This window comes from Piscibacillus salipiscarius JCM 13188 (assembly GCF_001311865.1).
GTDB lineage: Bacteria > Bacillota > Bacilli > Bacillales > Alkalibacillaceae > Piscibacillus > Piscibacillus salipiscarius.
Genome location: NZ_BBCD01000024.1, coordinates 1 through 44,026, shown reverse-complemented (window position 1 = coordinate 44,026; position 44,026 = coordinate 1). Strand labels below are relative to the sequence as shown.

General features: G+C 38.3%; 39 protein-coding genes, 1 other RNA gene, 16 pseudogenes and 2 riboswitches. Of the genes and pseudogenes, 37 read left to right on the top strand and 19 right to left on the bottom strand.

What is annotated here, in order from left to right:
* Window positions 1-112 precede the first annotated feature (112 nt).
* Genes JCM13188_RS19545 through JCM13188_RS19535 form a run of 3 tightly spaced genes read right to left on the bottom strand, consistent with a single transcriptional unit; the run spans window position 113 to window position 1,337 of the window.
* A complete protein-coding gene (locus JCM13188_RS19545; protein WP_279401909.1) occupies window positions 113-736 on the bottom strand; it encodes a mechanosensitive ion channel in 624 nt (207 codons plus the stop codon).
* Between the two features lie 56 nt (window positions 737-792).
* Complete coding sequence (locus JCM13188_RS19540; RefSeq protein WP_279401905.1) at window positions 793-1,050, bottom strand: mechanosensitive ion channel family protein; 258 nt, start codon at window positions 1,048-1,050, stop codon at window positions 793-795.
* Entirely contained in the window at window positions 1,047-1,337 is a 291-nt protein-coding gene (locus tag JCM13188_RS19535; RefSeq protein WP_279401904.1) for a mechanosensitive ion channel family protein, read from the bottom strand. Before JCM13188_RS19535 ends, JCM13188_RS19540 begins: the two co-directional genes overlap by 4 nt.
* 120 nt (window positions 1,338-1,457) lie before the next feature.
* Here JCM13188_RS19535 and JCM13188_RS21370 point away from each other — a divergent pair.
* The 12 genes and pseudogenes from JCM13188_RS21370 to rnr form a co-directional block, all read left to right on the top strand.
* A pseudogene (locus JCM13188_RS21370) lies at window positions 1,458-1,583 on the top strand (glutaredoxin family protein); the annotation flags it as partial.
* 244 nt (window positions 1,584-1,827) lie between these two features.
* Window positions 1,828-2,625: a sugar-binding transcriptional regulator gene (locus JCM13188_RS14250; protein ID WP_279401903.1), complete on the top strand. Its 798-nt coding sequence runs from the start codon at window positions 1,828-1,830 to the stop codon at window positions 2,623-2,625.
* Between the two features lie 40 nt (window positions 2,626-2,665).
* Window positions 2,666-2,755, top strand: a complete 90-nt coding sequence (locus JCM13188_RS21365) for a hypothetical protein (protein ID WP_369405063.1) — start codon at window positions 2,666-2,668, stop codon at window positions 2,753-2,755.
* A gap of 94 nt (window positions 2,756-2,849) precedes the next feature.
* Window positions 2,850-3,857, top strand: a complete 1,008-nt coding sequence (gene gap / locus JCM13188_RS14245) for a type I glyceraldehyde-3-phosphate dehydrogenase (protein WP_054754683.1) — start codon at window positions 2,850-2,852, stop codon at window positions 3,855-3,857.
* A 141-nt stretch (window positions 3,858-3,998) separates the two neighbouring features.
* Window positions 3,999-5,180, top strand: a complete 1,182-nt coding sequence (locus JCM13188_RS14240; protein WP_054754682.1) for a phosphoglycerate kinase — start codon at window positions 3,999-4,001, stop codon at window positions 5,178-5,180.
* Between the two features lie 21 nt (window positions 5,181-5,201).
* A pseudogene (gene tpiA / locus JCM13188_RS14235) lies at window positions 5,202-5,965 on the top strand (triose-phosphate isomerase).
* Window positions 5,955-7,488, top strand: a pseudogene (gene gpmI, locus JCM13188_RS21360) (2,3-bisphosphoglycerate-independent phosphoglycerate mutase). Before tpiA ends, gpmI begins: the two co-directional pseudogenes overlap by 11 nt.
* Before the next feature lie 226 nt (window positions 7,489-7,714).
* A pseudogene (gene eno / locus JCM13188_RS14225) lies at window positions 7,715-8,991 on the top strand (phosphopyruvate hydratase).
* A gap of 226 nt (window positions 8,992-9,217) precedes the next feature.
* Window positions 9,218-10,458 (top strand): annotated as a pseudogene (locus tag JCM13188_RS14220) (dicarboxylate/amino acid:cation symporter).
* A 156-nt stretch (window positions 10,459-10,614) separates the two neighbouring features.
* Entirely contained in the window at window positions 10,615-10,839 is a 225-nt protein-coding gene (gene secG / locus JCM13188_RS19515) for a preprotein translocase subunit SecG (RefSeq protein ID WP_279401908.1), read from the top strand.
* A 160-nt stretch (window positions 10,840-10,999) separates the two neighbouring features.
* Entirely contained in the window at window positions 11,000-11,749 is a 750-nt protein-coding gene (locus tag JCM13188_RS14215) for an alpha/beta hydrolase (RefSeq protein WP_054754681.1), read from the top strand.
* A gap of 77 nt (window positions 11,750-11,826) precedes the next feature.
* Window positions 11,827-13,971 (top strand): annotated as a pseudogene (gene rnr, locus JCM13188_RS14210) (ribonuclease R).
* A gap of 152 nt (window positions 13,972-14,123) precedes the next feature.
* On the opposite strand, the gene JCM13188_RS14205 reads toward rnr, so the two are convergent.
* Genes JCM13188_RS14205 through JCM13188_RS19510 form a run of 3 tightly spaced genes read right to left on the bottom strand, consistent with a single transcriptional unit; the run spans window position 14,124 to window position 14,987 of the window.
* Window positions 14,124-14,522 carry a hypothetical protein gene (locus tag JCM13188_RS14205; protein ID WP_054754680.1) on the bottom strand — a complete coding sequence of 133 codons (399 nt, stop codon included), beginning with the start codon at window positions 14,520-14,522 and terminating at the stop codon, window positions 14,124-14,126.
* Window positions 14,488-14,784 carry a GNAT family N-acetyltransferase gene (locus JCM13188_RS14200; protein WP_054754679.1) on the bottom strand — a complete coding sequence of 99 codons (297 nt, stop codon included), beginning with the start codon at window positions 14,782-14,784 and terminating at the stop codon, window positions 14,488-14,490. The genes JCM13188_RS14205 and JCM13188_RS14200 overlap by 35 nt, the downstream gene beginning before the upstream one ends.
* A gap of 32 nt (window positions 14,785-14,816) precedes the next feature.
* On the bottom strand, window positions 14,817-14,987 hold the full coding sequence (locus tag JCM13188_RS19510; protein ID WP_279401899.1) for a hypothetical protein: 171 nt from the start codon (window positions 14,985-14,987) through the stop codon (window positions 14,817-14,819).
* A gap of 118 nt (window positions 14,988-15,105) precedes the next feature.
* Between JCM13188_RS19510 and smpB the strand changes: the two genes are divergently transcribed.
* Both smpB and ssrA read left to right on the top strand, forming a co-directional pair.
* Window positions 15,106-15,582 (top strand): SsrA-binding protein SmpB, encoded by a 477-nt coding sequence (smpB, locus tag JCM13188_RS14195; RefSeq protein WP_054754678.1) that lies wholly within the window; start codon window positions 15,106-15,108, stop codon window positions 15,580-15,582.
* A gap of 83 nt (window positions 15,583-15,665) precedes the next feature.
* Window positions 15,666-16,002, top strand: a transfer-messenger RNA (tmRNA) gene (ssrA, locus tag JCM13188_RS19505).
* Window positions 16,003-16,554: 552 nt separating this feature from the next.
* On the opposite strand, the gene JCM13188_RS14190 is transcribed toward ssrA, so the two are convergent.
* On the bottom strand, window positions 16,555-17,028 hold the full coding sequence (locus JCM13188_RS14190; protein ID WP_054754677.1) for an SRPBCC family protein: 474 nt from the start codon (window positions 17,026-17,028) through the stop codon (window positions 16,555-16,557).
* A gap of 190 nt (window positions 17,029-17,218) precedes the next feature.
* Window positions 17,219-17,955: pseudogene (locus JCM13188_RS14185) on the bottom strand (TspO/MBR family protein).
* Window positions 17,956-18,178: 223 nt separating this feature from the next.
* On the opposite strand from JCM13188_RS14185, the gene JCM13188_RS14175 reads away from it, so the two are divergent.
* The 5 genes from JCM13188_RS14175 to JCM13188_RS14165 all read left to right on the top strand — a co-directional run bounded on the left by JCM13188_RS14175 (window position 18,179) and on the right by JCM13188_RS14165 (window position 20,428).
* The gene (locus JCM13188_RS14175; RefSeq protein WP_377329831.1) at window positions 18,179-18,280 is read left to right on the top strand and encodes a YjcZ family sporulation protein; all 102 of its coding nucleotides are present in this window, start codon (window positions 18,179-18,181) and stop codon (window positions 18,278-18,280) included.
* Between the two features lie 82 nt (window positions 18,281-18,362).
* On the top strand, window positions 18,363-18,467 hold the full coding sequence (locus JCM13188_RS19500) for a YjcZ family sporulation protein (RefSeq protein ID WP_377329829.1): 105 nt from the start codon (window positions 18,363-18,365) through the stop codon (window positions 18,465-18,467).
* A 134-nt stretch (window positions 18,468-18,601) separates the two neighbouring features.
* Entirely contained in the window at window positions 18,602-18,691 is a 90-nt protein-coding gene (locus JCM13188_RS19495; protein ID WP_279401898.1) for a YjcZ family sporulation protein, read from the top strand.
* A gap of 86 nt (window positions 18,692-18,777) precedes the next feature.
* Window positions 18,778-20,133: an acyl-CoA dehydrogenase family protein gene (locus JCM13188_RS14170; RefSeq protein ID WP_054754673.1), complete on the top strand. Its 1,356-nt coding sequence runs from the start codon at window positions 18,778-18,780 to the stop codon at window positions 20,131-20,133.
* 46 nt (window positions 20,134-20,179) lie between these two features.
* Entirely contained in the window at window positions 20,180-20,428 is a 249-nt protein-coding gene (locus tag JCM13188_RS14165; RefSeq protein ID WP_054754672.1) for a hypothetical protein, read from the top strand.
* A 40-nt stretch (window positions 20,429-20,468) separates the two neighbouring features.
* Here JCM13188_RS14165 and JCM13188_RS14160 read toward each other — a convergent pair whose 3' ends face one another.
* The gene (locus tag JCM13188_RS14160; RefSeq protein ID WP_279401906.1) at window positions 20,469-20,891 is read right to left on the bottom strand and encodes a DMT family transporter; all 423 of its coding nucleotides are present in this window, start codon (window positions 20,889-20,891) and stop codon (window positions 20,469-20,471) included.
* 108 nt (window positions 20,892-20,999) lie between these two features.
* On the bottom strand, window positions 21,000-21,335 hold the full coding sequence (locus JCM13188_RS14155) for an EamA family transporter (RefSeq protein WP_054754670.1): 336 nt from the start codon (window positions 21,333-21,335) through the stop codon (window positions 21,000-21,002).
* 120 nt (window positions 21,336-21,455) lie between these two features.
* Between JCM13188_RS14155 and JCM13188_RS14150 the strand changes: the two are divergent.
* Window positions 21,456-22,459, top strand: a pseudogene (locus JCM13188_RS14150) (cation diffusion facilitator family transporter).
* On the opposite strand, the gene JCM13188_RS21355 reads toward JCM13188_RS14150, so the two are convergent.
* The 3 genes from JCM13188_RS21355 to JCM13188_RS21345 form a co-directional block, all read right to left on the bottom strand.
* The gene (locus JCM13188_RS21355) at window positions 22,437-22,901 is read right to left on the bottom strand and encodes an MFS transporter (RefSeq protein ID WP_369405062.1); all 465 of its coding nucleotides are present in this window, start codon (window positions 22,899-22,901) and stop codon (window positions 22,437-22,439) included. The pseudogene JCM13188_RS14150 and the gene JCM13188_RS21355 overlap by 23 nt on opposite strands.
* Window positions 22,902-23,045: 144 nt before the next feature.
* Window positions 23,046-23,330, bottom strand: coding sequence for an MFS transporter (locus JCM13188_RS21350; RefSeq protein ID WP_369405064.1), 285 nt, complete (start codon window positions 23,328-23,330; stop codon window positions 23,046-23,048).
* A complete protein-coding gene (locus tag JCM13188_RS21345; protein WP_369405061.1) occupies window positions 23,254-23,646 on the bottom strand; it encodes an MFS transporter in 393 nt (130 codons plus the stop codon). Before JCM13188_RS21345 ends, JCM13188_RS21350 begins: the two co-directional genes overlap by 77 nt.
* A gap of 140 nt (window positions 23,647-23,786) precedes the next feature.
* On the opposite strand from JCM13188_RS21345, the pseudogene JCM13188_RS14140 reads away from it, so the two are divergent.
* From JCM13188_RS14140 to JCM13188_RS19485, 4 genes and pseudogenes are all read left to right on the top strand, one after another.
* Window positions 23,787-24,917 (top strand): annotated as a pseudogene (locus tag JCM13188_RS14140) (zinc-dependent alcohol dehydrogenase).
* Between the two features lie 74 nt (window positions 24,918-24,991).
* Window positions 24,992-26,600, top strand: a pseudogene (locus JCM13188_RS14135) (ABC-F family ATP-binding cassette domain-containing protein).
* 112 nt (window positions 26,601-26,712) lie between these two features.
* Entirely contained in the window at window positions 26,713-27,459 is a 747-nt protein-coding gene (locus JCM13188_RS19490) for an FtsW/RodA/SpoVE family cell cycle protein (RefSeq protein WP_279401897.1), read from the top strand.
* Window positions 27,446-27,880, top strand: a complete 435-nt coding sequence (locus tag JCM13188_RS19485; RefSeq protein ID WP_279401896.1) for an FtsW/RodA/SpoVE family cell cycle protein — start codon at window positions 27,446-27,448, stop codon at window positions 27,878-27,880. Before JCM13188_RS19490 ends, JCM13188_RS19485 begins: the two co-directional genes overlap by 14 nt.
* A gap of 110 nt (window positions 27,881-27,990) precedes the next feature.
* Here the strand turns inward: JCM13188_RS19485 and JCM13188_RS14125 are convergent.
* From JCM13188_RS14125 to JCM13188_RS14110, 4 genes and pseudogenes are all read right to left on the bottom strand, one after another.
* Window positions 27,991-28,400: pseudogene (locus JCM13188_RS14125) on the bottom strand (Fur family transcriptional regulator).
* A pseudogene (locus JCM13188_RS14120) lies at window positions 28,390-29,249 on the bottom strand (metal ABC transporter permease). The pseudogenes JCM13188_RS14125 and JCM13188_RS14120 overlap by 11 nt, the downstream one beginning before the upstream one ends.
* A gap of 15 nt (window positions 29,250-29,264) precedes the next feature.
* On the bottom strand, window positions 29,265-30,020 hold the full coding sequence (locus JCM13188_RS14115) for a metal ABC transporter ATP-binding protein (protein WP_054754685.1): 756 nt from the start codon (window positions 30,018-30,020) through the stop codon (window positions 29,265-29,267).
* Between the two features lies 1 nt (window position 30,021).
* Window positions 30,022-30,981 (bottom strand): metal ABC transporter solute-binding protein, Zn/Mn family, encoded by a 960-nt coding sequence (locus JCM13188_RS14110; protein WP_054754669.1) that lies wholly within the window; start codon window positions 30,979-30,981, stop codon window positions 30,022-30,024.
* Window positions 30,982-31,140: 159 nt separating this feature from the next.
* Here JCM13188_RS14110 and JCM13188_RS14105 point away from each other — a divergent pair, with 159 nt between their 5' ends.
* From JCM13188_RS14105 to JCM13188_RS14065, 9 genes and pseudogenes are all read left to right on the top strand, one after another.
* Window positions 31,141-31,533, top strand: a complete 393-nt coding sequence (locus JCM13188_RS14105; protein WP_054754668.1) for a DUF302 domain-containing protein — start codon at window positions 31,141-31,143, stop codon at window positions 31,531-31,533.
* 171 nt (window positions 31,534-31,704) lie between these two features.
* Window positions 31,705-32,622 (top strand): annotated as a pseudogene (locus JCM13188_RS14100) (proline dehydrogenase family protein).
* 133 nt (window positions 32,623-32,755) lie between these two features.
* Window positions 32,756-35,159 (top strand): annotated as a pseudogene (locus tag JCM13188_RS14095) (3-hydroxyacyl-CoA dehydrogenase/enoyl-CoA hydratase family protein).
* Window positions 35,160-35,205: 46 nt separating this feature from the next.
* Window positions 35,206-36,380 (top strand): annotated as a pseudogene (locus JCM13188_RS14090) (acetyl-CoA C-acetyltransferase).
* 20 nt (window positions 36,381-36,400) lie between these two features.
* Window positions 36,401-38,185, top strand: coding sequence for an acyl-CoA dehydrogenase FadE (locus JCM13188_RS14085; RefSeq protein WP_054754667.1), 1,785 nt, complete (start codon window positions 36,401-36,403; stop codon window positions 38,183-38,185).
* 267 nt (window positions 38,186-38,452) lie between these two features.
* Window positions 38,453-38,808 (top strand): annotated as a pseudogene (locus tag JCM13188_RS14080) (arsenate reductase family protein).
* A 78-nt stretch (window positions 38,809-38,886) separates the two neighbouring features.
* On the top strand, window positions 38,887-39,270 hold the full coding sequence (gcvH, locus tag JCM13188_RS14075) for a glycine cleavage system protein GcvH (RefSeq protein WP_054754666.1): 384 nt from the start codon (window positions 38,887-38,889) through the stop codon (window positions 39,268-39,270).
* Window positions 39,271-39,400: 130 nt separating this feature from the next.
* A complete protein-coding gene (locus tag JCM13188_RS14070) occupies window positions 39,401-39,760 on the top strand; it encodes a toprim domain-containing protein (protein ID WP_279401895.1) in 360 nt (119 codons plus the stop codon).
* A 58-nt stretch (window positions 39,761-39,818) separates the two neighbouring features.
* Entirely contained in the window at window positions 39,819-40,073 is a 255-nt protein-coding gene (locus JCM13188_RS14065) for a thioredoxin family protein (RefSeq protein WP_054754665.1), read from the top strand.
* On the opposite strand, the gene JCM13188_RS19480 is transcribed toward JCM13188_RS14065, so the two are convergent.
* Both JCM13188_RS19480 and JCM13188_RS19475 read right to left on the bottom strand, forming a co-directional pair.
* On the bottom strand, window positions 40,065-40,304 hold the full coding sequence (locus JCM13188_RS19480; RefSeq protein ID WP_279401894.1) for a thioredoxin domain-containing protein: 240 nt from the start codon (window positions 40,302-40,304) through the stop codon (window positions 40,065-40,067). The genes JCM13188_RS14065 and JCM13188_RS19480 overlap by 9 nt on opposite strands.
* 25 nt (window positions 40,305-40,329) lie before the next feature.
* The gene (locus JCM13188_RS19475; protein ID WP_279401893.1) at window positions 40,330-40,485 is read right to left on the bottom strand and encodes a hypothetical protein; all 156 of its coding nucleotides are present in this window, start codon (window positions 40,483-40,485) and stop codon (window positions 40,330-40,332) included.
* A gap of 88 nt (window positions 40,486-40,573) precedes the next feature.
* A riboswitch (SAM riboswitch) is annotated at window positions 40,574-40,683 on the top strand.
* Window positions 40,684-40,794: 111 nt separating this feature from the next.
* Window positions 40,795-40,901: riboswitch (SAM riboswitch) on the top strand.
* Window positions 40,902-40,993: 92 nt separating this feature from the next.
* On the opposite strand from JCM13188_RS19475, the gene JCM13188_RS14055 reads away from it, so the two are divergent.
* The 4 genes from JCM13188_RS14055 (at window position 40,994) to JCM13188_RS19470 (ending at window position 43,968) form a co-directional block, all read left to right on the top strand.
* Complete coding sequence (locus tag JCM13188_RS14055; RefSeq protein ID WP_054754664.1) at window positions 40,994-42,022, top strand: methionine ABC transporter ATP-binding protein; 1,029 nt, start codon at window positions 40,994-40,996, stop codon at window positions 42,020-42,022.
* Window positions 42,012-42,680 carry a methionine ABC transporter permease gene (locus tag JCM13188_RS14050; protein WP_054754663.1) on the top strand — a complete coding sequence of 223 codons (669 nt, stop codon included), beginning with the start codon at window positions 42,012-42,014 and terminating at the stop codon, window positions 42,678-42,680. Before JCM13188_RS14055 ends, JCM13188_RS14050 begins: the two co-directional genes overlap by 11 nt.
* A 77-nt stretch (window positions 42,681-42,757) precedes the next feature.
* On the top strand, window positions 42,758-43,585 hold the full coding sequence (locus JCM13188_RS14045; RefSeq protein WP_054754662.1) for a MetQ/NlpA family ABC transporter substrate-binding protein: 828 nt from the start codon (window positions 42,758-42,760) through the stop codon (window positions 43,583-43,585).
* A 242-nt stretch (window positions 43,586-43,827) separates the two neighbouring features.
* The gene (locus JCM13188_RS19470) at window positions 43,828-43,968 is read left to right on the top strand and encodes a YuzK family famiily protein (RefSeq protein WP_279401910.1); all 141 of its coding nucleotides are present in this window, start codon (window positions 43,828-43,830) and stop codon (window positions 43,966-43,968) included.
* Window positions 43,969-44,026 lie beyond the last annotated feature (58 nt).

The window sequence follows — 44,026 nt, the reverse complement described above, 5'->3', positions numbered from 1 at the left end:
CGGCTAAAGTAGCGAATAAAATAGCCAAATTGAGAAAAAGCCGAGGTTCAACGCTTTGGCTTTTATAGTAGATAAGAAAAGAGGCCCTGAGCTGCTCAGGGCCTCTACCTATTTATTGATCTTTTCGGTTTAGCTTGCTTTCAAGTTTAGCTAATTGAGATTTCGCAAATTCGCGTCCGCCAATACCAAATGAGATAGCGAATGCGACCATGAGACCACCTAGAATTAATAGGAAGCCAATATTAACGATGGTTTTCGCGAACTGTAATTGATCTAGTGTCATGAATACGGCAAAAACCATAACCACGTATTTTACGATTTGTGCTGAGAATGGACTGTTTGTGTATTTCGTAATCCAGTTGCTTAATAGATTAGCAAGGAATAGTCCACCACCTAGAATTAATAGAGCACTTAATAAGAATGGCAGGTAACCAATTAGTGCATCACCAATGGTGTTCAGAACCTCTAGTTCTAGAACGTTTAGTGCTTCTACTGTAAAGAACAGAACAATTAACGCTTTAACAACTGTTCCTAGTAATTGAGCTAGATCAACGTTTGGTTTGTTTTCACTGTTTAGTCCAAATGATTCATAGATGTTATTGATACCAGTTCCTTGTAGTAAGCTAGTTAATAGGTTGCCTAGTAGTTTTGCTAGATAGTAACCAACGATTAGTAGAATAATCGCAACAAAGATATTTGGAATCATAGATAGAACGTCGTTTAATACAGCTTGAATTGGCTCTGAAATCGTTTGGATTTCTAGCGCTTCAAGTGCGATTGTGATAATTGGAATTAAATGATAATATAGATGATATTAGCTAGAACGTTTGATAGAGTCGTTTGAACCTCTGCTCCACCAGAGTTTTTAGGGCTAATTTTGTTAAACCAATCATCTAAATTTAAGCTTCTGAAGAATTTCTCGAAAAGTTCTTTGATGAGTTTAGCAATGAAGATTCCGATAACTAATATGATGGCTGCGGCAATGAGGTTAGGGATAAATCCAAGAAGTTTGTCCATCATATTGGAAATAGGTTCGGAGACTGAGCTCATGTTAAGAGCGTCCAATATAGCGGGTAAAAATAAATGAATACTAGAAAATAAATGACTTTACCAGCACTATCTAGTAAGCTTTTTCCGTGATTTTCGTCTCTGACCATTGGTGTTTTACCTAATCCTTTGTGTAAACCCATTTTGACGAAAAGTTTTTGTACAATATTTTTGGCTACAACTGCGACGATCCAAGCTAATAATAAAAGTAGTAATGCAGCAATCACATTAGGAATGGCTTGGATTAAATCGCTAAGCATGCTTTGAAACGATGATGTTAAATCGTTCATGCAATCCTCTCCTTTATGTTTTTTATATTGCGATATATTTTTATATAACCTAAAGTCATATTGTTAAACATTTTGATGAAAAGTAGGTGAAATTGTTTTGAAACAAGTCAATTTTATACCAAACCAAATTGCAAACTGTGTGATGAAATTAAAGAGATGCTTGAAACCTATAAGCTCATGTATGAATTTGAGATTGTCGAACAAAATATTGAGCAGGATGATCAGTTATTAAATAAGTATTTTTAACGATTCCAGTTGTTAAAGTGAATAATCAAGAACTTGATGTATCGGAGCTAAATGCGGGCTCGTTAGATGATTTGTTGAAGGAAAACTTAACAGAATAAAATGTTTGCAAGCTAGATGGTGTTTTGCTATTCTGTTGTTAGAATATTTTTTTGCCCTACGCGGGACAAAAAATGACTACCTAAAGGACAAAAATGACCAAGAGGGCAGGTGATGGGATCTGAATAAACTTTATCAGTTTCAAAAAATGCTTATTCCGGACTTGTTAACCGTGATTGATCAGCGTTATCAGATCTTAAAGATGATTCATCTGCATGAACCAATTGGTCGCAGAGCATTAGCTGATCAGTTAAATAAAACGGAAAGGCAAATGCGTAGCGAAATTGAGCTTCTCGATGAGCAAGGGCTTGTTGAGATTACGAGTAAAGGAATGTGGGTGAGTGACCATGGCAGGTCCATCGTTGAAACTTACCCAGACATTATGCGTGAAATCTCAGATCTTGAAAACTTAGAAGCTCAACTGTTAAAAGTTCTACCAGTTGAAAAGGTGAAAATCGTACCTGGAAATGCGGATCAAAACAAAGACGTTAAAGAATTACTTGGTCAGGCTGCAGCGGACGAATTGCAGCAAAGGCTGAGTGACGATTCCATTGTAACCGTAACAGGTGGATCGACGATGGCTGCGGTTGCAGAGAGTCTAAACCCAATTGACCAGGTTCGGCCATTATTTGTTCCAGCACGAGGTGGCCTTGGCGATATGCATGAATACCAGGCCAGTTCTATCTGTGTTCAAATGGCTAAGCGAATGAATGGTAGTTATCGCTTACTTTATGTCCCAGATACAGTGGGCAAAGATATTTATTCAAAAATGATCGAGGAGCCAGCTGTTAAAGATGTGATGTCTCTAATTCAAAGGGCCGATATCGTCATCCACGGAATTGGGGATGCGTTAAAGATGGCTCATCGCCGTCAAGCCGATTCTTCTCAGGTGAATTTATTAAAAGAAAATTCCGCTGTAGGGGAAGCTTTTTGGTTATTACTTTGACCAAAACGGGAAAACTATACACCAGTTAAACTCTATCGGTATGACAAAAGACCATTTGACAGATGATAAGACCGTTATGACGGTAGCGGGTGGAGCAAGTAAGAGTGAAGCAATTTCAGCCTTTTTTTAAATGGGGTTCAACAGATGTGTTAATTATAGATGAAGCAATTGCTCGAGATTTATTGACACATTCATGATTATATATTTTATAGGAGGTTTTTATAGTGGCAGTAAAAGTAGGTATTAATGGTTTTGGACGTATTGGACGTCGTGTGTTCCGTGCAGCACTTACAAATGATGAGGTAGAAGTAGTAGCAGTTAATGACTTAACAGATGCGAACATGCTAGCTCACTTATTAAAATATGACACCGTTCATGGTGAACTAGATGTTGACATCGAAGCAAAAGAAGATGCCATTCTAGTTGATGGAAAAGAGGTTAAAGTTCTTTCTGAACGCGACCCAGCAAACCTTCCATGGGGTGATTTCGGGGTAGAGATTGTGATTGAATCTACTGGTCTATTCCGTAGCCGTGAAGATGCTCAAAAACACATTGATGCTGGTGCGAAGAAAGTCATCATCTCAGCCCCTGCTAAAGATGAAGATTTAACAGTTGTTATGGGTGTTAATGATGACAAGTATGACAAGGATAGTCATCATATCGTATCTAACGCATCATGTACGACAAACTGCTTAGCACCTGTTGCAAAAGTGTTAAGCGACAAGTTCGGTCTTAAGCGTGGAATCATGACAACAGTACACTCTTATACAAATGACCAACAAATTTTAGACTTACCACATAAAGATTATCGCCGTGCGCGTGCTGCAGCTGAAAACATTATCCCAACAACAACTGGAGCAGCTGAAGCAGTTGCAAAAGTACTTCCAGAAGTAAACGGTAAATTAACAGGTATGGCAATGCGTGTTCCAACTCCGAACGTGTCAATTGTTGACTTAGTTGCAGAGTTAGATAAAAATGTATCAGTAGAAGAGCTAAATGCAGCGCTTAAAGAATCAGCTGAAAATGAATTAAAAGGAATTTTAGACTATACAGATCTACCACTAGTATCAAGCGACTATAATGGTAGCCCATTCTCTTCAATCGTTGATGGTGATTCAACACTAGTTATTGAAGACAACATGGTTAAAGTCGTATCTTGGTATGACAACGAATCAGGTTACTCAACTCGTTGTGTAGACTTAGCGGCTTACATGGCAAAACAAGGTCTGTAAGTTTTTCGAATGAATGGTTGAATATTGGTAAAATATAGGGAGGGACATTGACTTGTTCCTCCCTATTTTCTAGAATTTTGTCGAAACAAGAGGTAAGTTTTGCTATATTAGTTACATAAAGAACTTTTTGGAGGTTTTGACATGCGCAAAATGACGGTAAAAGATGTGGATTTAAAAGGTAAGCGAGTATTGTGCCGTGTAGATTTTAATGTGCCTTTATCAAAAGGAGACATTTCAGATGATACACGTATTCGTGCGGCTTTGCCCACGATTCAATATTTAGTTGACCAAGGGGCACGTGTGGTTCTAATGAGTCACTTAGGTCGTCCAGGCGGGGAAGTCGTAGATGATCTACGTTTAGATCCGGTTGCTCAACACTTGAGTAATTTACTTGAACAACCTGTTCTTAAAGCAGACGAAGTTTACAGCCAGGAAGTCGTAAATGAAGTGAATAGTTTGGATAACGGACAAGTTTTATTATTAGAAAACGTTCGCTTCCATCCAGGTGAGAAGAAGAATGACGAAGAACTCTCCAAGCAGCTAGCGTCATTAGGTGACGTTTATGTGAACGATGCATTTGGTGCGGCTCACCGTGCTCATGCGTCAACAGAAGGGGTAGCCCATCACTTACCAGCTGTGTCTGGCTTTTTACTTGAAAAAGAAATTAAAGTACTAGGACAAGCGCTTGAAAATCCTGAGAGACCGTTCACAGCGATTATTGGTGGAGCGAAGGTTAAAGATAAAATCGGTGTCATCGATCATTTATTAGATAAAGTCGACCACTTACTAATCGGCGGTGGATTGTCTTATACATTCATAAAAGCGTTAGGACACGAAATCGGTAATTCTTTATTAGAAGAGGATAAAATTGACCTTGCTAAAGAATTTATACAAAAGGCGAAAGACCAAGGTGTTTCATTACATTTACCAGTAGATGCGATAGTTGCGGATGAATTTTCAAAAGATGCCAACACAAAAGTCGTCCCAATAGAAGAAATCCCAGCTGACTGGGAAGCATTAGATGTTGGACCAAAGACAGTCGATAAATTTAGCGACATCATTAAAGATTCTAAATTAGTGATTTGGAACGGACCGATGGGGGTATTTGAATACGAAGCATTTGCGAACGGAACTAAAGGTGTCGCTGATGCATTAGCAGAAACTGAAGGATATACCGTAATTGGTGGAGGCGACTCTGCTTCAGCTGTTGAGAAATTTGGTTATGCTGAACAAATGGATCACATTTCAACAGGTGGCGGAGCTTCACTTGAATTTATGGAAGGTAAAGTACTTCCGGGATTAGCAGCATTAAACGAAAAGTAATTTTAAAACAGAGGTGAAAACATGAGAAAACCAATCATTGCAGGTAACTGGAAAATGAACAAGCTCGTTGCTGAAGGTGCGCGATTTGTTGTTGATATTCGCGAGAAAGTTCCAACGAATGAAGACGTTGACACAGTTGTTTGTGCACCGTTTGTTCATATCCCATTTTATCAGAAGCGGCTAGAGACTATCACGTTAAAATTGGCGCACAGAACATGCACTACGAAGAAAGTGGCGCTTTTACAGGTGAAGTTAGTCCTAGCATGCTAGAAGATCTACTCGTTGATTACGTGGTGATCGGCCACTCAGAACGCCGTCAGTATTTTAACGAAACAGATGAGTCTGTTAACAAAAAGACATTAGCAGCTTTTGAACATAACCTACTTCCGATAGTTTGTGTGGGTGAATCGTTAGAGCAGCGTGAAAACAATGAAACGATGAGCTTTGTGGAAGGCCAGGTTCGTCAGGCGCTAGATGGTTTATCTGATGAACAAGCTAAACAAGTCGTTATTGCCTATGAACCAATTTGGGCTATTGGTACAGGAAAAACGGCGACGACCGACCAAGCCAATGAAGTATGCGCTCACATCCGCCAAGTAGTTAAAGACCAATTCTCAGGAGAAGTCGCTGAGGAAGTTCGCATTCAATACGGTGGAAGTGTGAAGCCAGAAAACATTGAAGAACTTCTTGGTCAGTCAGATATTGATGGGGCTCTAGTAGGTGGCGCAAGCTTAAAAGAAGATTCATTCTTAAAATTAGTGGAGGCTGGTCAGAATGCCAGATAACAAACTTGCAGCTTTGATCATCTTAGATGGTTTTGCGTTTCGTGAAGAAGACCACGGAAATGCAGTTAAACTAGCGAGTACTCCTAATTTTGACCGTTATTGGAATGACTATCCTCACTCGACTTTAAAAGCTTTTGGTGAAGCAGTAGGACTTCCAGAAGGTCAAATGGGTAACTCGGAAGTTGGCCACTTAAACATTGGTGCAGGCCGCATTGTTTATCAAAACTTAACACGTATTAATTTATCGATTAAGGACCGCGAATTTCATCATAATGAGGCCTTTGTTAAGGCATCTAGTCATGCGAAAACAAATGACGGTGCCCTCCATATTTTGGATTGTTATCTGATGGTGGGGTGCATAGTCATATTGAGCATATATTTGCCTTACTTGAAATGGCAAAAGAGCAGAAAGTTGAAGACGTCTATGTTCACGCATTTTTAGATGGACGCGATGTGGGACCAAAAACAGCGGTTACTTACTTAGAAGACTTACAAGCGAAAATGGATGCATTAGGTATCGGCAAGCTTGCAACTGTGTCTGGCCGTTATTATGCTATGGACCGTGACAACCGCTGGGAACGTGTAGAGAAAGCGTTCCTTGCAATACGTCAAGGTAAAGGGCCGACCTCACAAAATGCGATTCAATCCGTTAAAGACTCCTATGAACAAGATGTGGTCGATGAATTTGTTGAGCCATTCGTGATGGTTGATGAAGCAGAGGAGCCTGTAGGTACGGTACAAGACGGAGACGCGATTATTTTTGCGAACTTTAGACCTGACCGTGCGATGCAGCTAACGGATGTATTTTCGAATAATCGATTAGATGTTTTTGAAGAGACTTACGAACCTTTAAATAACCTAGAAATGGTCACGTTGACTCAATATAGTGAGGACTTAGACGTTCATATAGCTTACCCACCAAATATGCCGAAAAATACAATCGGTGAAGTTGTGGCGAACGAAGGGCTTACTCAGCTTCGCATTGCTGAGACAGAGAAGTATCCTCATGTGACTTATTTTATGAGTGGTGGACTTGATCAAAAGTTTCAAGGTGAAAAGCGCATTTTAATTGACTCACCGAAAGTCGCAACATATGACTTAAAGCCAGAAATGAGTGCGTATGAAGTCACAGATGCGTTATTAGAGACGTAGATACAGAACCAACTAATTTAATTATCTTAAATTTTGCCAACCCAGATATGGTTGGACATTCAGGAAAAGTCGAACCAACTGTTAAAGCAGTTGAAGCGGTTGATGAATGTCTAGGAAAAGTGGTTGATAAAATAGTTGAACTAGGCGGTCATGCAATTATTACAGCAGACCATGGGAATGCCGATCAAGTTTTAAATGAAGATGGCAGCCCAATGACGGCTCATACTACTAACCCTGTTCCAGTTATTGTGACGAAAAAAGACTTAGAGCTTCGTGACGGAGGAATTTTAGGCGACCTATCGCCAACATTATTAGATTTATTGGAGATTAAGAAGCCAGACGAAATGACAGGCCAATCGTTAATTAAATAACTAACCGATATTTAGGCGAGACTGACCGATAAAATCGAAAAACCGACCGATATTTTCGGAAAAGTAACTGATAAAGTTGAAAAACCGACCGATATTTTTAAAAAAGTGACCGATTAAGCCGGAAAAGTGACTGATAACTTCAAGAAAAGGGCCGAAAATTTCATAACAGGTACTATAATCAATTTGATTTTCTATAAAAACGAACAAAGGAGAGTTCAATCATGCCATTATTGTTGATGTTTATGCAAGAGAAGTACTAGATTCAAGAGGTAACCCAACCGTTGAAGTAGAAGTTCAGACTGAATCAGGCGCATTTGGTTCTGCGCTTGTTCCAAGTGGCGCTTCTACAGGTGAATATGAAGCCGTCGAATTACGCGATGGTGACAAAAACCGTTACTTAGGAAAAGGTGTCGAGGAAGCGGTTAAGAATGTGAATGACATTATCGCGCCTGAGTTAGTTGGCTACAGTGTAACAGACCAAGTTTTAGTAGATCAGCTATTAATCGAATTAGATGGCACTGAAAACAAAGCTAAATTAGGTGCTAATGCCATCTTAGGTGTATCAATGGCAACGGCTCATGCTGCAGCTGACTATTTAGGTCTTCCACTTTACCAGTATTTAGGTGGGTTTAACGCAACAACACTTCCGGCACCGATGATGAACATCCTAAATGGCGGTGAGCATGCGGATAATAACGTTGATATTCAGGAGTTTATGATTATGCCTGTTGGTGCGCCGACATTTAAACAAGCTCTTCGCCAAGGTGCAGAAATTTCCATGCGCTGAAAAAAGTCCTTAAAGACAAAGGTTACAACACAGCAGTAGGTGATGAAGGTGGTTTCGCACCTAACTTAAAATCAAATGAAGAAGCGTTAGAAACAATCGTTGAAGCGATTAAAGCAGCTGGATACAAGCCAGGTGAAGAAGTCAAATTAGCGATGGACGTTGCGGCTTCTGAAATTTATGATAACGGAAAATACAACCTTAAAGGTGAAGGCGTCACTCGTACGGCTGAAGAAATGGTGGACTGGTACGAAGAGATGGTCAATAAGTTCCCGATTGTATCTATTGAAGATGGTTTAGATGAAAATGACTGGGATGGATTTAAGCTATTAACAGACCGTATTGGCGATCGTGTTCAGCTCGTTGGTGATGATTTATTCGTAACTAACACGAAAAAGCTTTATGAAGGGATTGAAAAAGGAATCGGTAATTCAATCCTAGTTAAAGTGAATCAAATTGGTACGTTAACTGAAACATTCCAAGCAATCGAAATGGCTAAAAAAGCTGGTTACACAGCTGTCATCTCACACCGATCAGGTGAAACTGAAGATGCAACAATTGCAGATATTTCGGTTGCAACAAACGCTGGTCAAATTAAAACAGGTGCACCATCTAGAACAGATCGTGTGGCGAAATACAACCAGCTTTTAAGAATTGAAGATTACTTAGGTACAGCAGCAACTTATGCAGGTAAAACCGCATTTTATAACTTGAGATAATCTAATGTGAATGGGGCTTCCCAACGCATGGGTTGGGAAGCCTTATTTTATTTTTATGCATTTTATTAAAGGTAATTTTTTACTAGATAACCATCAGAAAAACCCTATCATGACAGGCATTTGAACTATAACTTTTTATTAGTAAGCGATTTCAAATTTGTGATAAATTGGACAAAAGCTTCATATTTATATAGTATTACTATTGGGAAAAGGGAGGTTATAAAATATGGCGAAAAATCTAACAAAATACATTATTATCTCACTCATACTTGGTATAGTTATTGGGTTAGGTATGAACCTGTTTACTCCTGATTTATTCGGAACAGTAGACAAATACGTTTTTGCACCATTAGGGGATATTTTCTTACGTCTAATTCAAATGATGGTAGTTCCAATTGTCTTCATTTCTATTGTTTTAGGTACAGCTAATATTGGTGACCCTAAAAAGCTAGGACGAATCGGTGGTAAAACGATTGGATTCTTCTTATTATCAACTGCGGTAGCGATTTCAATCGCGATGGCCCTAGCGTTTATCGTAAAACCAGGAGAACCTGGATTATTAGACAAATCAGCTGAAGGATTTGAAAGTGAAGAAGCGCCATCAGTTGTAGATACGTTAGTTAATATTATTCCTACCAACCCTATTGATGCGATGACATCGGGCGAAATGTTGCAAATTATATTCTTTGCTATTTTCATAGGTTTTGGACTGACGATGTTAGCGAAAAAGACAGATAAAATTTATCATTATTTGAACAAGCAAATGAACTGGTCATGTATCTAATTATGATTGTGATGTACACAGCTCCATTCGGTGCATTTGGTCTTATTGCTTCAGCAGTTGGTGGAGCGGGAATGGATGCCATAGCATCGATGGCAGCTTACTTCTTTGTAGTGCTTGCAGCATTATTCATTCACGCGATTATTACTTACGGTTCGGTGATCAAGTTTGTAGCGAAGAAGAGCCCTTGGTGGTTCTTTAAAAACTTCTCACCAGCGATGAGTGTTGCATTTGGTACAGCAAGTAGTGGTGCGACATTACCAGTTAGTATGAAAACGGCACAAGAACGTTTAGGTGTTCGTAAATCGGTCAGTAGTTTCGTTCAGCCACTTGGTGCAACGATTAACATGGATGGAACCGCTATTATGCAAGGTGTTGCGACTGTTTTCATCGCACAAGTGTATGCTGTTGATTTAAGCTTCACGCAAATTTTGACAGTACTAATGATAGCCATTTTAGCGTCAATTGGTACAGCCGGTGTTCCAGGTGTAGGGCTTATTATGCTTGCGATGGTATTAGAGCAAGTCGGACTACCAGTTGAAGCGATTGGTTTAATCCTAGGTGTTGACCGCTTACTAGATATGACACGTACAGCAGTTAACATCACAGGTGATGCTACATGTGCATTATTTATCTCTGAGACAGAAAAAGATCTTGAAGAGAAAGATCCTTCAATTCGTGACTAATTTGAAGTTAAAACACCAGCTGAACTGGCTGGTGTTTTTATTTTGCTTTCGTTTCATTTAATTAAATTCAAATTCACCTTGCGAATTGTCTTACTATTATGCTACATTTATATTAGGAATTGTCCGTATGAACTAGGAGGTCAATAGAATGTATACATTTTTAGTTACGCTTTATTCATTGCTACAGTTGGACTTATCGTTGTTGTCTTACTTCAATCAGGTAAAAGTGCCGGACTATCTGGAGCGATTTCAGGTGGTGCTGAGCAATTATTCGGTAAACAAAAAGCACGTGGGATCGATGGTGTGCTTCACCGACTAACGATTATTTTCGGTGTCGCATTCATGGTGATTACGTTCTTGTTAGGTTATATTCTTCAATAATGATTAATCCTAAAACAGTAAGTGACATACTTACTGTTTTTTTAATGTTTTATTTGTTGTTAATTTTTACCACATAATAATTTCCATGAAAAATTTTCATTCTATGATTAGCCCATAGTTAAATAGGGAAACTAATATACAAATACGGAAGGTGATTTAGATGCAAATCAAACAACCAGAGCCATTTACATTCGAAGCAGACAATTCTAAAAGGGCAGTCTTATTACTACACGGTTTCACAGGTCATTCTGCAGATGTTAGGATGCTTGGCCGTTACTTAGAAAAAGGCTACAGCTCTCATGCACCAATTTATAAAGGGCATGGCAAGCCACCAGAGGAACTCGTCAAATCTACAGCTAAAGATTGGTGGCAGGATGCGGTTGATGGCTATGAGCACTTAAAAAATCGAGGATATGATGAAATCGCCGTAGCAGGTTTATCGCTTGGAGGCGTGCTATCACTGCGTCTCGCATACAATAAGCCTGTGAAAGGCGTTATACCGATTTGTTCACCAGTCTTTTTTGATAATGTTGAACAATTGACGCAAGGTTTTCGTCAATTTGCGAAAGAATATAAACAGCTTGAGAAAAAAGACGACGATAATATTAAAAAAGAAGTCGACGATTTAATTGAGGACTCAGATGAAACATTTCAATCATTAAGTAAATTGATTGAAGAAGTACATGATGAAATTGATACCATTTATGCGCCGACACTGGTCTTACAAGCAGAAGAAGATAAAATGATTAATAAAGATAGTGCGCAGTATATTTATGATAATGTTGAAGCCGATAAGAAAGATATAAAGTGGTATGAAGGTGCACCACATGTCATTACATTAAGTGACTACAAGGATCAGGTGCATGAGGATGTTTATCAGTTTTTAGAAAAACTAGACTGGTCTGAATAAACGAAATGAGGTGACAGATGTGGAAAATTTAAAGCAACGTCTAAAGCAATTTTTTTGAAGAAGAAGCGACCAGACCAATGAGTGTGTCAGACTTACAAGAGGAATTTGATATTCAAGAGAGTGATGAGCTTCAAGAACTCATGAAAAGTTTAAATGAACTTGAAAGTGAAGGGGAGCTTGTACGTAATCGTAAAAATCGCTACGGGCTACCAGAGAAGATGAACTTAATTAAAGGGCGAATCCAAATGCATGCAAAAGGATTTGCGTTTCTAATCCCAGATGATGAAGATCAGGCAGATATTTATATTCACCAGTCCGATCTAATGACAGCGATGAATGGTGATACTGTACTAGCACGTATTGAAACACCTTCTGAAACAGGAAACCGTGCAGAAGGGACTGTCGTTAGAATCGTTGAGCGTAATAATGCTCCGATTGTAGGGACATATCAAGACAATGGCCGTTTCGGTTTTGTCATTGCGGATGATAAACGTATACCAAATGATATATTTATCCGTGAAGGTCATTCAGGCGGTGCCGTTGATGGACATAAAGTGATTGTGAAAATTACAGAGTATCCTGAAGGGCGCAAGAGTGCTGAAGGTGAAGTCATTAATATATTAGGTCATAAAAATGACCCAGGAATAGAAATTCTATCGATTATTCATAAGCACGGAATTAAAGCGGAATTTGATGAAGAAACCATTAAGCATGCCAATGAAGTGCCAGACCAAATATCTGAAAGCGAAATAGAAAATCGCAGAGACTTACGAAATGAACAGATTGTAACGATTGATGGCGCTGATGCAAAAGACTTAGATGATGCCGTTCGTGTTAAAAAGCTTGATAACGGAAACTATTTATTAGGCGTTTACATTGCCGATGTTTCTTATTATGTTAAAGAAGGGTCTCCAATCGATAAAGAAGCATTCGAAAGAGGGACAAGTACTTACTTAACAGATCGAGTAGTTCCAATGATTCCACACCGCTTATCAAATGGAATTTGTTCACTCAATCCACAAGTAGACAGGCTCACATTGAGCTGTGAGATGGAGATTGACTCAAGTGGTGACATCGTCAGTCATGAAATTTTCCAAGCGGTTATTAACACAACTGAGCGCATGACCTATGTTGACGTCAATGGCATTTTAGATGGCGATGAAGAACTAAACAAACGTTATGAACCTTTAGTTCCAATGTTTAAAGACATGCATGAACTGGCTCACATTTTTACGTAAAAACGTATGGCCAGGGGAGCGATTGACTTTGACTTTAAAGAGGCAGAAGTTTTAGTCGATGAACAAGGTGACCCAATTGACGTCGTCTTGCGCGAACGCGGTGAAGCAGAACGTATTATTGAAGATTTTATGCTTGCTGCAAACGAAACGGTGGCTGAACATTTCCACTGGATGGAAGTACCGTTTATTCACCGAATTCACGAAGACCCAGATGAAGGGAAACTACAAACGTTCTTTGAATTTATCGCAAACCTTGGTTACAGAATTAAAGGTTCGATTGATTCGATTCATCCTAAAGCTTTGCAGGGTGTACTTGAGGAGATTAGAGGAAGCAAAGAGGATCTCATTGTATCAAAACTGATGCTTAGATCCATGCAAAAGGCCCGTTATGCACCAGAGAGTGTCGGACACTTTGGACTTGCAACGAAGTTTTACACACACTTCACGTCCCCAATCAGGCGTTATCCAGATTTGATTGTTCACAGGTTAATTAGAACGTATATCATTGAAGGTAATATCGGAATTGAGACACAAGATCAATGGAAGAGCAAGCTTCCGGATATCGCGAGACATACTTCAGAAATGGAACGTAAATCTGTCGATGCTGAACGTGAAACAGATGATCTTAAGAAGACTCAGTTTATGAGTAATAAAATTGGCGAAGAATTTGATGGTATTATTAGTTCAATTACTAACTTCGGTATGTTCGTTGAGCTGCCGAATACAGTCGAAGGTCTCGTTCATGTAAGTTACCTAACCGATGACTATTACCATTTTGATGATAAACACCAAGTGATGATCGGTGAACGGACTGGTAACATCTTTAGAATCGGTGATGAAGTCAGAGTTCGTGTCGTAAGCACTAATATTGAGGAGCGAGTGATTGACTTCGAAATCGTCGGTATGGAACCTAAAAAAGAAAAAGATGAAAAAGTGATTAAAGCGAAGAAGCTCAATAAGAAACCAAAGAAGAAAAAGAAATAAACTTAACGCCACAGCTGAGTTGCTGTGGCGTTTCCATTTATTTATAAGGAAAAATTCTAATTTATAAGGAATTTTTTCGATTTTATGAGGAAATTTCCTAATTTATAAGGAAAAATTAATTTTATGGGGAAATTTCTAATTTTATAAGGAAATCACACCCATACCCCATGCAGCACCCATGGATCTTGAATTTCAAATGCATCATCGTTAATCAATTTTCTAGATTCATCCGTTAAATCTGTTCGAATTTTGAGTTCCTCATCATGCTGTTGTTGTAAAGTTTTGTGAGCTTCATAAATCGTCTCCCAAGCCCCTGGTTGGTTAAATAAATCATCCCAAAGATAAACCACGTGAGCGTAATTATATTTCTTCTGATCGTGGTATACAATGATGAGGCGATCTTCATCCGGGTTTTTGTAAAACAACCAATTGCTAACCTCGTCATCATTAAATAATTCAGGTGTTGCAGGAAACGGGTAATAAGCCTGATAAGGGAAAATAACATTAGAGTCATTTTCAAAATTGAGAAATCCACTTTCGCTTTTCTTCAAGAGACTCTACAGGTGTCCAGATTGGTCCTGGAGTATGATCAAGTCCATCTGAATTGACTAACGTTGATGCGTGCAACGCCTTAATTGGAGGAAGTTGAACTTTTTCTAACACTCTTAGTGCAGAGAAATTATGCCTCTGAGTGTTCGCACCGATCCACTTAATCTCAGGCATTTTCTTCAATTGTTCAATGATAAATTGGATTAACTGAGTGGCATAACCTTTGCCAGTATAACGAAGATCACTTCTTAAACGGCCCAGCATGGCATAATGTCCTGCGAAAACGGTGTACCCCGCTATGGAAACAAGTTCATTTTCAACAAAAGTCCGAACACTTGATGCTCTTTATGGTTAATCAATCGATCAAAAATACGGATAATATAATCATTTTCTATACCTGTCTGCATTTGTTTATATAAATCTAAATCATTCATCGTTAACGGTCTGATTTGAATGGTGTCAATCACGGTGCATCCCCCTAACTTTACATTTCCTAATTACTAATAGTGCCATATTCAAATTATCGTTGTCTATTAAAAAGATTAGTTTGAATCACACATTGTTTTGGTAAAATAACGTTATGCAGTGAGGAGGAAGACAAATGGCGAAAAAAGGTCAGATGCCATTGCAACAAACCGAAAAGCGAGACATGATTTCTTTATTGAAGAAACGTATGAAGCGGGGATGGTTTTAAAAGGAACCGAAATTAAGTCCATTCGTGCTGGTCGCGTGAACTTAAAAGATGCCTTCGCAAGAATTTCTAAAGGTGAAGCGTATGTTCATAACTTGCATATCTCACCTTATGAGCAAGGTAACCAGTTCAACCATGAACCAACACGTGCGAGAAAACTGTTACTTCATAAAAGTGAAATCAATAAATTGATTGGCAAAACCCAACAAAAAGGCTATTCGCTTGTACCTTTAAAGATTTATATCAAAAACGGTGTTGCCAAGTTGTTAATTGGTTTAGGTAAAGGTAAGAAAAAGTATGATAAACGTGAAGATTTAAAACAAAAAGCTATGAAACGTGATGTCGAACGCGCATTAAAAGACAATTACTAAGCAAGTATTTCCATTTTCAATAACGTTAGAGCGTGTTATAATGAGAATACAAACGCATAAAGACTTATTATATCCGGGGACGTTCCGGATTCGACAGGGATAGGTCGAGCTTAAGTAGCGAGCCGAGGTGACGACTCGTTAAACGTCATTCAGTTAATAATAACTGGCAAACAAAACGATTTCGCTGTAGCTGCGTAAGCAGATTCTACAGGATCCTTCCTGCCATCGCCCGTGTGGCAGATAGAAGGGTCTCAAACTAAGCGGGCTACGCTAAAGGCCACCGTCTGAGGTCTTTAGAAGAGATTAATCAGACTAGCCACTCGGAAGCCTGTCGGTAGGCTGAAGAGTCGGCGAATGATAATATACCGACTACGCTCGTAGAAGCTTAAGTGCCGATATCCTTGGACGTGGGTTCGATTAGGAAATAGTCGCCTTATGTGGTAACACATAAGTGAATAATCCGGCTTAATCGGTGAAACCTAAAGCCTTTTATAAGGTATGGCAACACCGAGCGGTATGTGGAGAGATCCAACAGCCGTGTATCGACTTATAGGCTGCCCTTTGAGGTAGTACTAGGATACGAAATACTACTCTTAAGTGAGTAAATTAAAATTTCGTATAAGACGCCGGGGAACCTGACCATCAGGTTCAAGATATAGTCAGTGCCAATGCGAAAGCTTGGAATTGCACGTCCCACCGTCTCCATACAGAAAAGCACCGAAATAAATTTCGGTGCTTTTTTTGAATTAAAGTATAAATTAAAATTAATTCATGCATATGTTCTAAAAAACTCAATGTCAATTTTAAATATAATGAGCTGTAATCACTAAGTAGTGTTTGCAGTTTTTTTACTAATGTAAAAATAGAATTGGCGATGGATATATTAAGATTTGAGCAAGATCATAATAAGCCTGTTAAGAAATATTCACAAATGCTAGATTTTAAACAGTCTTTATCACAATTATACTCCAATCAGGAGTTAGCCATTTTTACCAATTGAGTCTCGAGGCGGTCTAAATTTTGTTCATTTGCTTCCACTACAAATTCTCTTACCTTATTGCATTCTGAAGCTGAATCGAAGAGCATGTGCCAGGTGAGTTCAGTTTTTCCGTTTAATTCGGATAAGGTAATGGTCAGGAGAAACTCGTGATTAGGCTCAAGGTGGCGGAGGACAATTCGTTCAGGTTTAACGATTTCTTCAAAGACGCTTTTATTTTCGTAGTCGATTCCATCAGGACTATGCATGATAAAGTGCCATATGCGACCGGGTTGCAAATCGAACTCATAAAACGTGTTCGTAAAATTCTTTGGCCCCCACCAAAGTGCTAAATGCTCTGGGTTGCTGAACGCATTGAATATTTGTTCGCGCGATGTATTAAAAATGCGTGTATTGACAATTACGCGCTTTGAATACTCATCAGATGGGCCATTTTTTGAACCTTTCATGAAAAACACTCCCTCTTTGTAATTTTATTACATTCTTTCTTAGTAAGTATTTTAAATTCCGGATTGTAAATTTACTTTATTGTATCTTTGAATATTCATTTGGTCAAAACTTAGTTTTATATGAATAGTAAGAGTTGAGAGAGCTGGCGCAGGGATACGTTTAATGCTCTTTGCCCCGCGCCATTAATGGTTAAACCACTCTAACCGCTTTTTTCTTAATCATCATGTATACGACATAAATGACGAGAACTCCGGCCATAACCCATGCCGTAAGTGTTATAGAAGGATACTCTCCAGCACGCTTTACCGCTACTCCGATAAAAGCCCATATAAAAACGAGTGGGTAGATTAGATCATTCATTTTGATAGAAAACCAAATAGCTGAAAGAGTTAAGACGATTAGCAATCCGGTTGTCCATTGCATCTCATAGTTGACGTAAAAAGGAACGTTAAATGTTTTAAGTACAATCCCGATGTTAAGTAATGTTGCAATAGACACCCAAGGTAAATAAACAGAAAAGGGAATTTGCCATAATCGTGATAGTGAGGGGTCATCTAGGCGTTTATAAATTATAAAAGTAACACATAACAACGCCATTATAATGAATAAAGATAATATAAAACGTTCATAATGAAATGCGAAAATCCAGCTGATATTAAGTAAGGCATTAATAATAAATAGATACCCAACTTTACCAGCTACTTTTTGCCGACTGGACTTAACCACGTTGCAATAATCCATAATCCGAGCATGACATAGATTAATCCCCAAATGCTAAATACATATCCCGCTGGTGTTAGCAATACATTAATTTGGTTTGAAATCTCACCAGTTGTTTGTCCATTGATCGGTAATGAAAAAGATAAATAGTTAATAAAAAGCACGAGTGCTAAAGCTAAACCGTTTAAAATAATTAATGCCCTCATCGAACTCCCCCTTTGATCTTGTCCTAACTAGTTTATGCTTCGAATCTGTAACAATATGTTTAATTCATTCCCTAAAAGGTCTCATCATAACCTATAAACGACTGTGGTTAATACCCATGGGTCAACTCATCATTTCATCTCACCTATATGATAAAAGTCTATACAAGCTTCTGAATTAAAACATAAAGTTAAATTAGACAGAGAAGTTAATCTCTGACTTAAGATGAGAGGGGGAGTGATCATGGGCTATAATTATGGAGGAAATTTTGCTTTAATTGTCGTGCTGTTTATTTTGTTAATTATTGTTGGCGCTGCTTGGTACTAAAAATTTAAGCTGTCTGTAACCATTAAGCCCGTTTCATTCAACAGATTCATCTCCATAAGTCGAAAATGAAGGGGGTTAGATCGTGTATAACTGTGGTATTGGGGGATACGGTGGTTATAACGATTTTACGTTATACGTTGTGCTGTTCATCCTTTTAATTATTGTAGGAGCAACTTTCTACTGCTAAAAAATAAGCCTTATCAACTCAGGGTTGGTAAGGCTTTTGTATAGAAAAAGAATTGAAAACTGTGCGTTCGCCTTATCAATGATATTTATTAGACATATATTGTTATTGAAAATGCAAAAAAGGAGGAAATGCTCATGTCAGGAGGACACGGTTACGGCAATGGCTTTGCGTTAGTTGTCGTATTATTTATCTTATTAATTATCGTAGGTGCTGCTTGGTACTAAGATGAGGATTTAAAGGCTGCGGGGTTCCGCGGCCTTTTTTTTATGTTAAAATAATAGTAAGAAAATTTAGAATATGGAGGTTTAATATGGTTCAAAACTTCTATACGGATGATGCAGTTTTGCGACGAATTTTGAAAAATAATTTAGATCCTCATTTTTTTGAATTTGCTGACAGGCAATTATCGCAATTTGGTGAAAGAGTAGCTGGCGAGATTGACGAACGTGCGAGGCATACTGATCGAGATGGGCAGCCTAAGTTAATCAAATACGACAAGATGGGCGAGGACATTTCAAAAGTGCAGGTAAACGAAGGTTATTTAAAAACGGTTCAAGAAACGTATGAAACTGGAATAGTTGGATATCCGCATAAGGTGATTCCGGAGCTGAACGAAAAAGGGAATTATATGTTCTCTTATGCACAAGGATATTTACTTTCTCAAAGTGAGCCTGGATTTTACTGCCCTGTTACGTTAACCATGGCAACGGCGTATTTAATAGATCACTATGCAAATGCTGAGTTACGTGCGCAGTTTTTACCCCATGTCATTTCAACTGGAGAAGTTGAGTTGTACGAAGGGGCAACATTTTTAACGGAAAGACAAGGCGGGTCGGATGTTGGAGCTAATGAAGTCAAGGCCGTTCAAGATGGTGAGAATTACAGATTATACGGAGAAAAGTACTTCGCGAGTAATGCTGGCATGTGCGGCGTTGCGATGGTGCTTGCGCGAATGGAAGGTGCACCAGAAGGGACTAAGGGATTAAGCTTATTTTTAGTTCCTTGGGAAGAAAATAGGTTAAATCAAAAACTTAGCATTCGCAGGTTAAAAGATAAGCTTGGAGTAAGGGCAGTCCCATCAGCTGAAGTGGAATTTGAAGGAGCTATGGCTTATTTAGTAGGTGATCCAAAACAAGGCTTTAGATATATGATGGAAGCTCTTAATTTGTCTAGAGTCTGTAATACGGTTGCCTCGATTGGAATTATGCGAAGAGCTTATGTGGAAGCGAGGGATTATGCTAAAGATCGTGAAGCGTTTGGTGGTGCTCTTACTCAATATCCAATGGTGCAAGAGACTTTAGTTAATTTAATCACAAAATTAGAAGTTGAAACGTATGCAACGTTTGAAGTTGTGAAAATGTTTGATGACGTAATGGCAAATTCAAATGCTCTAGATGAAGAAAAGGCACTACTTCGTTTGTATATTGCGATTATGAAGAAAGAAACAGCTGAACAGGCAATCGAGTTTTCACATGAAGCAATTGAGATGCACGGTGGTAATGGCTACATAGAGGATTTTGTGCCCCCTAGACTATTAAGGGATGCTCAAGTGCTCACCGTATGGGAAGGAACGACTAATATACTAGGACTTGAAGTGTTAAGGTTATTAGAAAAGTATCAAGTGCACGAAGCTTTTTTAAAAAGACTTGAATCAGCGTTTAAGTAGAGTGACCATTAAGGCTAATGACTTAATACAATTAGTTAAGAGGGGAATGGTCGAATTAAAAGAAACAGTTACGAAACTAAGCCAAGCAGATGATCAAGTCAAACTCATGTATCCGAAGAAGCTAGCGAAGAATATGAGTGATTTGTTCGAGGCCGTCGTAGCTCTTGAGCAAATACAAGAAGGTGAGACATTGAACCGGGATTTAGCCATTGCTGAAGTATTCATTCACCAAACGTTTAAATCGAATGACTATCAGGCTGATCCATTAGCCTTAAACATTTTGATTTGCTCGTAAATCAAGAACACCCTGTGCCTAACTAAAGCACAGGGATGTATTAATTTTTCCGGTAACGGCCAGTTATATAAACACCTATGAATATAAAGATCATACCCGTAATTAAGTTCACCGTAATCGGTTCACCTAGCATTAGGTAGCTTGCAATAATAGCCGTAATAGGAATGATATACGCAACAGTCGCCGCAAATTCCGGCGTTCCATGAATGATCATGTAGTAGAGCAGAATATGAGCAACACCAGACCCAATGGCTCCGAGCGCTAAAACAATCAACGTTGTCTGGACATCAAAAGCTGCGAACTTCGGTAAGTCATGAGTGAAATAGCCGATGATTAAACCGACTAATGAACCGACAAATAAGGATAATGTAATCGTTATGATTAAATCCTCTTTTTGAAGATGCTTCTTTAAATACTGAGATCCAAAAGAGTAGAAGATGGTTGCCAAAACCATTGTCCCAATTCCAATAAAATCACTACCAAAAGCTGATGAATTTGAAATTCAGTTAAAATAACAATGCCAAAGAATCCGGTTAAGATTCCAAACCATTGCCTTTTCAATAAAATCTTTTTAAAAAAACAAATAACCAACCAGTGCAGTAAACAAGGGTGTTAAAGCATTAATAACTGATGTCGTATTACTATTGATGGCTGTTTCACTCCAGGCTAATAGACCCCAAGGAATGCCTGAGTTAATCACTCCAAGAATGATGAGGTGCTTAAATGGAATAGGGGACGTTCTTTTTCGCAATTTAAGTATAAGTAGTGGCAGAAGAAATAAGCTGCCAATTAAGCAGCGTAGAAATACCATCCCCCATGCACCTGTGTCACCTACTGTCATTTTGATTAATATAAAGGTTAATCCCCAGATGATACTTAAGCTTATTAAAGCAACATATACTCGCATGAATCTTCACCTATAGTTAATATATTGGTGTATTTAATAAGGGTGCTTGCCTAATAAGTATCAAATTTTATTAGTTGTAAAAAATAACGTTAAATAAAGATAAGAGATGAGGTTTGAGTTATGTGGGAACTACTTAAAAAGGGTAACACGTCCTCAGGCGTAGCGGCCTTAGGTAATACAGGACTTGCCATAGTCAAATGGTTTGCAGCTTTTATAAGTGGTAGTGGTGCCATGCTAGCAACGGCAATCCATTCGACAGCAGATGCGCTGAACCAAGGAATGGTTTATTTCGGGAGCGCATTAGCTGAAAAAGAGCCAACGAAGCGATTTCCGACTGGATTTAATCGAGTCGTGAACTTATTTGTATTATTAGCTGTTATTGTTGTTTCGATTATGGCTTATGAGACACTGCATAAAGGTTGGGAAATCATCCAGCATCCAAAAGAATCAGGTAATTTCTGGTTGAACTTTACCATATTAATCATTTCAGTTGTTGTTGATGGTGCGGTGTTATGGAAAGTTATGAAAGAAGTAGTGTCAGAGTCTGAAGCTGACACCGCAAAAGATGGTTTTATAAAGAGTGTAATCAAAAATGTCAAGTATTCAGCACCACCAACACGTTTAGTGTTCTATGAAGATATTGTAGCGACGTTAGGAGCGCTCGTTGCGCTAGTGGCAGTTGTGATCGCGGAATTAACAGGTAATTACCTGGTCGATGGGATTGGAACTATTTTAATCGGTCTTTTACTCATTGGAATTGCCATAAAATTGGTTATGAAAACACGATTGGACTTGTCGGAGTTTCAGCACCTAAACGAGTGAAAAATAAAGTAGCGGAAATCATCATGAAACATCCAAAAGTTGTGGACATTCATAAATTAAGAGTCGTTCAAGAAGGTAGACAATATCATGTTGAAAGCTATTTGGAGTTAGAGAAGGGTATGTCGTTAGCGAATGCAGATGATATTAAATTTGAGGTTGAGGATATGCTTTTAAAAGATAAAGATATTGATGATGCGACACTTGGCGTCATTGAATCGGATGGAAAACAAGACTATCAATTTAAAAATCAAAATAAAATGAGGGCGAGTAGCCTCATTTTTAATTGTTTTCAGTTGGTTTGATAAATGTGAATACACAGACTAAAATCCCAAAACCTAAAATCCCTGCAATGATTAACGCCACTGAAAGTCCTTCCTGCATGAAAATCGAAACTAACGGAGGACCAGCAGCTACCCCAATAAAACGAGCAGAACTATAAATGGATGTAATGGTTCCTCGCTCGCCTTTATCGATATTCTCTGTAATCATTGCATCAAGTGTTGGAAGTATCGCTCCAATCGCAAGACCAATAAGACTCGTCAAAAGCAGTAATACACGAACATTATTTTCAAAAAAACCAACAAAAGGTATTAATAACCCCATAAGCAATAATCCGATAATTAATATCATACGCATAATGATTAAATCACCTTTTATGTTCTTACCCGCCATTAATGAGGCAATACATAAAACCAGAAGCGGGATCGCTAATATAATCCCTTTCTTTACCCCCGTCGATTCCATGTTGTTTTTCTAATATGTCAGATAAGAAAAATAAAATAGCAAATAGAACGAGCATCGTATAAATTCCTATTCCAAAAACAACATAAAGCCAGTTACCTTCTTGTTTAAATGTTTCCTTTGTGTTTTGTAAAAAAAGTTTTGAACTCAGGTGGCTCGTCTTTTTTCTTTAGGGACTTTTATAAAAAAGAATACAAAAATCAACGAGATTAAACTAAAAGCTGAAATCGCAAAAAACGGAATATGCCATATAATCGCAGCGAGTGCGGCACCTACGATGGGACTTAAAACTTTTCCAAATGTATTTGAGGTTTCAATAATACCTAAGCAAGAGCTAGCCTTCTCATCGTCGTCTTTATAAAGATCGCCAACGAGCGGTAAAACGATTGGCGCAGCCCCTGCGGCACCAAACCCTTGTAAGACCCTCCCAATTAAGATCCAAATAAATGGATCTTTTGTAAATACAGAAGCTAATCCCGCAACTAATCCCCCCTATTAGCGTTAGAAGAAGACTTGGAACAATGACTTTTTTCCTTCCAATTCGGTCAGATAAATATCCCGCAATGGGTATGAGGAAAATAGCTGCAATTGAGTATACGGTAATAATTAAACTCGATTGAAAAGAGCTGATATTTAGTTGTTTTTCAAAAATAGGCAAAACTGGAATAAGCATCGAGTTACCTAAAGTCATTACTAAGGGAATCGATGCCATCGAGATAATACACCACGTGCTAATTGGTTTATTCATCATGTGTCCCTCATTATTAATTTCTTTACTATTTACTTTGCTCATTTCAACATTTTATATAAAAGGGATTAAAAGGAAGTGAGTTTTCGAATAAAACCATGTTCTACTGGAAAACTACAAGAAAAATGGAGCTGATGAACATGAGGGCAGTGACTTATCGAATGCCATATAAAGTAGATGTGACAGAAGAAGATGATCCAAAGCTTGAAAAGAAAGATGATATTATAGTTAAAATTACATCAACCGCTATTTGTGGTTCGGATTTACACCTTTATCAAGGTAATATGCCACTCCCAAAAGGATATATGATCGGTCATGAACCAATGGGGATTGTTGAAGAGGTTGGGCCTGAGGTTACCAGGGTAAAAAAGGTGATCGCGTCATTATTCCTTTTAATGTTGCGTGTGGTCATTGCGTCTATTGTGATCAAGGCATTACTAGTCAATGCGACAACTCGAATCCTCATTACGATTCAGGTGGTTATTTCGGTTACACCGAAAAGTTTGGAAACTACCCTGGAGGACAAGCAGAGTATCTAAGAGTCCCGTTTGCGAATTACACACCTTTTGTGGTGCCAGAAGAAAACGAAATGGATGATGAATCGCTATTATTTTATCGGACGTTCTTCCAACGGCTTATTGGAGTGTAGAGCACGCAGGGGTAAAAAAGGAGATACAGTCATTGTACTTGGTTGTGGGCCGATTGGGATAATGGCACAAAAGTTTGCATGGCTTAAAGGCGCAGAACGGGTGATAGCAATTGATTATTTAGATTATCGAATGGATCATGCCAAGCGTACGAATCAAGTAGAAGTGTTTGAGTTCACGAAATACCCTGATATGGGAGAGCATTTAAAAGAAATAACAAAAGGCGGCGCGGATGTTGTCATTGATTGCGTAGGTATGGATGGTAAAAAGTCACCACTTGAATTTTTAGAACAAAAATTAAAGCTTCAAGGCGGGACACTCGGGCCAATTCAAATATCGACTAAAGCCGTTAAAAAATCAGGGACGGTACAGTTAACGGGTGTTTACGGCAGTAACTATAATGTCTTTCCATTAGGTGCCTTCTTTTCAAGAAATGTTACGTTAAAAATGGGGCAAGCACCTGTCATCCCAATTATGCCTAAGATTTACGACATGATTGTAAATGAAAAAATCGATCCGACTGAAATTATTACGCACAAAATTCCGCTTGAGGAAGCGCCCCATGGTTATAAGATTTTCAATGGCCGTGAAGACAATTGTATTAAGGTTGTGTTAAAGCCTTAGTTAACATTCGTCAAACCCTTCACATTGATGCTATAATGAAAAAGGTTAATTTTATTTTGTGGAGGACTTTGAACATGCTACAAGCAACAAACGTAAGTTTACGCTTTCCAAGCCGTAAACTATTTGAAAATGTTTCAATCAAATTTACAAATGGAAATTGTTACGGTTAATCGGTGCTAACGGTGCTGGTAAATCAACATTTCTAAAAATATTATCTGGTGAAATTGAACCTCAAGAAGGTCATGTATCAGTTGGAAAAGATGAACGTATTGCGGTTCTTAAACAGGATCACTATGCTTATGAAGATGAAAAAGTTCTTGATGTTGTCATTATGGGGCATACGCGCCTTCATGAGATTATTCAAGAAAAAGATGAAATCTACGCAAAAGGTGAGTTCACAGAAGAAGACGGCATGCGTGCTGCTGAACTCGAAGGTGAGTTTGCAGAGCTAAATGGCTGGGAAGCTGAGGGTGACGCAGCGACATTACTTCGTGGGTTAGGAGTATCTGATGACGTTCATGATAAGAAAATGTCTGAGCTTTCAGAAGCAGATCGTGTAAAAGTCTTACTAGCTCAGGCTCTATTTGGTAACCCTGACATTTTACTTTTAGATGAGCCGACAAACGGACTTGATATTCAGGCGATTCGCTGGTTAGAAGAGTTTTTAATCAACTTTGAGAATACCGTTATTGTTGTCTCTCACGACCGTAACTTCTTAAATAATGTGTGTACACACATTGCTGATTTAGATTTTGAAAAGATTACGCTTTATGTCGGGAACTATGATTTCTGGTATGAATCAAGTCAGTTAGCTCTTAAGATGCAACAAGAGCAGAACAAGAAGAAAGAAGAGAAGGTTAAAGAGCTTAAAGAGTTCATCGCGCGCTTTAGTGCGAACGCGTCGAAATCACGTCAGGCAACTTCACGTAAGAAATTACTTGATAAAATTGATATAGAAGATATTAAACCATCATCAAGAAAGTATCCTTACATTGCGTTCACACCTGAACGTGAAATTGGGAATGACTTATTAGAAGTTAAGAACTTAAGCAAAACGATCGACGGTAAAAAGGTCTTAAATAACGTCACATTTAGACTTGAAAAAGACGATAAAGTTGCTTTGTTAGGTGATGACTTTGCGGTTACGACTCTAATGAAAATTTTAATGGGTGAAATGGAGCCAGATGAAGGTGAATACAAATGGGGTGTGACTACATCTCAATCGTACTTCCCTAAAGATAACTCGGAATTCTTCGAAGGCTCTGACAAAACTTAATCAATTGGTTACGTCAATATGCACCAGAAGACGAAACAGAAACATTCATGCGAAGCTTCTTAGGCCGCATGTTATTCTCTGGTGATGATGTGTTTAAGAAGGCGAGTGTTCTATCAGGTGGTGAGAAAGTTCGCTGCATGCTGTCACGCATGATGTTAAGTAATGCGAACGTATTAATATTAGATGACCCAACAAACCACTTAGATTTAGAGTCAATTCAGTCGTTAAACAACGGACTTATTAAATTTAAAGGCTCGGTCATCTTTAGTTCACACGACCACCAGTTCATTCAAACGATTGCTAATCGCATTATCGAAATTAAGGACGAAGGTATTATTGATAAGTCGATGACTTATGAAGAATATCTAGATGATGTGAAGAAGATTAATAAGCAACCAACTGTTTAAACACAAGGCTATCTAGGGAAGACCTGGATAGCCTTTATACATAATTCAGTCAAATATCCTATTCTGTTTGTCCTGCTTTTAAGTTATGATATTAAATAGGATGGTGTTAGGGTTGAAAAAACATTTAAGAAATTTAGATTATCCGTTATTAGTTATTATATTATTACTTTCATTGTTTGGACTAGTTATGGTCTATAGTGCTAGTTTTGTTGAAGCAGGACTAGACCCTTCCATAAATGATTCAGGTTATTATTTCGAACGGCAGAGGATTTGGCTGGTCTTAGGGCTCGTCATTTTCTTTTTCTCGAGTATGTTTTCTTATCGTTCATTAAGAAAATTAACGCAGCCCGCATTTATAATAACCGTCATATTCTTAGTTTTAGTATTAACTAGTATGGGTGTTACTGTTAATGGGGCAACTCGCTGGTTAGATTTTAAAATTTTTCTGTTCCAACCATCTGAGCTTGCTAAAATTACGATGGTTTTGTATTTCTCACATATACTAACGAGAAAACAAGATCGTTTAGATGATTTTAAACAAGGTGTCCTACCCCCGATTTTATTACTTGGGTTTGTGTTCGGTTTGATCGTATTGCAGCCTGACTTAGGAACGGCAACTTCCATTTTGATTGCCTGTGGAATTATATTGTTATTCTCAGGTGCTAGATTTAGACATCTATTCACAATTGGTGGGGCAGCCATTGCATTGGTTTTGGTTTTAATTTTTGGAGCAGGATATCGCCGCGACCGTTTTACTTCATTCCTTAGCCCATTTGAAGATCCTTCAGGTGAAGGCTATCAGCTTATTCAATCGTTAATTGCTATTGCATCAGGGAAGGTGAATGGTGTTGGATTGTAACGGGGTACAAAAAGCAGGTTATCTGCCAGAGGCTCATACTGATTTCATCATGTCGGTGATTGCAGAAGAACTCGGATTATTTGGTGTCCTGTTTGTCATCATAACGTTTATGGCATTGATGTATAAAGGTGTTATGATTGCCAAGCGTGCTCCGGATCGTTTCGGACGTTTATTAGCACTTGGAATTACTTTTCAAATTATCAGTCAGGCCATTATTAATCTAGGTGCAATCTCTGGAAGTATGCCAATTACGGGGATCACGCTTCCTTTAATAAGTTATGGTGGTTCTTCGATGTTAATTACGTTTGCGACACTGGGTGTGCTTATGAACGTGGCAATCAAAGGTAATATGAAACGTGGTTATGTAGAAGAAGCAGATGAAGATGTACCAACTCAGCAGCCACTTCGTACAGTTAAATAAATCAATAAAAGCAGCAGGTTTTAAGCACCTGCTGCTTTTTAAAATGAAAAATATTTAAACCTTACAGGTTAGGCCCTCGCTTTCCACGGGGGACCCAGAACCACTTTTTCTTAGTTACATTTCGGACATAAGCCGTAAATTTCAAACTTATGATTTTCGATCAAATAGCCGTTAAAGTCTACATTTAAAAGATTCATAGGACATGATTTAATAGCCTTTGTTTTTCCGCAAGACTTACATATAAAATGGTGATGGTGTTCATCATGGCCACATGACAGTCTAAAGTGCTTTTCTCCACTAAGTTCAGTCGACTCTAGTATATTTAACTCACTAAAAGGTGTAAATTTCGATAGATGGTGTCATAGCTTATGCCGTTATATTTTCCACTTAGAAATTGTAAGACATCATTAGCTGTTCGATAACCATCTTCTTGATTAAAGAAGTTTAAAATATCTTCCCGTTTTGTTGTATACTTATAACCTTCTTCTTTTAAGATTGATAGAGCTTGATTAAGCTGCATAACCATCATCCTTTTTTAGTGTTCGTGAGGCTGTGATCTTCTTGAATAGTAGAATAAAGCCTAGTAGTAAAGCTGATGTAATGACAATCGTACCACCAGGCGGAATTTCAAAATAATAACCTGTTATGAGTCCTATTATAATAGCGACCTCACCAAACATAATACTATAAAAAATAGTCTGTTTAAAACTTTTCGCTAGTCTCATCGCTGTTGCAACAGGTAATGTCATCAGTGCTGATACGAGTAATACACCAACAATACGAATGGACGCTGATATGACAAGTGCTGTCATTAAGATAAATATAAAATTAAGCGTTTTAGCCTTAACACCAGACACAATCGCAAACTCAGAATCAAATGATAGGGCAAATAATTCTTTGTAGCTTAAAACAATAAATGATACGACTAACCATGTTATAAATAGAATTAAGCGTAAATCTTCGCTACTAATAGCTGCGATGGACCCAAATAAATAACTGTAAATATCAGTACTAATTCCATCAGCTAAGGCAATAAATACAATGCTTAACCCAACACCGACAGATAAAATAATCGGAATCGCAATTTCCTGGAAAGCTTTATAGACTTCGCGTAAATTTTCAATAATAAGTGCTCCTATTACTGAAAACAAAATGCCCGTATGAAATGGCGTGAAAATTAATAAAGTATATTTTGCATTAAAAGACCAAATGCCAGTCCAGCTAAGGTGACGTGAGACAAACCGTCTGCAATCATTGACTGGCGCCTTACGACAATAAAAGCACCTAATAAAGGGGCAATAAGTCCGACAAGCAATCCAGTATAAAAAGTGTTTCTTAATAATTCATATTGAAATAATGCATCTAACAACCTACTCGCCCCTTTCTAGTGATCGTGTGTGATGGTATTAATGTTGTGTCCATACAGTTTAGAACGTTGTTCATCTGGCATATTTTCAAAGTCATTCGGATTTCCGTGGTAGTGGATCGTCCTATTCAAACATAATAAATCTGTAACATAAGTCGTAATGGCTCCAATATCGTGTGAAACTAATACGAGTGTAATACCCAGATCTTGATTTAAACGTGACAATAGCTGATAAAATTGCTCGACGTTTTGTGAGTCCACGCCTACAGTTGGTTCATCTAAAATGAGAAGTTCAGGTTCATTTGCAATAGCTCTTGCGATAAAGACACGTTGCTGCTGTCCGCCAGACAAGTCACCAATGTTACGGTTAAGGTAATCCTCCATGTTGACTTGTTTAAGGGCGTGTTTAACTAGCTCTAATGTGTTTTTCTGACCTGGAAGTAATGGTTTTTGATTATGCATGACTCCCATGGATACTACTTCTTTTACAGTCGCTGGGAATCCACGTCCAAAAGAGTTTGCCTTCTGAGAAACATAACTAATGCGGCCTTTATTTTTAAACTTTTGAATGGGCTGGCCAAATGCTGAAATCTCACCACGCTGTAATTTTTCAATACCTAACAGCAGTTTGATTAAAGTGGTTTTGCCAGACCCGTTTGGCCCTACTAAACCTACGAATGAACCTTTATTAATTTCAAAAGTTATATTTTCAAGTACTGGTTGCTTTTCATAACGGTGGGATACATTCCTTACCGTTAAAATGGGTTTAGACATGTTAATCACCCTTTATCTCTTTTAATACATTTAAATTATCAATCATGATATCGTAGTAATCTTTATTTTGATTAATTTGTTCTTCAGTTCTTGAAGAGAGGTTACTTAGATAATATGGCGTAAGTTCCATTTCTTCCGCAATTGTTTTGGCTAAACGGTCTTCGGAGTTTGTTTCTAATATAATGTGCTCCAATTCCATATTTTCTATTTGGTCAAAAAGTTGCAGTAGTTCTTTCTGAGATGGCTCCTGAGATGACGACAGACCTCTAATTGAATATTGTTTAATTGGATAACGTTGTTCAAGATACGAAAAGGATTTATGAGTTACTAAGATGTTAATCTCATTTTCGAAACTTGATTGGTATTGCTGGTCTAAGTCGTTCATATTATCTTTAAAAGTTTCAAAGTTTTGTTTGAGTGTATCTTCTTGTTCAGGGTACATCGTGATTAGCTGATCAAGGATTACGTCACCCGCTTCAACCATTCTCGTTGGATCCAGCCAAAAGTGCGGATCAAATTCGCCGTGATTATGGCCTTCGTGTTCATCTTCATTAGACTCCGCTGTTACGGCCACTTCTTCGTTATGGATCGTTTCGAATAGATCGTGGTGCTTAGCGAGTTCTAAAGTCTGAACGCCTTCATTATTGACTGTTTCAGCCATTGTTTCAGAAAAGCTTTCCATTCCCTCACCGATATAGAAGAAACCGTCTGCCTCACTGAGCTCAAGCATCGTTTTGGTTGATGGTTCATATGAATGAGCGTCGGCTCCAGAAGGTACGACTGTCTCAACAGTGACCACATCAACGCCAATCTCTGAAACGATATACTCAATTGGATAAATCGAAGTCACAATTTTATGATGTTCGGTTTGATCTTCAGATGTTGAAGATGATGTGTTTTGACAAGCATATAAAAGAATAAGTCCAATAATCATTACGCTTAGTAATTTAATAATTTTCATAGTTGTATCCTCCAAAATATAATTCAATTCCTTGTTGACTTTTTTAGTTTATCGTAATGATTACGATTTGTAAATAGGAACGCTTACGATTTAGGTAATGTTTTGTGTTGAATGTATTTTGGGTATAATGACTATAGATTTAAATAGGAGGGATTAGTCATGTTTGATTATACAGTTACTACTAGTCAGTCGGTAGATGAAGCTGTTGAAGCGCTATCCAATTCATTAAAAGAAGTAAAGTTTGGTGTACTTTGGGATTTTGATGTAAAAGAAACACTTCATAACAAGGGATTTGATAATTTCACCCAAACATTTAGGATTTTAGAAGTTTGTAATCCAAAGGCTGCAAGTGAAGTGTTAGAAATGGAAGAAAAGGTCAGCTACTTCCTTCCTTGTAAAGTAGTTGTTTATTCTAGTAAGGATGGTAGTACTAAGATCGGAATGCCGAGACCTACTGTATTAATGGAAAACATCGATCAGCAAGACGTAAAAGATTTTGCTAAAGACATCGAGAAGACAATGATGAACGCAATTGATCAAGCAGCTAAATAATTAATGAAGCCCTTATTGTTGCCAGTGCAACGATAGGGGCTTTTTAGTGTTTGAATTTTTGGAGAAGCAAAAGAATCATTTTTCCCAAAATTTTAGTTATCTTTTTGTCGAAAAATGGTAAAATAGAAACCGGTTTCACATATATAGAAGCAATTGGGGGGGAACATCATGATTGAGAAGTTAATGCGTAAGTTTTTCTTATTCCTATCTAATAACAAGTTTTTTACTAAATTAGCCAAAAAGTATGGCTTTAAAAATGTTCGCGTCACGTTTTGTAGCGGGCGAAACGATAGAAGAAGCAGCAGAAGCTATTCGTGAGCTTAATAAAAAGGTATGACGGTCACACTAGACCATTTAGGGGAGTTTGTTAACGATGAAAACGAAGCTCGTGAACGTACAGAACAATGCGTACGTGCAATAGAGACCATCGCTAGTCAAAATCTAGATTCTCAGCTCTCACTAAAAATGACATCGATGGGCTTAGACATTTCTAAGGAACTCGTTATGAACAACATGCGTAAAATATTAGAAGCAGGGAAAAAGCATGGTGTTTTCGTAACGATTGATATGGAAGACTATGAACGCTGTCAATTAACATTAGATATATTTGAAGAATTAAAGCAAGAGTATGATGGTCTAGGAACAGTATTACAAGCTTACTTATACAGAACCGTTGATGACATTAAACACCTAGATCAATATAATCCGAATCTGCGTTTAGTTAAAGGGGCATATAAGGAATCACCTAAGGTAGCTTATCCAGATAAAAAAGATGTGGATGAGAATTTTAAAAAGATCATTAAACTGCACTTAACAAATGGAAATTATACGGCTGTCGCAACACATGATGATGCGATGATTGATTTCACAAAAGAGTTTGTGAATGAACAAGGGATCTCAAATGACCAGTTTGAATTTCAAATGTTATATGGTATTAGACAAGAACTTCAAGAGAAGCTAGTTAAAGAAGGCTATACGATGCGCGTTTATGTTCCTTATGGGAATGATTGGTTTGGCTATAATATGAGACGTCTAGCTGAACGTCCAGCTAACGTAGCCTTTGTGTTAAAAGGAATTTTCAAAAAATAATGATAAGTATTTGCGAAATATCTGAAAATATTTTATAGTTAAAGTAGATTATTTTATTGGGTAGTTTAACCTATCCAATATTTTTACCATAAAAATGAATGAGTATTCATTCAAGAACAGGGGGGAACATTTCATGAACCGTAAAATCAAGCGCGCAGCAGTATTAGGCTCTGGTGTGATGGGTTCTGGTATTGCCGCACACTTGGCTAACGTGGGAATCCCGACGCTCATGTTGGACATCGTGCCACGTGAACTAACTGAAGCTGAAAAGAAAAAAGGTTTAACATTAGAAGACCCAGCAGTACGTAATCGTATTGCAGCTAGTAATAAGGAGAAGCTTAAGAAGCAAAAACCATCTCCAATTACGAGTAAGAAGAGTCTTGATTTAATTCAAGTTGGTAACTTTGATGATCACATGGAGCAAATTAAAGACGTTGACTGGGTCATTGAAGTGGTTGTTGAAAACTTAGATATTAAGAAAAAGGTATATGAGCAAGTTGAAACCCATCGTACAGATGGCACTTTAGTGTCATCGAATACATCAGGTATTTCGATTAATGCGATGGCAGAAGGACGTTCAGAAGATTTTAAGAATCACTTCTTAGGAACGCACTTCTTTAACCCACCTCGCTACTTAAAGTTATTAGAAGTCATTCCGAATAAAGATACAGATCCAAAAGTCTTAGATTTTGTGAAAACATTTGGGGAAGACGTTCTTGGAAAAGGTGTTGTTGAAGCGAAAGACACTCCAAACTTCATCGCCAACCGTATTGGTACATACGGGCTACTAATAACGGTTAAAGAAATGTTAAAAGGCGGTTATTCGATTGGAGAAGTTGATTCTGTCACTGGTCCAATGATTGGTAGACCTAAGAGTGCAACTTTCCGTACTCTAGATGTAGTCGGCTTAGATACATTTGTCCATGTTGCGAAAAAATGTCTATGACAATGTCGATGGAAACGAAAAAGAAGCGTTTGTTATTCCTGAATTCATGAAGCAAATGAATGAAAAAGGCTGGCTTGGTGCCAAGTCAGGTCAAGGATTTTCCTGAAGAAAAAAGGTAAAGAAGGAAGCCAGATCTTAGAGTTAAATCCTGAGACATTAGATTATGAAGAACGTAAGAAATTAAAAACTCAAGCAACTGAAATGGCTAAGCAAGAAAAAGGTTCTAAACGTAAAGTACGTGCCATTGTAAATGCAAAAGGCGATCGTGCTGGAGACTTAGTTTGGAACATTTCCAAACCAACGCTAATTTACTCAGCTGAACTTTTAGGAGAAATTGCGGATGATATCAATGCCATTGACGAAGCGATGAAATGGGGCTTCGGCTGGGAGCTTGGACCTTTTGAAATGTGGGATGCTATTGGTGTTAAACAGTCAGTTGAACGCATGAAAGAAGAAGGTGTGACCGTTCCTGCATGGGTTGATGAAATGCTTGAGAAAGGCATTGAATCATTCTATAAAACGGAAAATGGTAAAGTGTACTTCTACCATAATGGTGAATATGTAGAAAAAGAAGTTAACCCTAAAGAAATAAACCTTAAGTTACACAAACAAGCTAATGGTGTTATTAAGAAAAAACGCTGGTGCTAGCTTAATAGACTTAGGCGATAACGTTGCCTTACTAGAATTCCATTCACAAAGCAATGCAATTGGTTTAGATACCATTCAAATGATCAACCAGTCGCTTGAGGAAGTGAATAAGAACTATAAGGGTCTAGTGATTGGAAACCAAGGTAAGAACTTCTGTGTTGGGGCAAATCTTGGCATGATGCTCATGGAAGCGCAAGATTTTAACTTCCCAGAGTTAGACATGGTCATTAGACAATTCCAACAAGCGATGATGAATATTAAATATAACGAAAAGCCAGTTGTTGCAGCTCCATTTGGTATGACCCTAGGCGGCGGTACTGAAGTTTGCTTGCCAGCCCACAGCGTTCAAGCTTCACAAGAAACTTACATGGGTCTTGTTGAAGTTGGAGTCGGCCTCATTCCTGGTGGTGGCGGTAACAAAGAATACTATATTCAGCAGCTTAAAGGGCTTCCTGAAGGCGTAGATTTTGACCTTCAGAAAGTAACGAATGATGTATTCGAAAAGATTGCAATGGCTAAAGTTTCTACATCTGCCGCTGAAGCATTTGAAAACGGTTTATTAGATGAAAGAACAGACAGTATTAGCGTAAATGGAGACCACTTAATTCATGATGCTAAGCAAAAAGTTTTAAGCTTACACAACGCTGGTTTTAACCCGCCAAAACGTGAAAAAGTACCAGTTGTTGGTGAAGCGGGTTACGCAACGATGCTACTTGGTGCAAAAGGACTTGCAAACAGTGGCTATGCATCTGAATATGACCTTAAGATTGCTGAGAAACTAGCATTTGTTCTAGCAGGCGGTCGTCTGAAATACGGAACGTTAGTTGATGAACAATACTTACTTGATTTAGAGCGTGAAGCGTTCTTAAGCTTAATTGGTGAAGCGAAGACTCAGCAGCGTATGCAGCACATGCTATTAAAAGGAAAACCATTACGTAACTAATCGTTCGTTAAAGAGTTAAATCTCGAATAGAAGAGGGGGAACCATTTTGAGAGAAGCAGTTATTGTAGCGGGTGCCAGAACACCTGTAGGTAAAGCGAAAAAAGGAACACTTGCTAATACACGCCCTGATGATCTAGCAGCGCTTACGGTTAAAGAAACATTAAAACGCGCAAACAACTATGATGGACCGATTGACGATGTGATCATGGGATGTGCGATGCCAGAAGCAGAACAAGGGATGAACATGGCACGTAATATTGCAGGTCTTGCTGGACTACCTAATGATGTACCGGGTATTACCATCAACCGTTATTGCTCATCAGGTTTACAAAGTATCGCTTATGCAGCTGAACGTATTATGGTCGGAGGTAGTGAAGCGATTATAGCAGGCGGAGCTGAATCAATGAGCCTAATTCCGATGGGAGGCCATGTGATTAAACCAAACCTTGAGTTGGTTCAGAACGCTCCTGGTTATTATATGTCAATGGGGCATACAGCAGAGGAAGTTGCTCAACGTTTGGTGTATCTCGTGAAGATCAAGATGAATTCGCTGCTCGTAGTCACGAACGTGCTGCGAAAGCATTACAAGAAGGTAAATTTGATGACGAAATCGTTCCAGTTAAGGTAACAAACCGTGAGCTAGGTCCTGATAACAAAGTAAAAGAAACAACAGTTACGCTTGACCGTGACGAAGGTGTACGTGCCGGAACGACAAAAGATATTCTAGGAAAGCTAAAACCTGCATTTAATGTAAAAGGAAGTGTTACAGCAGGTAACTCATCACAAATGAGTGATGGCGCGGCATCTGTTTTAGTGATGGATCGTGAAAAGGCTGAAAAAGAAGGACTTAAACCAATCTTAAAGTTCCATTCATTTACGGTAGCAGGTGTAGAGCCTGAAATCATGGGCGTCGGTCCTGTAAAAGCCATACCAAAAGCTGTAGAACAAGCAGGTTTAACACTAGATGACATTGGCTTATTCGAATTAAATGAAGCGTTCGCCTCTCAGTCGTTACAAGTTATTCGTGAGCTTGGCTTAAACGAAGATATTGTTAACGTCAATGGTGGTGCAATTGCTTTAGGTCACCCACTAGGTTGTACGGGTACCAAACTAACCATTTCACTTATGAACGAAATGAAGCGTCGTGATGTGAAATATGGTGTCGTAACAATGTGTATTGGCGGCGGCATGGGCGCTGCTGGAGTATTTGAATTACTTTAATATCCAAGGGGGATTTTAAAATGAGTGAAACAACTGAAAAAGTATTTAAGGGTGGCGGCTTCTTAGTCGAAGATGTGAAGGCTGAAGATATTTTAACGCCTGAAGATTTTACTGAAGAACATAAGATGATTGCGAGAACGACTGAAGAGTATGTGAAGAATGAAGTATGGCCAGTGATTGATAACTTAGAAAACCATGAGTTTGATAAGTCAGTTGATTTATTAAAGAAAGCAGGGGAACTTGGTCTATTAGGTGCAGATGTTCCTGAAGAATATGGTGGTTTAGAGCTTGATAAAATCACGTCTTCACTAATTACTGAAAAAATGTCACTAGCTGGTGGTTTTTCAATTACACACGGTGCACATGTTGGTATTGGTTCACTTCCAATCGTATTTTTCGGAAATGAAGAGCAAAAGCAAAAATATTTACCTGCTTTAGCAACGGGTGAAAAATTAGCAGCCTATGCCTTAACTGAGCCAGGTTCTGGATCAGATGCATTAGGTGCAAAGACGACAGCGAAATTAAATGAAGCTGGAACTCACTACGTATTAAACGGAGAAAAACAGTGGATTACCAACTCTGCTTTCGCAGATGTGTTCGTTGTTTATGCGAAAATTGATGGCGAGAAATTCACAGCATTTATCGTTGAACGTGAATTCCCAGGCGTATCAACAGGTGCTGAAGAGAAGAAAATGGGTATTAAATCGTCTTCTACTCGTACCTTAATCTTAGAAGATGCTGAAGTACCAGTTGAGAACGTTTTAGGCGAAATTGGTCGCGGACACGTGATCGCATTCAACATCCTAAACGTTGGACGTTACAAGCTAGCAATTGGCGGCGTTGGTGGCGCTAAGCACGCGATTGAAGTGGCAACTAAATATGCTAATGAGCGTAAACAGTTCAACACACCAATTTCTAAATTCCGTCTTATTCAAGAGAAACTAGCAAGCGTTGCGGCAAACACGTATGCAAACGAAAGTGCAGTTTACCGTACAGTTGGTTTATTCGAACAGCGTTTAGGCGGCCTTACGAAAGAGCAGCTTAACGAAGGTAATGAAGTTGCGAAAAGTATCGCAGAATACGCAATTGAGTGCTCCATGAACAAATATATGGCAACTGAATTACTAGACTTTGCAGTAGATGAAGCAGTTCAAATCCACGGTGGTTATGGCTTCATGCAAGAATATGAAGTTGAGCGTATGTACCGCGACTCGCGTATCAACCGTATTTTCGAAGGTACAAACGAAATCAACCGTATGCTAGTACCTGGAACTTTCATGAAGAAGGCCATGAAAGGTGAACTTCCTTTATTACAAAAAGCTCAAGGCCTACAAGAAGAACTCATGACAATGATGCCTGAACCTGTTGGCGATGAGCCACTTGAGCAAGAATACTACCTACTTAAGAATGCTAAGAAAATTGGTTTATTAGTAGCAGGTATTGCAGCTCAGAAATACGGTGAAAAGCTTGAGCAAGAGCAAGAGTTATTAGTGAACATTGCAGACGTTGCTGCTGAGATTTATAACATGGAATCAGCGATTCTACGTACGCAAAAATCATTAGATAGCGCTGGTTCTGAGAAGAGCAAGCAGAAACTTAACTTAACTCAAGTTTACGTACAAGAAGCGTTTAACCGCATTGAAGCTCACGCGAAAGAAACATTAATCGCAAGCGATGAAGGTGACAGCCTACGCATGATGCTAGGTGCACTTCGCAAGCTTACTCGTCACGATCCAATTAACGTGATTGAGAAGAAGCGTGAAATCGCAGCTGCGATTATCGACGCTGAAAAATATGTTGTTTAATTTATAAGGTAAACAGCCGGGTGTGCTCCCGGCTGTTTTTTTAATAGGAGTGAGTTACACCCATAGGAATGTGGAACACACCCATAGGAAAGGAAAAACACACCCATAGGGAAGCGAAACACACCTATAGGAATGGGATAAACGCCCATAAGAGGACGAAACACAGCTAAAGAAAGCTAATCCGCTAATAACTAAACCTCAATAGCAACACTTTAAATATCCGAATCCTAAATTTTTATGTTATGATACCAATTAGGAGGTGCTCTCATGGGTTTAAAAGTCTATCAGTACCCGAAATGCGGGACATGCCGTAAAGCGTTAAAATGGTTAGATGAAAATGGAGTTGAGTATGATTCCATACATATTGTTGACAATCCTCCGTCTCAAGAGGAGTTAAAGAGTTTTATTCAGAAAAGCGAGCTTCCAGCCAAAAGTTTTTTAACACGTCTGGGAAAAAGTACAGAGAGCTAGGACTTAAAGACAAGTTAAAAGGTATGTCTGAAGATGAGATGACCGAACTTTTGGCTTCAGATGGAATGTTGATCAAGCGGCCGATTGTAACAGATGGCCAAAACGTAACAGTCGGGTTCAAAGAAGAAACTTTTGAGGAAACTTGGAAATAACTTAATTAATATTGTGTAAAAAATCAGTATTTTGTTGTATCATTAACTTTAGATATTGAAAAGTTGGAGGGTTAAGAAATGAGCTTACCGAAAGAGTATCGTTATTCTAAAGAACACGAATGGGTAAAAGTTGAAGGAGACAAAGTTAGAATTGGAATTACAGAATTCGCACAAGATGAACTAGGCGACATCGTATTCGTTGAACTACCAGAAGTAGGAGACGAACTAGAATTAGATGAGCCGTTCGGTAGCGTTGAATCTGTTAAAACAGTTTCTGAGCTTTACGCTCCAGTTTCAGGTAAGATTGTTGAAATTAATGAAGAGCTTGAAGATAGTCCTGAATTAGTAAACGAATCACCATTCGAAAAAGCTTGGATGGTTGTTGTTGAACTAAGTGACGATTCTCAGCTAGATGACTTAATGGACGCAGATGAATATCAAGAAATGACAGATTCTGAGTAATCTCGAAAAAAGGCTGATCCTATTGGGTCGGCTTTTCTTATATCTAAACATAATGACTAGTTTAAATAAATGGTGAGAATATAAATAATACTAAGCGAAATGTCGCTCAATGATGATAGATGGTGATGACATGGATGAATTACCGAGAGTGTTAATTGTAGAGGGTAAACAGGATCGTAAAAAGATTCAGAAGATCTTAGATGATGAAGATGTTTTTATACTTTGTACATTTGGAACTTTAGGTATTGACGCACTTGAAGAGCTTGTGGATGATTATCAATTGTTCGAACGAGATGTGTATATTTTCACCGATACGGATGAGCCTGGTAAAAAGTTACGAAAAATGTTAAATCAAGAGCTATCCCATGCTGAGAACATTTATATTGATAAAAAGTACCGCGAAGTTGAGGATGCACCTGAGAATGTGTTAGCATCTTTATTATTGTCAGCTAATATGAAAGTCAAAACGGAGTACTTGAAAGGGTTTTAATCGTGATTGAAATAAGCCAGAAACAAGCTCACTTTATAACCCAAAAAAGGACTATCACATCGTGTTTGTGAATAGTCCTTTCTGCGGGACGTGTAAAGTAGCTCGGCGAATGCTTGAATATATTGAAGAAACTTTAGAACAAGATAAATTTTATGAACTTAATGCAACGTTAGCACCTGACTGGGTGCAAGCACATGAAGTGACAAGCGTTCCATGCTTGATGGTATTTAGACAAGGCGAGCTTAAAGATCGATTGTACACATTTCATTCTGTTCCATACTTATTGAAAGAAATGGGGCCTTACTTAGTTTAAGGCCTCGCTTAATTTATGAACGATGGAGACGAATTCAGCTTGATCTCCAAAATGTCCAACGACTTGTCCCTCTTTATCTATAATGATGGTTGTTGGAACACCTTCACATTCGTATAGGTCATAAACTTCTCGTCCGTTATCTTTTAGAACAGGTTCTGTTAAAAATTGTTCCTGATATTTTAGCGCTTCTTCTTCACCATGCTCACGACTCGTAACATTAATCGTCAGCATTTCTAATTCATCATTGCGAGATGTTTTATAGAACTGCTCTTTTTAGGAAGGTCACGAGCGCAGTCAGGGCACCATGACACCCAAAAGTTATTAGAACGACTTTTTTTCCTAATACATCTTCTAAATTAAATGTTTGGTTAGGACTATCTAGGAAAGGAAGTTCGAAAATTGGTGCTTTCATTGTTGATCATCCTTTAATAAGATTTTATTATTGACTTGTCTACATTACCATGCTAACATAAAAATCAATCAAATTAATAAAACATGATTTCTTATCCAGAGAGGCGGAGGGAACTGGCCCTGCGAAGCCCGGCAACCATTAGGATATTCCTAACAGGTGCTAATTCCAGCAATGAAGAGATTCATTGCAAGATAAGAAAAGTGACGGTGAATTCGGCTCTTTTCTTGCGCTTGCATGAAAAGGGCTTTTTATTTTTCGTCCTAAGAATATTCACTAAGATGATTTATATATAAAAATATACAAATAATACTCTTATCCAGAGAGGTGGAGGGACTGGCCCTACGAAGCCCGGCAACCATCAGGTGTTCCTGACAGGTGCTAATTCCTGCAAAGTATGATGCTTTGGTAGATAAGAGAACGGATGTACCTTTCTGTTCTCTTATGAACGGAAAGGTCTTTTTACTGATTAAATCATTAATGATTAAAAGGGTTAAAGGGAGATTTTTACATGATTTCAATTAAAGGATTGTCAAAGGTCTTTAAAACAAAACATCAAGAAGTTAAAGCCGTCGATGATGTGTCTATTAACATAGATAAAGGTGAGATTTTCGGTGTCATTGGTTACAGTGGCGCGGGGAAAAGTACTTTCATTAGATTGATTAACCGCTTAGAGGAACCAACGAACGGGGACGTTACGATTAATCAGACCAATATTACAAGCTTAAATATAGGCAAGCTTCGTAAAGAGCGCCAGAAAATCGGGATGATTTTTCAGCACTTTAATCTGCTTTGGTCAAGAACAGTGTTTGAGAACATTGCTTTCCCGCTTGAAATTGCGGGTGTTTCAAAATCAGAACGTAAAGAGAAAGTATCTGAATTAATCGAGCTTGTTGGTCTGAAGGGAAGAGAAAATTCTTATCCATCTCAATTAAGTGGCGGTCAAAAGCAGCGCGTTGGGATTGCCAGAGCGCTGGCAAATGATCCAGACGTCTTACTTTGTGATGAGGCAACTTCTGCATTAGACCCAGAAACAACGGATGATATTTTGGATCTTCTTGTATCTATTAATAAAAAACTAAACTTAACGATTATCATGATCACTCACGAGATGCATGTGATTCAGAAAATTTGTCACCGCGTAGCTGTTATGGATCAAGGCAAGGTCGTTGAACAAGGTGACGTGTTAGATGTATTTGTGAAACCGCAGTCTAAAACTGCTAAGCGCTTTGTGCAGCAACTCAGTCCACTCGAGCATAACCAAGAAGGTTTACATCGATTCGTCACTAACGATTCAAATAGCGAAGTGGTTAAACTTCACTTCATCGGTAATGATGCAAAGCGGGCACTCATTTCAGATGTATTAAGAAAGTACGTTGTTGACATTAACATTTTACAAGGTTCCATTTCGCCAACTCAAGAAGGAGCTTATGGAACGCTTTATGTTGAGATTAGTGGCGATCAAAAGGTTATCACCGAAACGATCAACTATATTCAGTCATCGGGTGTGGAAGTTGAGGTGATTCAAGATGTTGACTGATTTATTTCCAAATGTACAAATGGATGAAATGTGGACAGCCACTTACGAAACTTTATACATGACGATTATTTCAGTGATTGGCACATTGATTCTTGGAATTTTATTAGGTCTTTTATTGTTTTTAACTGAGAAAGGGAACTTGTGGCAAAATAAATTGTTAAATGGCGTGACAGCAACAGTCGTCAACGTTTTCCGTGCTATACCGTTTATAATACTAATCTTATTGTTATTCCCATTTACGGACTTCTTAATGGGAACGATTAGGGGCCCTAAAGCAGCACTACCAGCTTTGATTATTGGCGCAGCACCTTTCTATGCAAGACTTGTAGAAATTGCATTTAAAGAAGTTGACAAGGGAGTCATTGAAGCAGCGAAGTCAATGGGAGCAAAGACTCGAACGATTATCTTTAAAGTGTTGCTTCCAGAATCGATGCCGGCGCTAATCTCAGGAATTACGGTTACTGCCATTGCCCTTATCAGTTATACAGCAATGGCCGGAGTTATCGGTGCGGGAGGTCTAGGGGACCTTGCTTATTTGAAAGGGTTTCAAAGGCGAGATATTGATGTTGTCGTTGCTTGTACAATCTTTATTGTAGTTATTGTTTTTATTTTTCAATTCATTGGAGATTTCCTATCCAAAACATTAGATAAACGTTAGTAAGTTGTTTACAACTGAACATAAATAAAAAGAAGATATTGAAGGGAGCTTTTTAAAATGAAAAAAATAAGCGCACTATTTTATTCGGTTTATTATCATTAGTTTTAGTCGCATGCGGTACTTCTGGTGAATCAGGAAATGCAGGAGATTCAGGAAGTTCAGAAGAAGAATCAAACGAAATCACAGTAGGTGCAACAAGTGTTCCGCACGCTGAAATACTAGAAGAAGCTAAACCATTATTAGAGGGAAAAGGAATCACATTAAATATTGAGTCATATCAAGATTATGTGTTACCAAATGAAGATTTAAGTAACGGTACTTTAGATGCTAATTACTTTCAGCACATTCCGTATTTGAAAGATCAAAAGAAAGAATTCGGGTATGACTTTGTTAATTTAGGCGGCATTCATATTGAGCCAATGGGAATTTACTCAAAAAATATCAAAAGTGTTGATGACATTAAAGAAGGAACCACTGTACTACTAAGCCGTTCAGTTGCGGACCATGGTCGTGTGCTAGCATTACTGCAAAATCACGATTTAATAAAAATTAAAGAAGGGATAGACCCAGTTTCAGCAACGCTAGATGATATTGCTGAAAACCCATTAAATCTAAAATTTGATGCTAGTATTGAAGCAGGTTTATTACCAGAGTTCTATAACCGCGAAGAGAATGCATTAGTTGCGATTAACACAAACTACGCGATTGAAGCAGGACTTGTACCTGAAGAAGATGCCATTATTTTAGAAGGTTCGGATTCACCTTATGTTAATGTTATTGCAGCTCGTAGTGAAGATGAGAATAACGAAAACCTTCAAACGTTAGTTGAGGTACTTCGTTCTGAAGAAATTCAAGACTTTATTAAGGAAGAATATGATGGAGCTGTTGTTCCTGTAAGCAAATAAAGTTAAATTTTTTGTAATTGATAACTACAAAGAGGATTTAACTCAAAAATAAAGGGTAAGGATATGAGTAAGGATAAACCACTCATATCCTTTTTAATTGTTATTAAAGAGGATATATGGAGTTTTGGTATAAATTCAGCACATGGTAATATAATAACTGTAATTAAAAGAAAGGAATGATTTAGTCATTTTAAAACGACAATGAGATTGATCTGACGTACACAAGCGAAATGGAGAAAGCCATGCAACAATCGCATGGAGTTGGTTACACGGAGTATAGTCAGAAGCTCGAGAAACGATTACAAATTGAAAAAGAACGTGAGAAGAACTATAGAGAGAGTCGACGCCTCGTATCAGAAGTCGACCGTCAAATACATCGATAAAATAAGAAATGAGGCTGGGACATAACCCAGTAAAATAAAAAATTGTGGATGACATTAC

What these genes read in the sequence shown, in the direction of transcription:
- JCM13188_RS19540 (WP_279401905.1), bottom strand. Translation starts at nt 1,050, where the DNA reads ATGAGCTCAGTCTCCGAACCTATTTCCAATATGATGGACAAACTTCTT.
- JCM13188_RS19535 (WP_279401904.1), bottom strand. Translation starts at nt 1,337, where the DNA reads ATGAACGATTTAACATCATCGTTTCAAAGCATGCTTAGCGATTTAATC.
- JCM13188_RS14250 (WP_279401903.1), top strand. Translation starts at nt 1,828, where the DNA reads ATGCTTATTCCGGACTTGTTAACCGTGATTGATCAGCGTTATCAGATC.
- JCM13188_RS21365 (WP_369405063.1), top strand. Translation starts at nt 2,666, where the DNA reads ATGACAAAAGACCATTTGACAGATGATAAGACCGTTATGACGGTAGCG.
- JCM13188_RS14240 (WP_054754682.1), top strand. Translation starts at nt 3,999, where the DNA reads ATGCGCAAAATGACGGTAAAAGATGTGGATTTAAAAGGTAAGCGAGTA.
- JCM13188_RS14215 (WP_054754681.1), top strand. Translation starts at nt 11,000, where the DNA reads ATGCAAATCAAACAACCAGAGCCATTTACATTCGAAGCAGACAATTCT.
- JCM13188_RS14200 (WP_054754679.1), bottom strand. Translation starts at nt 14,784, where the DNA reads ATGCTGGGCCGTTTAAGAAGTGATCTTCGTTATACTGGCAAAGGTTAT.
- JCM13188_RS14190 (WP_054754677.1), bottom strand. Translation starts at nt 17,028, where the DNA reads ATGAAAGGTTCAAAAAATGGCCCATCTGATGAGTATTCAAAGCGCGTA.
- JCM13188_RS14175 (WP_377329831.1), top strand. Translation starts at nt 18,179, where the DNA reads ATGAGAGGGGGAGTGATCATGGGCTATAATTATGGAGGAAATTTTGCT.
- JCM13188_RS19495 (WP_279401898.1), top strand. Translation starts at nt 18,602, where the DNA reads ATGTCAGGAGGACACGGTTACGGCAATGGCTTTGCGTTAGTTGTCGTA.
- JCM13188_RS14170 (WP_054754673.1), top strand. Translation starts at nt 18,778, where the DNA reads ATGGTTCAAAACTTCTATACGGATGATGCAGTTTTGCGACGAATTTTG.
- JCM13188_RS14165 (WP_054754672.1), top strand. Translation starts at nt 20,180, where the DNA reads ATGGTCGAATTAAAAGAAACAGTTACGAAACTAAGCCAAGCAGATGAT.
- JCM13188_RS14155 (WP_054754670.1), bottom strand. Translation starts at nt 21,335, where the DNA reads ATGCGAGTATATGTTGCTTTAATAAGCTTAAGTATCATCTGGGGATTA.
- JCM13188_RS21355 (WP_369405062.1), bottom strand. Translation starts at nt 22,901, where the DNA reads ATGGAATCGACGGGGGTAAAGAAAGGGATTATATTAGCGATCCCGCTT.
- JCM13188_RS21345 (WP_369405061.1), bottom strand. Translation starts at nt 23,646, where the DNA reads ATGAATAAACCAATTAGCACGTGGTGTATTATCTCGATGGCATCGATT.
- JCM13188_RS14115 (WP_054754685.1), bottom strand. Translation starts at nt 30,020, where the DNA reads ATGTCTAAACCCATTTTAACGGTAAGGAATGTATCCCACCGTTATGAA.
- JCM13188_RS14110 (WP_054754669.1), bottom strand. Translation starts at nt 30,981, where the DNA reads ATGAAAATTATTAAATTACTAAGCGTAATGATTATTGGACTTATTCTT.
- JCM13188_RS14105 (WP_054754668.1), top strand. Translation starts at nt 31,141, where the DNA reads ATGTTTGATTATACAGTTACTACTAGTCAGTCGGTAGATGAAGCTGTT.
- JCM13188_RS14085 (WP_054754667.1), top strand. Translation starts at nt 36,401, where the DNA reads ATGAGTGAAACAACTGAAAAAGTATTTAAGGGTGGCGGCTTCTTAGTC.
- gcvH (WP_054754666.1), top strand. Translation starts at nt 38,887, where the DNA reads ATGAGCTTACCGAAAGAGTATCGTTATTCTAAAGAACACGAATGGGTA.
- JCM13188_RS14070 (WP_279401895.1), top strand. Translation starts at nt 39,401, where the DNA reads ATGGATGAATTACCGAGAGTGTTAATTGTAGAGGGTAAACAGGATCGT.
- JCM13188_RS19480 (WP_279401894.1), bottom strand. Translation starts at nt 40,304, where the DNA reads ATGCTGACGATTAATGTTACGAGTCGTGAGCATGGTGAAGAAGAAGCG.
- JCM13188_RS19475 (WP_279401893.1), bottom strand. Translation starts at nt 40,485, where the DNA reads ATGAAAGCACCAATTTTCGAACTTCCTTTCCTAGATAGTCCTAACCAA.
- JCM13188_RS14055 (WP_054754664.1), top strand. Translation starts at nt 40,994, where the DNA reads ATGATTTCAATTAAAGGATTGTCAAAGGTCTTTAAAACAAAACATCAA.
- JCM13188_RS14050 (WP_054754663.1), top strand. Translation starts at nt 42,012, where the DNA reads ATGTTGACTGATTTATTTCCAAATGTACAAATGGATGAAATGTGGACA.
- JCM13188_RS19470 (WP_279401910.1), top strand. Translation starts at nt 43,828, where the DNA reads ATGCAACAATCGCATGGAGTTGGTTACACGGAGTATAGTCAGAAGCTC.